Consider the following 57,671-nt stretch of genomic DNA (forward strand, 5'->3'; position numbering starts at 1 on the left):
GGTCGGGGTGACCTCGGCGCCCCAGCGGTCGGTGCCCGGGGCCAGCTCGCGCATCGGCGTCCACGGCCCCGGCCGGCCCGCCGGATCGCACAGCACCACGTTCGCCGCCACCGCGTCGTGCCCCTCACCGAACACGGTGGCGGTCACCTGGAAGGACTCCCCGGTCACCGCCTTGGCGGGCCTGCGGCCGTGCTGGACGACCGGCCGCACGTCGAGGACGGGGATCCGTCCGACGGCGGTGGGCGCGACGTCCGGTGCGGCCTTCGGTGTGGCCTTCGGTGTGGCCTTCGGGGCGGCCGGTGGCGGGGGCGCGGCCTCCTCCGGGACGGCCGCGACGGCCGGATCCTCCGGGGCCGCCTGAGCCGACTGGGCCGACTGGGCCGACTGTTCCGCGGGGGCGGGCGGGCTCGCCGCGCGGGGGCGCCGGGTGCCTTTCCTGCCGCCTGCCGGGGATGGTGCCGGGTGCTGCTGCCTGCTGGGCATGACCGCTCCTGTCCGCATCAACGAGGGTGTGGGCGGATGTGCGTGGGGGAGGTGGGTCCTGCGGGGTCCGTCTTCCGGGTGTACCGGAAGAGTGTCGGTGTACCGCAGGAGCCTTCCCACCCCCTTCGGGTGAGCAATCCGGGACTTTGTTAACTACCCGCGCGTATGTCCACACACAAAGTTGGCCTTGTCTTGAGCCACCCGGCGGCGTCGAGCGCGGCGGCATCCGTACGGTCACCGGTACGGTGCTGTGTGACGGGGCGCACAGTGCCGTGCGTCCTGGCGGCGAAGCGCACCGTGCCGTGCGTCCATCAGCGAACGCGCCGAGGTGGAATGTGAAGGCGATCCGTCGGTTCACCGTCCGTCCCGTTCTCCCCGAACCCCTACGACCGCTCAGCGAGCTGGCCCGCAATCTGCGCTGGTCATGGCATGCGGAGACGCGCGACCTCTTCCAGTCCGCCGACCCGGAGCACTGGGCCTCCTGCGGCGGCGACCCGGTCCGCCTGCTGGGCTGTGTGCCCCCGGCCCGGCTGGCGGAGCTGGCCGTCGACCGGCGCTTCCTGCGCCGCCTGACCGCCGCCGCCGACGACCTGCGCGACTACCTGACCGGCGAGCGCTGGTACCAGGCGCAGCCCGCGGGACTGCCCGCCGGCATCGCCTACTTCTCCCCCGAGTTCGGCATCACCGCGGCCCTGCCGCAGTACTCCGGCGGCCTCGGCATCCTCGCGGGCGACCACCTCAAGGCCGCCAGTGACCTGGGCGTACCCCTGATCGGGGTCGGGCTGCTGTACCGGCACGGCTACTTCCGGCAGTCCCTGTCCCGGGACGGCTGGCAGCAGGAGCACTACCCGGTCCTCGACCCCAACGAGCTGCCCGTCACCCAGCTCCGCGAGGCCGACGGCAGCCCCGCCAGGGTCTCGCTCGCCCTGCCCCGCGGCAAGGCCCTGCACGCCCGGATCTGGCTGGCCCAGGTTGGCCGGATCCCGCTGCTCCTGCTCGACTCCGACGTCGAGGAGAACGACCTCGGCGAGCGCCAGGTGACCGACCGGCTGTACGGAGGGGGCAGCGAGCACCGTCTGCTCCAGGAGATGCTGCTGGGTATAGGAGGGGTGCGTGCGGTGCGGACGTACTGCCGCCTCACCGGGCATCCCGGGCCGGAGGTGTTCCACACCAACGAGGGGCACGCGGGCTTCCTCGGTCTGGAGCGGATCGCGGAGCTGGACGACCAGGGCCTAGACTTCGACGCGGCCCTGGAGGCGGTGCGCGCGGGCACGGTCTTCACCACCCACACGCCTGTCCCGGCCGGCATCGACCGCTTCGACCGGGAGCTGGTCGCCCGGCACTTCGGGCCCGACGCCGAACTGCCCCGCATCGACGTCGAACGCGTCCTCGGGCTGGGCATGGAGACCTACCCGGGCGGCGAGCCCAACCTGTTCAACATGGCGGTGATGGGGCTCAGGCTCGCCCAGCGCGCCAACGGGGTGTCCCTGCTGCACGGGCAGGTCAGCCGGGAGATGTTCGCCGGTCTCTGGCCGGGCTTCGGGCCCGAGGAGGTGCCGATCACCTCGGTCACCAACGGGGTGCACGCCCCGACCTGGGTGGCGCCCGAGGTGTTCCGGCTCGGCGCCCGGCAGATCGGTGCCCAGCGGGCCGAGGACGCGCTGTCCGTGGGCGGCTCCGACCGCTGGGACTCGGTGGCCGACATCCCCGACGAGGACATCTGGGAGCTGCGCCGCGAGCTGCGCGAGCAACTGGTGGGCGAGGTGCGCCACCGGGTGGCGGCGGCCTGGCGGCAGCGCGGCGCGGGCCCGGCCGAGCTGGGCTGGGTCGACGGCGTACTGGATCCCGAGGTGCTGACCATCGGCTTCGCGCGCCGGGTCCCCTCGTACAAGCGGCTCACGCTGATGCTGCGTGACCGGGACCGGCTGATGGATCTGCTGCTGCATCCCGAGCGGCCGGTGCAGATCGTGGTCGCGGGCAAGGCGCACCCGGCGGACGACGGCGGCAAGCGGCTCATCCAGGAGCTGGTGCGCTTCGCCGACGACCCGCGGGTGCGGCACCGGATCGTGTTCCTGCCGGACTACGGCATGGCGATGGCGCAGAAGCTGTACCACGGCTGCGACGTCTGGCTGAACAATCCGCTGCGCCCGCTGGAGGCGTGCGGCACCTCCGGGATGAAGGCCGCGCTCAACGGCTGCCTCAACCTGTCGGTGCTGGACGGCTGGTGGGACGAGTGGTACCAGAGCGACTTCGGCTGGGCCATCCCCACCGCGGACGGCGGGGCGCCGCTGCCCGCGACGGTGGGGGAGGAGGCCGACCACCGCGACGAGGTCGAGGCCGCCGCGCTGTACGAGCTGCTGGAGCGGCGCATCGCGCCCCGCTTCTACGAGCGCGGCCGGGCCGGGCTGCCCGACCGCTGGATCGAGATGGTCCGCCGGACGCTGACCCTGCTGGGGCCGAAGGTGCTGGCCGGACGCATGGTCCGGGAGTACGTCGAGCGGCTGTACACCCCGGCCGCGCACGCGCACCGCGCCCTGGACGCTTCGGCGGCGCGCGAGCTGGCGGCCTGGAAGGCGCGGGTGCGGGCGGGCTGGCACGAGGTGAGCGTCGACCATGTGGAGACGTCCTGCCCGCCGGCCGAGCGCACCGGGCGGTCCGCGTCCACGGCCACCGCGGAGCTGGGCGCGACCCTGGGGCTGCGGGTGCGGGTCGGCCTCGGGTCCCTCGGTCCCGAGGACGTGCAGGTGCAGGCGGTGTCCGGGCGGGTCGACGAGGAGGACCGCATCACGGACCCGTCCGTGGCCGCGCTGAAACCGGCGGGCGCCCCCGACGCGGACGGCCGCTGGGTCTACGAGGGCCCGCTCTCGCTCGACCGCACCGGCCCCTACGGCTACACCGTCCGGATCCTCCCGGACCACCGCCTGCTCGCCTCGCCCGCCGAACTCGGCCTGGTCACGGTGCCCCCGCAGGACGCGGGCGGCGACGGGGCGGGGGTGCTGCTGCGCTGACGGCGCGGGCGGAACGGGCCGGCCGGCGCGGGCCGGTGGTCAGACGGTCAGGCGGTCAGGCGGTCAGGTGCCGTCCTCCAGGCCGGCGCACAGGCGGCGCAGCACGGTGCCGCAGCGGCGGGCGTAGGCGTGCTGGAAGCCGCGGGTGGCCGGGCCGCCCGCGCGGGCGTACCACCTGGCGGGGCGGCTGAAGGCGGTCACGGTCAGCCAGACCGTGCCGTCGCCGGTGCGGTCGACGACGAAGGACTCCTCGCCGCTCTCGGGGTGGCCGGGCAGGGTGCCGTACGCCCATCCGGCCCGGCGCGGTTCCTCGGTGGTCCAGACCACCCGGCAGGGGGCCTTGATCAGCCCGGCGAGGGTGACGGTGACCTCGGCGCCGGGGGCGGCGCGTTCGGCGGTGCTGTCGATGCCCACTCCGGCGGCGCGGTGCAGCTCCCAGGTGAGCACGGCCTCGGCGGCCCGCCGGAACACCTCCTCGCCCTCGCCGATGCGGGTGCGCACGTGCAGCGGGCGGAAGCCGGGCGGGCAGTGGCCCTGTTCGCGGGTCGCACCGACCTCCTCGTAGGTGAAGTCCTGGGGAGCCATGGGATCCAAGGGTAGGGCGGCACCCGGGAGACGCGAGTCCCGGGTGCCGCCCGTGGTGTCGTGGGGCCGGTGGGTCAGTTGACGTTGACCCCGGACCAGGCCGCCCCGACCGCCGCGTACTCGGCGCTGGAGGCGCCGTACAGGGCCGACGCCGCGTTCAGCGTCGCCGTGCGGGCGGCCTTGTAGTTGGTGGTCGACGTCATGTACGTGGTGAGCGCCTTGTACCAGATCTGGAGGGCCTTGTCCCGGCCGATGCCGGTGACCTTGGCGCCGTTGGACGTCGGCGAGTTGTAGCTGACGCCGTTGATCGTCTTGGCGCCGCTGCCCTCGCTCAGCAGGTAGAAGAAGTGGTTGGCGACGCCGGAGGAGTAGTGCACGTCCTTGTTGCCGACGGTGGAGGACCAGTAGTCCGCCGAGGCGCCGTCCTTGCTGGGCTTGTCCATGTAGCGCAGCGGGGATCCGTCCCCGTTGATGTCGATCTTCTCGCCGATCAGGTAGTCGCCCTTGTCGGCGGCGTTGTTGGCGAACCACTCGACGCCGGTGCCGAAGATGTCGGAGGTCGCCTCGTTCAGACCGCCCGACTCGCCGCTGTAGTTGAGCCCGGCGGTGTTGGAGGTGACGCCGTGGCTCATCTCGTGTCCGGCGACGTCCAGCGCGGTCAGCGGGTGGGTGTTGCCCGAGCCGTCGCCGTACGTCATGCAGAAGCAGCTGTCGTCCCAGAAGGCGTTGACGTAGTTGCTGCCGTAGTGGACGCGGGAGTAGGCGCCCTGGCCGTTGTTCTTGATGCCGTTGCGGCCGAAGGTGCTCTTGTAGAAGTCCCAGGTCTCCTGCGCGCCGTAGGCGGCGTCGGCCGCGGCCGTCTGGTCGGAGGAGGAGCTGGAGGCGGTGCCGGTGCCCCACACGTCGTCGGCGTCGGTGAAGAGCGTGCCGGTGCCGGACGTCTTGCGGGCCAGGTTGTACGTCTTGTGACCGCCGCGCGAGCCGTCGGTCAGCTGGTACGTGGAGCCGGACTTGGTGGTGGTCAGGGTCACCTGGCCCGAGTACAGCGTCTTGCCGGTGCCGGTCTCGATGCCCTGGTACTCGTAGAGCTTCTTGCCGGTGGCGGCGTCGGTGATGACGTGCAGCTGGTTCGGGGTGCCGTCGTCCTGGAGGCCGCCGACGACCGTCTCGTAGGCGAGGACGGGCGTGCCGTTGCCCGCCCAGATCACCTTGCGCGGGGCCTGGTCGGCGGTGGTCTGCGCCGAACCGGCCTCCTTGGCGAGGCCCACGGCCTGCTGCTCGGCCTTGGCCGCGGCGACCTTCGGTGTGAGCGAGGCGACCTTGAGGGCCGCGTTGTTGGCCTTGGTGACGCCTTCGGTGGCACCGGACTTCGCGGTGTGCACGATCAGGTCGCCGCCGAGGACCGGCAGGCCCGCGTAGGTGCGCTCGTAGCGGGTGTGGACCGTGCCGTCGGCGTCCTTGACGACGTCCTTGACGACCAGCTTCTCCTGGGCGCCGAGACCTATCTGCCGGGCGGTGCCGGACGCGTCGGCCTGCGCCTGCTGGAGCAGGGCGGTGCGGGCGGAGGCGGTGAGCGCGGTGGGGGCCGCGGCCGGGGTGACCGGGGACTGCGCCGAGGCGCTGGTGGTCACGGCGGTGCTGAGCAGGGCTCCGGCGGCGACGGCGGTGGCGACGGCCAGCGTGGTGCGCTTGTGACGCATGAGGCGGGGGGTCACGCGAGCTCCTTATGTGGGGGAGCCCGGCCGGCGTGGGGGTGCCGGCCGGACGGAAGGTCGGTTGCTGTGCTCGTGCGGCGGGTGCAGAGAGAGTGACATCAAGGGCGCGTACATGTCAGGACCCCGAGGTGATGTTGGCCGAAAAATGACTGTCCGATTCGTGTTTCGACCATGTGAACGGACGCCGCCCCGGGTGCTTCGTCTCCGGAACGGCGCCCTGCCCTCGGGGAGTCCGGGCCCGGTGGGGGACCGCAGTGCCCCACCGGGTGGCGCCTCGCCCGGCTCTACGGGAAGGTCAGCTTCCAGCCGTCGATGTACCCGGTGTCGCCGGGACCCTTGTCCTGGACGCGCAGCTTCCAGGTGCCGTTGGCCGCCACCGAGGACGCGTTGACCGTGTAGGTCTGGTGCACGTCCGGGGTCGAGTCGTAGCCGCTGTTCTTCAGCCGGGCCGTCGCGCCGTTCGGGGCGACCAGGTCGATCTGGAGGTCACCGCTCCAGGAGTGCACGATGTCCACCGAGACCTGGAGGTTGGACGGCGCGTTGCCGGTCCGCCCGGAGACCGTGATGGACGAGGTGACCGCCGCACCGTAGTCCGGGATGTTCACGTCCGCGGTGTTCTCGAACGAGGAGCCGCCTCCGGGCGGGTCGCCGCCGCCGGGGCGCGAACCGACCGCGACGCCCGCCCAGGCGTCCTGCACGGCCTTGTACTCGGTGCTGGAGGCGCCGTACAGCTCACCGGCCGCCGCGAGCGTCCCGGTGCGGGCCGAGGCGTAGTTGGTGGTCGAGGTGAACTTGGTGGTCAGCGCCCGGTACCAGATCTGGAGGGCCTTGTCCCGGCCGATGCCGGTGACCGGCAGCCCGTCCGCGGTGGGCGAGTCGTAGTTGACGCCGTTGATCGTCTTGGCGCCGCTGCCCTCGCTCAGCAGGTAGAAGAAGTGATTGGCGATGCCGGACGAGTAGTGCACGTCCTTGTTGCCCACGCCCGAGTACCAGGAGTCGGCGGAGGCGCCGTCCTTGCTGGGCTTGTCCATGTAGCGCAGCGGGGTGCCGTCGCCGTTGATGTCGATCTTCTCGCCGAGGAGGTAGTCGCCCTTGTCGGTGGCGTTGTTGGCGTACCACTCGACGCCGGTGCCGAAGATGTCGGAGGTCGCCTCGTTCAGACCGCCCGACTCACCGCTGTAGTTGAGGCCGGCCGTGTTGGAGGTGACGCCGTGGCTCATCTCGTGCCCGGCGACGTCCAGTTCGGTCAGCGGGTCGTTGTTGCCCGCGCCGTCGCCGTACGTCATGCAGAAGCAGCTGTCGTCCCAGAACGCGTTCACGTACGCGTTGCCGTAGTGGACGCGGGAGTACGCGGCCTGGCCGTTGTTCTTGATGCCGTTGCGGCCGAAGGTGTCCTTGTAGAAGTCCCACGTCATGGCGGCGCCGTAGTGGGCGTCGGCGGCGGCGGTGGCCGCGTTCGACGTCGTGCCGTTGCCCCAGGTGTCGTTGGACTGGGAGAACAGCGTGCCGGTGCCGGACGAACCGTGGTTCAGGTTGTACGTCTTGTGGCCGCCGCGCGCCCCGTCGGTCAGCGTGTACGTCGAGCCCGACTGGGTCGTCGTCAGCGAGACCTGGCCGCTGTACTGGGTGTTGCCGACACCGGTCTCGACGCCCTGGTACCGGAACAGCTCCTTGCCCGTGCTCGCGTCGGTGATGACGTGCAGCTGGTTCGGGGTCCCGTCGTCCTGGAAGCCGCCGATCACCGTCTCGTAGGCCAGCACCGGCTTGCCGGTGGCCGCCCAGATCACCTTGCGGGAGGACTGGTCCACCGACGCCTTGCTGCTGCCCAGCGCCTTGGCCCGCTGCACCGCGTGCTGCTCGACGGCCGCCTTCGCCACCTTCGGGGTGAGGCTCGCGACCTTCACCGCCGCGTTCGTCGCCTTGAGCACCCGCTCGGTCTTCCCCGAGGCCGCGCTGTCGACGATCAGGTCGCCGCCGAGGACCGGCAGGCCCGCGTAGGTGCGCTCGTAGCGGGTGTGGACCGTGCCGTCGGCGTCCTTGACGACGTCCTTGACGGCCAGCTTCTCCTGGGCGCCCAGGCCCAGGTCCTTGGCGGTGCGGGCCTTGGCGCCGTCCGCGTCCCGGATCAGCTCGGCGCGCTGCGAGGCGGTGAGCTGCACGGCGACGTGCGCCGGGGAGAGCTTGACCGCGTGCGGCGTCGGCGCGGCGCTCGCGGCGCCGGACTGGACGGCGGTGGCGACGAGCGCGGCGACACCGGCCAGGGCGATGCCCGCGGCCCGGCGGTGGGTGATGTGGGAGGTGCGTCTGCGAGAGCTGCTGCTACTCAACACTGACTCCTTCTGCGTGGCCACGGGTCGCGCGGCCAGGGGGGAGGTCCGGACACGCGGTGAGCCGTCCGGGCAGAACTGCGGAGAACGCGGAACCAGGTGCGACGTGCGAGGTGCGGGCCGCGCCACCGTCGTGAAGAAGTGGGGGGTGCTGTGGGGTGACGGTGAACGGCCGAGGGGAAGATTGGCAGGAGTGGCCGTGGCTTGTCAGGAGCGCGTCATTAAGTTGGCTGGAAAACGTTCGTTGTCCGGAAGTTCATGTTCGGTATACGGACCGGACGCCGGACGGACGGCACGGCGGGAGCAGGCCGGGCCCGGACGGGGCCGACCTGGGCCGATCAGTGCCTCAGGAGGCAGGGGCGGTGTCGGCCGGGCCGCTCGGGGCCGGTGCGTCCCCGGTCATACGGCGGGCCGCCACCGGAGTCATCCACAGCCGGACGGTCCGGTCACCGGCCCCGGTGGCGAGAAGGGTGCCGTCGGGGGAGAACGCGAGCGCGTAGACCGCGCCCTGATGCCCCGTGAGGGGCCGGCCCACGGACCGGCCGGTCGCCGGGTCCCACAGCCGTGCCGTGCCGTCGCGGCCGCCGGTGGCCAGCAGGGTGCCGTCCGGGGAGAACGCCACCGCGAAGACCGCGCCCGGGTGGTGCAGCGGCTCACCGGCCGGCTCGTGGGTGACCGGGTCCCACAGCCGGACCGTGGTGTCCCGGCCGCCGGTGGCGAGAAGGGCGCCGTCCGGGGAGAACGCGACCGTGACGACGGCCCCCTGATGGCGCAGCGGCTCTCCCTCCGGGGCGCCGGTGGCGGGGTCCCACAGCCGGACCGTGGTGTCGCGGGAGACGGTCGCCAGCAGGGTGCCGTCGGGCGAGAACGCCAGCGCGTGCACAGCGTCCCGGTGTCCGGTCAGGGGCTCGCCCACCGGCTCGTGGGTGACCGGGTCCCACAGCCGGACCGCGCCGTCCTCGCAGGCCACGGCCAGCAGGGCGCCGTCCGGTGAGAAGGCCACCGCGCGCACCGTCCCGTGGCGCCCGGTGAGCGGCGGTCCGGTCACCGCGTGCGTGGCCGGGTCCCACAACCGGACCAGCGTGCCGGGGCCCCCGGCGGCCAGGAGGCGGCCGTCGGGCGAGAACGCCAGCGCGGTCGTGGCGTCCTGACGGCCGGTCGGCAGCCTGGCCAGCGACACGTGGGTGACCGGATCCCACAGGTTCACCCAGCCGTCCCGGCTGCTGGTGGCCAGCAGGGCTTCGCCGGGGGAGAACGCCACCGCGACGACCAGATCGCTCGCCTCCAGCGGGGGCAGTCCCATGAGGTGGCCCCGCCCGATGGTGTGCGCGACGGCCCGCAGGGCGAGGCATCCGCCGCCCGGGGCGGGAGAGCGGCCGGTCTCCGGGGCGGGATGGCCGGAGGGGGGCGCGGTCCCGGCGGGGGTGGCCGTGGGCAGCGGTTCGTGGTTGCCCCGGGGCTGGGCGCCGGTGGGCGGCCGGGTCGAGGTGGGAGGCCCGGGGGCGTCGGGTGGCCCGGGGTCGGCGGGGTGCGTGCGGGGCGGCGGCGGGTCCGCGGGGCCCGCGGGGTCCGTGGGGTCTGCGGGGTATGCGGGGGCCATGGGGTCCGCGGGGTCCGCGGTGGCGGCCGTACGGGCGCTCGCGGCGCGGTGGCTCCTGCGGGCCGCCCGCGCCTGGGTGAGGGCCACCCACCGCTCGTGCCACGGATCCAGTTCGGCCGCCCCGTAGGCCGGCGGCGCGCACTCCTTGCCGTACCGGTCCCAGGACATCAGCGCCCGGACGAGCCAGACCAGCTTGTTCAGCCCGGTGTAGCCGCCGTTGAACAGGGTGCTCTGCGTGGCGGGCGGCAGGGAGGCGCGCTCGTCGGCGAAGAGCTGCGCGGCCCGCCTCTCGATGGTCCGCAGGGACGGGTCGCCCGCCCGCACCTTCAGCTCCCGCAGCAGCCGGGACTGCTCGCGCAGCAGCTCCTCGACGGTCTCCGTGCCCGGGTCCGCGCGGGTGCCCGCGTCCCCGGCCGGGTGCGGCTCGTGACGCCCGGCCGCATGCGGCTCGTGGCCCCTGTCCGCGTGCGCCTCATGTGTGTGTTCCATGACCGCCGTCCCCCCGGCATCGCGTCGTGACGAGCCAGGTTAGAGGAGCCGGGCCGTACGGCACCGAATCCGGCGGAACATTTCCGAACGGCGCGGGACGGTGGTACGCGTACGCCGTGCGCCGCCGCCGTACGGCGGTGCGGGCCCGTCGGCCGGGCTTCTCCGGACTTGTTCGGTCCGCCGCCCCGACGGCCTGGTGGGCGGCACAGTCGGACCATGACCACGACTCGGACACCCCAGCCCGCCGGTTCCTCCCCGGAGCAGCCCCCGGCCCCGCCGTTCCTCTCCCTGCACACCACCGTCGTCCTGCTCGCGGCGGTCGTCATCGGACTCGTCATGGGCTTCCTCACCGCCCGCACCGGCGCCCCGGTGGCCGCCGCGGTCCTCGCCGGACTGACCAGTTCCGGCGCGAGCGTGCCCGTGCTGCGCGGCCTCATCCGGTGACAGGGCGGGCTCTGCCCCTCCCGCACGCGCGAGCGCCCGCCGGTTTTGCCGGCGGGCGCTCGCACGGGGTGCTCCGGGCGCGGTCAGTCGTCGGCGCCGGTGTACAGGACCGCGAACAGCCCCTGGACGCGGGTGCCGTCCGGCTGCTGCCAGGGGCCCCCGGCATGGCCGACGGCGGTCGGCGGGCGGAGTGGAGCGCCGTCCGGGGCCGGGCTCAGCGCGCGGACCAGCCGGAGCACCGTGCCCCCGGGCGCGGTCAGTTCGGTGGCCTCCGGGGTGTCGGTGACCGCCGGGAAGACGGCGGCGGCCGGGGCCGGGCCCGTGTACGAGCGGACGATCTCGTGGTCCGGGGTGTCGCTGACACGCTGCGCCTGCGCCGGGGCCGTGCCCTCGATCAGCGCGGCCAGCCGGGCGGCCAGCACCGGGTCGTGGCAGCCGTCGTAGGCCCAGCGCCTGCCCAGCACCCCGTGCTCCATGGTGCCGACCAGCGCGTGCCCGGCGCCGTCGAGCGGGGCGCCGCGGTAGGTGAGGGGCACCAGATAGGAGGCCGGGCGCGGGCCGGAGGTGTCGTTGACGACGAGGAACTCGATGCCGACCTCGCCGCTCGGGTCGTCCAGGCGGAAACCGCCCGCGTTGCTCAGCTCCGGCCGCGGGGCGCCGCCGTACCACGGGCGCGAGGGCAGCCAGGCGGTGAGCAGTTCGAGCTTGGTGGGCTCAAGGGTGGTGCGGTGGATGACGGCCATGCCGGGGATTCTCCTGCGTCGGGGTCGAGGGACGGGCCCTGGGTGCGCGATCTTCCCCAGCCTCGCATCAACGGCCCGCGCCGTCCGCAGTTTCCGTCCGCAGCGCACCGGCCACCAGGCCCCGCAGCTCCGCGGGCGACACCTGCCCGCCGTGCACCAGCCGGTCGAAGACCAGGCCGTCCACACAGGTCAGCAGGGTGACCGTACGGGCATCCGCGGCCGTCCCCGGGACGCCGTGCGCGGTCAGGACGGCGCGTACGGCCTCCCGTGCCGTGTTCTCGCGCGGGGTGAGGATCTCGCGCAGCTCGGGGTGGTGCACGCTCTCGATCGCGCACGCGTAGCGGGCCAGCGAGCGCTGCCGCCCCTCGCCCGTCAGGCGCTGCGCGGTGAGCGCGGCGAGGCCCGCCACCAGGTCCTCCGCGTCGCGCGGCACCGGCGCCCGCCGCGCCGCCTCCTCCAGCTCCGCCTGGTCGAGGGCGACCAGGCGCCGGACCAGGGCGGTGAGCAGGGCGCGGCGCGTGCGGTAGTAGGCGGAGGTGGTGCCGGACGGCAGTCCGGCCGCGCGGTCGACGGCGCGGTGGGTGAGGCCGCGCATGCCGTGGGCGGCCAGCACGCCGACGGCCGCGTCGGCGAGGGCGGTGCGCCGGTCGGTACGTGGGAGGGGGCGGCCGGTGGGGTGGGCCGCGGGGTGGTCGGCTGGCTGGTCGGTGGGCTCGGGCACCCCCTCTTTCTACACCTGTAGAGGGCGGGAGTACGCTTCTTCTACAGATGTAGAAGCCCGGCGACGGGCGTGCGCCACGGGAGAACACGGGAGAAGGGGACCGGCATGGGCGGCAGCGCGGTGGTGGTGGGCGGGGGCATCGGCGGACTGGCCGCGGCGATCGGCCTGCGCGCGGTCGGCTGGGAGGTGGTGGTCGCCGAACGCGCCCCGGTCCTCGCCGACGTGGGCGCGGGCATCTCCCTGCACGCCAACGGCATGCGTGCCCTGGACGCCCTCGGCGCGGGCGAGGCCGTACGCGCCGCCGCCCGGCCCCAGTACACCGGCGGCACCCGCGCTCCCGGCGGCCGCTGGCTGGCCCGGATGGACGGCACCGTCCTCGAACGCGAGCTGGGCACGCCCCTCGTCGGCATCCCGCGCGCCGACCTGCACCGCGCCCTGCGCGCCGCGCTGCCCGAGGGGTGCCTGCGCACCGGCGCCGAGGTGCGGTCCGTCGACGACAGCGACGGCGGGCGGGTGCGGGTGCTCCTGGCCGGGGACGGCGGCGAAAGCGCCACCGCCACCGCCAGCAGCACTGTCACCGGCACGGAAGACGTGCTCGACGCCGATCTGGTCGTCGCCGCAGACGGCGTGGGCAGCCGGCTGCGCCACCGCCTCTTCCCGGACCACCCCGGCCCCGCCTACAGCGGCTCGACCGTGCTGCGCGCCGTCACCGCACACCCGGTGGAGCTGCGCACCGACTTCGCGCTCACCTGGGGCCGGGGAGCCGAGTTCGGGCACATCGCCTTCCGTGACGGGCGCGCGGAATGGCACGCGGTGCTCAACGCGCCGCCCGGTGTGCGCCCCGCCGACCCGCTCGCCGCGCTGCGCCACCGCTTCGCCGACTGGCACGAGCCCGTCCCGGCGCTGCTGGCCGCCACCCGGCCCGAGGCCGTACTGCACCACGACATCCACGAACTCACGGTCCCGCTGCCCGCCTTCACCGCGGGCCGCGTCGCCCTGCTCGGCGACGCCGCCCACGCCATGACCCCGCACCTGGGCCAGGGCGCCTGCCAGGCCCTGGAGGACGCGGTCACCCTCGCCGCCGCGCTCGCCGCGGAGCCGTCCACCGCCCAGGCGCTGGCCCGCTACGACGCCGAGCGCCGCCCGCGCAGCCAGGCCGTGGCCCTCGCCGCCCGCCGGGCCGGCCGGATGGGGCAGCGGCTGGCCCACCCGGCGGCCGTCGCCCTGCGCAACGCCGCCCTCCGGCTGGCCCCCGACACCGTCACGATGCGGGCCGTCCTCCGGCACGCCGACTGGACCCCGCCCGAGCTGCCCTGACCGGGGCCCGGCACCCTCAGGAACCCGGGCCCGCCTCCGCCTGTGCCTCCGCCCGCGGCTCCGCGTCCCCGTGCCACGTGTGCCACAGGGCCGCGTACGCGCCGTCCGACGCCACCAGCTCGTCATGGGTGCCCAGTTCGGTCAGCAGGCCGTCCTCCAGCACGGCCACCCGGTCGGCGTCATGGGCGGTGTGCAGCCGGTGCGCGACGGCGATGACCGTACGGCCGCGCAGCACGGCGGCCAGCGCGCGCTCGGTGTGGCGGGCCGTGGCCGGGTCGAGCAGCGCGGTGGCCTCGTCCAGGATCAGGGTGTGCGGATCGGCCAGCACGACCCGGGCCAGGGCGAGTTGCTGGGCCCGGGAACCGTCGACGGGCCGCGCGCCCGCGCCCAGCTCGGTGTCCAGGCCGTCCGGCAGCTCCCGCACCCAGGCGTCGGCGCCCACCGCGGCCAGCGCCGCCCACAACCGCTCGTCCGCCGCCTCCGGTTCGGCGATCCGCAGATTGTCCCGGACGCTGCCCAGGAACACATGGTGCTCCTGGGTGACCAGGACGACCTGGCGGCGCAGTGTCTCCGGTTCCAGCGCGGCGACCGGCACCCCGCCCACCGTCACCGTGCCCGCGGTCGGCGCGTCCACGCCCGCCAGCAGCCTGGCCAGCGTCGTCTTGCCCGCCCCGGACGGCCCCACCAGGGCCAGCCGCTCCCCGGGCCGCACCGACAGGTCGACGCCGCGCAGCACCTCGCCGCCGCGCTCGTACGCGTACCGGGCCCCGGCCACGTCGATACGGTCGTCCGCCGGTGCGTCGGCGGTCGCCGGGACCGGGCGCGGGGCCTCCGCCAGGCCCTCCACCCGGGCGAAGGAGGCGCCGCTGCTCTGGAGCAGCTCGACATGCATCAGGATCTGGTCCAGCGGCTCCGTGAACTGCCGCAGATACAGGGCGGCGGCCACCACCGCGCCCACCGTCACCGCGCCGTGCGCGTGCAGCGCCCCACCGGCCAGCAGCACCCCGGCCACGGGCAGCACGTAGGACACCTCGACGGCCGGGAAGAACACGCTGCGCAGGAACAGCGTGTGGAACCGGGCGCGCCGGGACTCCTCCAGCGCGTCGCGGCTCGCCGCGATCCGCCGCCCGGCCAGCCCGAACGCCTCGACGGTACGGGCCCCCCGGGCCGTCTCCGTCAGCGCCTCGGCGACCTCGGAGCCCGCCGCGCCCTCGCGCAGATAGCCGTCCCTGGCCCGGCGCAGGTACCAGCGCAGCGCGCACCCGACCGGCGCCAGCGCCAGCAGACCGATCGCCCCGAGCAGCGGGTTCAGCAGGAACACGGCGGCCAGCACGAACACCGCCTGCACGGTGCTGACCAGCAGCTCGGGGCCCACGGTGCGCAAGGTGGTGCCCACCGCGGCCACGTCCGCGGTGCCGCGGGTGGTCAGATCGCCGGTGCCGGCCCGCTCGACCACCGCGGCGGGCAGGGCCAGCGCCCGGTCCACGAACTCCTCGCGCACCCGCGCCAGGGTGCGTTCGCCGAAGCGATGGCCCGCGTACCGGGCCCAGCGCGCCAGCAGCAGCTGCGTGAGCGCGGCCGCCAGGAGCCCCGCGGCCAGCAGGTCCACGCCGTGCACCCCGCCGCCGGAGCGCACCTGGTCGATGATCCGGCCGAGCAGCCACGGACCGGCGAGCCCCGCCGCCGCTGCCAGCACGTTCAGGACGAGGACGCCCGTGAACGCCCGCCCGTCCGCCGCGACCAGACGCAGCGCGGCCCGGCGGACCCGCGCGCGCCCGGCGACCGGCAGCCGGCCCTGGACCTCGGTACCGTCCGCCGTCATCGCGCGGCCTCCTGTGCGGTGCCCGCGACAGGCGGATCCGCGTCCTGTCCCGTGTCCTGCTCCGCGTCCGGTTCCGTGTCACGTGCCACCAGCGCCCGGTAGCCCGGTTCGCGGGCGAGGAGCGCGCGGTGCGAGCCCGTCGCCGTGACCTTGCCCTCGACCAGGTGCAGCACGGTGTCCGCGTGGTCCAGGACCAGCGGGGAGGTGGTGGTGACGAGGGTCGTCCGCCCGGCGCGCGCCTCGCGCAGCCGGGCCGCCACCGCCGCCTCGGTGTGCGCGTCCAGCGCCGAGGTGGGTTCCACGGCGAGCAGCACCTCAGGAACGGCCAGCAGCGCCCGCGCCAGGCGTATCCGCTGCCGCTGGCCGCCGGACAGGCTGCGGCCCTGGGCGGCCACGGCCGCCTCCAGGCCGTCGTCGAGCCCCTGCACGATGTCCTCGGCGGCGGCCGCGTGCAGCGCCCACGCGATCTCCCGGGCACTGTGTTCCCGGGCGGCGCCGCACACCACCTCCCGCAGCGGACCCGCGAACAGGTCGGCCTCGTTGTCGGCGACCAGGACGCGCTCGCGCACCCCGGCGAGCACGTACGCGTCCAGAGGGGTCCCGTCCCAGGTCGCCGCCGACGGCGTGTAGCGGCCGAGCCGGTCCACGACGGCCGCCGCGTCGGCGGGGCTCGCGCAGACCAGCGCGGTCAGCCGGCCCGGCCGCACCCGGACGTCCGACTCCGGGTCGTACAGCTCCGCGGGCCGCGGCGGCGGGGGCAGGGTGCCCCTGTCCTCCTGCGGCTCCAGCCGCAGCAGCCGTACGACCCGGCGCGCGGCCACCACACCCCGGTTCAGCTGGTAGCCCGCCTCGACGAAGAACGACACCGGGGTCACCAGGACCGCCACATAGCCGTACACCGACACCAGTTCGCCCACGGTGATCTCGCCGCGGGCGGCCAGCCGGGCCGCCAGCCAGGTCACCACGGCCAGGAACAGCACCGGCAGCCCTGAACCGAGCGCCTGGAGCCAGCTCGTCACCGCGCCCACCCGGTAGCCCTGCTCGCGCAGCCGCCGCGAGTCGTGCCGGAAGGCGTCCGCGAACAGCCCCTTGCCGCCCAGGCCGCCCAGCACCCGCAGCCCGCCCGCGAGGTCGCCGATGCGCGCGGTCAGCACGCCCTGCCGCTCCCGGTACTCGCCCTCGGCACGTTGCAGCCGCCGGGTCAGCGGCCCCACCAGCAGCGCGGTCAGCGGCGCCCCCAGCAGCACCACGGCGGCCAGCGGCACGGACACCGACAGCAGCAGCCCCGCCACCGCCGCGTAGACGACGACCGCGCCGACCCCGGGACCGACCACGGTCAGGCTCTGGCTGATCGTCTGCACGTCGCCGACGCCGATGGTGACCACCTCCCCGGTGCCCGCCCGGTGCGGCAGCGCCGCGCCCAGCCGCACCACCTGGCCGACGACGACCTTGACGGTGCGGAAGTTGGCGTCCATGCGCACCCGGGTCATCGTGCGGTGCCGCAGGATGCTCAGCCAGGCGTTGACCGCCCCGACCGCGAACAGCGCGCCCGACCACAGGGCCAGCGCCCCCATGTCCCCGCGCTGGAGTCCGTCGTCGACCGCCCGGGACATCAGATACGGCGTCGCCGCCAGCAGCACCATCCACACGCTCGCCAGCAGCGCCCCGGCGAGCGACCGCCCCGGCTGCCGGGTCACCAGCCACCACAGGTACCACCAGCCGCCCCGGCTGTCGGGCGTGCCCGGGTCCGCGTAGGCGTCGATCACCGGCGCCCCCTCCCTGTCTCGCCTGTCTCGCCTGTCCTGCCCCGTCCTGCCTGTCCTGCCCGTCCCGGCTGTCTCGCCCGTCTCGCCTGTCTCCTGCTGTGTCCGGCGCGCGTCGCCCGGTCAGGCCGCGTCAGCCGGTGAAGCCGGGCACCACCAGACCGGACTCGTAGGCGATCACCACCGCGTGGGTGCGGTTCTGCGCGCCGAGTTTGGTCAGTACGTTGCCCACGTGGGTCTTCGCCGTCTCCTGGCTCACCGTCAGCGCCCGCGCGATCTCCGGGTTGGACAGCCCGGTGGCCATCAGCCGCAGCACTTCCTCCTCCCGCCCGGTCAGGGCGGCCCGCGGCAGCGCCTCGGCGGAGCCCAGCGGACGGGCCGCGACCATCCGGCGCAGCGCGGCCGGGAAGAGGATCGCCTCGCCCGCCGCCACCACCCGCACCGCCTCCGCGATCCGCCCGACCGGATACCGCTTGAGGACGAACCCGGCGGCCCCCGCGCCCAGCGCGGCGGTGACATGGCCGTCGTTCTCGAAGGTGGTGATCACCACGACCTTCGGCGGATCGGGCTCCGCCAGCAGCCGCCGGGTGGCCTCGATGCCGTCGAGGCGCGGCATCCGCACATCCATCAGCACCACGTCCGGCCGCAGCAGCCGCGCCCGCTCGACCGCCTCGGCACCGTCGGCCGCCTCCCCGGTCACGGCGAGACCCGGCTGCGCCGCGAGCAGCGTGCGCAGCCCGCTGCGGGTCACCTCGTCGTCGTCCGCGATCAGCAGGGTGACGGGCGCGGCGGCGGATCCGGCGCCGGGGCCGGTCGGGGCGTGCGCGTCCGCGCCGGAACCGGTCATGCCGGCCACCGTACCGGCAGCCGGACCGCCAGCCGCCAGTGGTCCGGCCCCTCCGGACCGGCCCGCAGCTCGCCGTGCAGCAGCCGTACGCGCTCGGCCAGCCCGGACAGGCCGCGCCCGGACGGCGGGAAGGCACCCGCACCCGGTCCGGTGCCCGCCCCGGTGCGGTTGACCACGTCGAGTTCCAGCACATCGGGTCCGGCCGCCACCCGGACCGCGACCGGACCGCCCGCCCCGTGCCGCAGCGCGTTCGTCAGCCCCTCCTGGACGATGCGGTACGCCGCCCGGGAGAGCGTCCCGCGCACCTGCGCGAGGGCGCCCGACAGCTCCGGTTCCACCACCGCCCCCGCGTGCCGCAGCCGGTCCAGCAGCTCGGGCAGGTCGGCCAGGGTGCGCACCGGCGCCGTGCCCGCCTCCTGCTCGCGCAGCACGCCCAGGACGTAGTCCAGGTCCTCCAGCGCGGCGCGGGCCGACTCCTCGATGCTGCGCAGCGCGGCCCGCGCCGCCGCCGGGTCGGCGCCGAGCATCTCGCCCGCCACCGCTGCCTGGATCGTCGTCGCCGTCAGGGTGTGCCCGATGGAGTCGTGCAGCTCCTGGGCCAGCCGGTTGCGTTCGGCCAGCCGCAGTTCCCGCTCGGCGGCCAGTGCGAGCCGCTCGGCCGCCGAGGGGCCCAGCAGCCTGGGCGCCGCCCGGCGCAGGGTGCCGGTCACCACCGCGCACACCGTCGCCGCCAGCAGCAGGCAGCCGAGCGCCGCCGGCCAGCTGCCCCAGCCGCCCGTCACCCGCACCGACCGGCCGAACAGGACGAGACCGCCCTCGGCGCCCAGCCAGTTGCCCGGCAGGATCAGCCCGGCGACGATCAGCCCGCCGCCCACCAGCGCGCCCGCCCAGCCCAGCGCCACGTGCAGCAGCAGCCACAGCGGGGTCCGCCAGCGGTCGGCACCGGACGGCCCGGCCGGGGGCGCGGAAGCGGACCCGCCGTCATGGGCGCCCGCCGGACGGCGCACGGCCGCCGGGTCGGGCAGCGGCACCCGCAGCACCCGGCGGGCGCAGGCGATGAGCACCCGCCGGGTGGTGCGGGCCAGCCCGGCCGCGCCGATGAGCACCGCCCAGACCAGCAGGTCCAGCGCGATCTGCGCGCCGTAGGGGGCGAAGCGCCAGAGGGGCGACAGCAGGGCGACGAACGGCAGCAGCGCGATGCTCGCCAGCGCGCCGCAGCACGCGAACAGCGCGCCCGTGTACGTGGAGCCGCGCAGCAGCGGCCGGATTCCCCTGGTCATGGTGCGGCCAGTATGACTGCCCAGGTCACCGGCGTTCTCCCCCGATCGGGGGAGAACCGTTTCCCGCTTCCTCGCGATGTGCGGCCACGGCCTTGGAGGACAGGATCGTGTCCCGACCAGCCGACCGGAGGACGACCGATGGACACGTACGCGACGAGGACACCGCACCACCCCGCAGGCCCCGGGCCGGGCGCGCGGGCCGGGTCCGGCGGGAGGGGCGGCAACGGCCTGACCGTCACCGCCATGGTGCTGGGCGTCGCCGCGCTGACCACGTCGGTCGTCGTCATCGGCGGCCCGCTCGGGATCGTCGGACTGGTCCTGGGCGCCGTCGCGCTGCGGACGGCCGGACGGACCGGCACCGGCCGGGGCATGGCCGTCACCGGCCTGGTGACCTCGGCCGTCGCTGTCGTGGTGTCCGTCGTGGTCGCCGTCCTCGTGGTCTGGTACGCCGACCACACCCAGAAGTGCTACCGGCCCGACAGCTTCCACCAGTACACGCAGTGCGTCCGCGACCAGCTCGGCGGGCACTGACCGCAGCCCTGGTCCACCGGCCCCGCCCACGGACGGGGGACCACGGACGAGGGCACACAGACACACTGACGAGGGCGGACGAGCCGTACGGCCGTTCCCGCCCGGCAAGGACGAGCACGATGACCCACACCCGACGGCGGACGGCCGCCCTGCTGGCCGCCACCGCCGCGACGGCCCTCCTGGGCGCGCTGCCGCCCGTGACGGCCGCCGCCGCGCCCCGGGCGGCGACCGCGCCGCCGACGGCCGCGTCCCCGGACGCCCTGCGCCCCTTCACCGGGCAGCGGCCCCACTGGCGGCGCTGCGACGCCCACCGCCCGGCCGCCTTCCGGTGCGCGACCGTCAAGGTGCCCCTGGACTACGCCGATCCGGGCGGCCGGACGATCGACCTCGCGATATCCCGGCTGGCGGCGGGCGACCCGAAGCAGCGCCGCGGCGTCCTGCTGCTCAACCCCGGCGGCCCCGGCGGCTCGGGCCTGGACCTGCCGGTCGCCCCCGAGCTGGACCTGCCCCAGGACGTGCGGCAGCGCTACGATCTCATCGGGTTCGACCCGCGGGGCGTCGGGCGGAGCACACCCGTCGGCTGCGGTCTCACCGAGGACGAGCAGAACGACGAACGCCCCTACCGGGACGCGACGTTCGCGAAGGACGTGCGGTGGGCCCGTACGGTCGCCGACAAGTGCCGCTCGGCCGCGGGCGGCCTGCTGCCGCACCTCACCACCCGCAACGTCGCCCGCGACATGGACGTCGTCCGTGCCGTGCTCGGCGAGAAGAAGATCTCCTACCTCGGCTACTCCTACGGCACCTACCTCGGCGCCGTCTACACGCAGCTGTTCCCCCGGCGGGCCGACCGGTTCGTGCTGGACAGCGCGGCCGACCCCGCGCTGATCTGGCGGGGCACCTTCCAGGAGATGGCGAGGGGCGCCGAGGCCGCGTTCACCCGGTGGTGCGCGTGGACCGCCCGCCGGGACGCCACCTACCACCTGGGCGCCACCCCGGCCGCGGTCCGGCAGAGCTTCTGGGACCTGGTTCGCCGGGCCGACCGCGCCCCCGTCGACTCCGGCGGGCGGCTCCTGACCGGCGACGGCATCCGCTCGGAGCTGCGCCCCGCGTTCGTCCATGTCCGCGTCGCCGCCGAGAAGGTCGCCGAACTGACGAAGGCGGCCCGGGGCGAGGCGCCGCCCGCCCCCTCCGGCACGACCGCGCCCACCCCGGACCCGGCCCCCTCGGCGACCGCCGGGACCGTCCCCGCCGACAACGAGGCCGCGAGCGCCTGGGCCTTCATCTGCGCCGACACCCGCGCCTCGTGGCCGAGCGACCCCGAGCGCTATCGCCGCGACGCGGTCCGCGACAAGGCGCGGTACCCGCTCTACGGCGACATCGCCTCCACCATCAAGCCCTGCGCCTTCTGGGAGCGCGGCAGCGAGCCCGCCACGAGCGTGGACAACGGCGTCGCCGCGCTGATCCTCCAGAACGAGTGGGACTCCCAGACGCCGCTGCCCGGCGCCCGGAACATGCACCGGGTGCTGCGCGGCTCCCGCATGGTCACGGTCGCGGGCGGCGAGGGGCACGGCGTCTACGGACTCGACGGCTCCTGCGCCGACCGGACCGCCACGGCCTACCTGACCACCGGCAGGCTCCCGGCCGGTGACCTGACCTGCCGGACACCCGCCGGAAAGTAGCGGGGCCGCCGCCGGGAGAGGACGTACCGGGCCCGCCCGCTCAGGCCAGGCTGTCCCGCCAGGCCCGGTGCAGGCGGGCGAACCGGCCGGTGCCCGCGACGAGCGCGGACGGCGGGCCGTCCTCCACGATCCGGCCGTGCTCCATCACCAGGACCCGGTCGGCGATCTCCACCGTGGACAGCCGGTGCGCGATCACCACGGCGGTACGGCCGCGCAGGACCGTGGCCATCGCGCGCTGCACGGCCTGCTCGCCGGGCACGTCCAGCGAACTGGTCGCCTCGTCCAGGATCAGCACCGCCGGATCGGCCAGCAACGCCCGCGCGAAGGAGACCAGTTGGCGCTGCCCGGCGGAGATACGGCCACCGCGCTTGCGTACGTCGGTGTCGTAGCCGTCGGGCAGGGCGCTGATGAAGTCATGGGCGCCGATCGCCTTCGCGGCCCGCTCGATCTCCTCGCGGCTCGCCTCGGGGCGGCCGAGGGCGATGTTCTCGGCGACCGTCCCGGAGAACAGGAACGCCTCCTGCGTCACCATCACCACCCCGCGCCGCAGTTCGGGCACGGCCAGCTCGCGCAGGTCCGTCCCGTCCAGCAGCACCCGGCCCTCGCTCGGGTCGTAGAAGCGGGCCAGCAGCTTGGCCAGGGTCGACTTGCCCGCGCCGGTGGATCCGACCACGGCGACGGTCTGCCCGGCCGGGAGCGTCAGGTCGAAGCGGGGCAGCACCTCGCCGCCGGTGCGGTAGGCGAAGCGGACCCCGTCGAAGACCACCTCGCGGCCCGGCAGCGCCGACTTCAGGGGCGGCAGCTGCCGGGGCGCGGGCGGCTCCGGCACCGAGGGGGTCTGCGCGAGCAGGCCCGCGATCTTCTCCAGGGACGCCGCCGCCGACTGGTAGGAGTTGAGGAACATGCCCAGGCGGTCGATCGGGTCGTACAGCCGCCGCAGGTACAGCACGGCCGCCGCCAGCACCCCCAGCGCCAGCGAGCCGTCCGCCACCCGCCAGGCGCCCCACAGCACGATCAGCGCGACCGCCGTGTTCGCCACCAGGCGGGAGCCGACGACATAGCGGGCCATCTCCAGGAGGGCGTCGCCGTTGGCCCGTTCGTGGCGCCGGTTGAGACCGGCGAAAGCGGCGTCGTTGGCCGCCTCCCGGCGGAACGCCCGCACCGGCCGGATGCCGTTCATCGTCTCCACGAACTTCACGATGACCGCCGCGATCGCCGTGGACCGCTCCCGGTACACCCGGCCCGCGCGCCGCTGGTAGAGCCGCACCAGCAGGTACAGCGGCCCGAACGAGGCCACCGCGACCGCGCCGAGCCCGAGGTCCAGCCAGAGCAGCAGCGCCGCGATGGACACGAAGGACAGGACGACCGTGATCAGCTCCTGGAGGCCCTCGTCGAGCAGTTCGCGCAGCGACTCCACGTCCGTGGTGGACCGGGAGATGAGCCGCCCGGAGGTGTAGCGCTCGTGGAAGTCCACGCTGAGCGCCTGCGCGTGCCGGAAGATACGGCCGCGCAGGTCCAGCAGCACGTCCTGGTTGACCCGGGCGGCAGCCACGATGAACACCCACTGGAGGGCGCCCGAGGCGAGCGCGCACAGCAGATAGCCCGCGGCCACCGCCATGAGCGGCCCGTGGTCGTGGGCGCGGAACGCCGGTACGGCCGTGTCGATGGCGTACGCCACCAGCAGCGGGCCCGCCTGCACGGCCGCCTGCTGGAGCAGCAGCACCAGGGTGGTGACGGCCACCCGGGCCTTCATGGGCGCCAGCAGCGAGCGCAGCAGGGCGCCGGTGGCACCCGGGGGAGCGGGCAGTACGTCCTTGTCGAAGGAGTCGCCGGGGCCTGCGGTGCCGTCGGCCTGCGGCAGGTCCCCGGGGTCCCCGGTGGCCGGGACGGACGTCGTCGGGGCCGTCATCGCTCGTCGTCCTCCTGGTCCGTGTGCTGGTCCGTGTGCTGATCCGTTTGCCGGACCGTGTGCTGCTCCGCGGTGTCGTGTCCGCTCGGTTCGCCGGGGGAGCCGGGGGGCCGTTCGCCCGCCATCAGATGCGCGTACTCGGCGTCGGTGCGCAGTAGTTCCTGATGGGTGCCCACGGCCTTGATCCGGCCGCCGGACAGCAGGGCGACACGGTCGGCCAGCAGCACCGTGGAGGGGCGGTGCGCCACGATCAGGGCGGTGGTGCCGGTGAGCACCTGGCGCAGCGCCGCCTCCACGGCGGCCTCGGTGTGCACGTCGAGCGCGGACAGCGGGTCGTCCAGGATCAGGAAGCGCGGCCTGCCCACGACCGCCCGTGCCAGCGCGAGGCGCTGGCGCTGGCCGCCGGACAGGCTCAGGCCCTGCTCGCCGACCTGGGTGGCGGTGCCCTGCGGGAGCGCGTGCACGAACTCCGCCTGCGCCACGGCCAGGGCGCGGTCCAGCTCGTCGCCGCCCGGCGCGTCCGTACCGTCCTCGGTGCCCATGAGGACGTTCTCCGCGACGCTCGCGGAGAAGAGCGTGGGTTCCTCGAAGGCGACGGAGACGAGGGCGCGCAGCGTCTCCCGGTCCAGCGCGCGGATGTCCGTGCCGTCCAGGGTGATCCGGCCGGAGGTCAGCTCGTGCAGCCGGGGGACGAGCGCGGTCAGCGTGGTCTTGCCGCTTCCGGTCGCTCCGACCAGGGCCATCGACTCACCGGGGCGGATGTGCAGGTCGACGCGGTCCAGCAGCGGCGGGGAGCCGGGCGGCGCGTCCGGGTAGCGGAAGCGGACGTCCTCGAAGCGCAGGCCGCCCGCGCGCGTGCCGCCGTCGTCGGCGGTGCCGGCCGCGGTGCCGTCCGCGGTGTCCTCCGCGGGCGGCAGGGCGGGCCCGGCGGACTCCGGCCGCTCGTCCAGCACCTCGAAGTAGCGTTCCGTGGCGGTCGCCGCCTCCTGGCTCATCGCGAGCAGGAAGCCGATCGACTCCACCGGCCAGCGCAGCGCGAGGGCCGTGGACAGGAAGGCGACCAGGGTGCCCGCCGACAGCGAGCCGTCCGAGACCTGCACGGCGCCCACCACCAGCGTGGCGCCGATGGCCACCTCGGGCAGGGCCATGATGACCGCCCAGATCGTCGCCAGCAGCCGCGCCTTGCTCAGCTCGGTGCCGCGCAGGGTGGCCGACAGCTCGCGGAACGCGCGCGCCTGGCTGCGGTGCCGGCCGAACCCCTTGATGACGCGGATGCCGAGCACGCTCTCCTCGACCACCGTCGTCAGGTCCCCGACCTGGTCCTGCGCGCGCCGCGCCACGCGCGCGTACCGCCTCTCGAAGAGCGCGCTCAGCACGACCAGCGGCACGGCCGGGGCCAGCATCACCAGGCCCAGCGACCACTCCTGGAGCAGCATGATGATCACGCCCACCAGGATCGTCACGCCGTTGACGAGCAGGAACGTCAGGGGGAAGGCGAGGAACTGGCGCAGCAGCATCAGGTCGGTGGTGCCCCGGGAGAGCAACTGGCCCGACGCCCACCGGTCGTGGAAGGCGATCGGCAGCCGCTGGAGCCGCTCGTAGAGAGCGGCCCGCATCCGGGCCTCGACCCGCGACAGCGGGCGCGCCACCAGCCACCGCCGCAGCCCGAACAGCAGCGCCTCGGCCACGCCGAGCAGCAGCAGGTACAGCGCCCCGAGCCACACCCCGCCCCGGTCCCCGTCGGCGACCGGCCCGTCCACCAGCCACTTCAGGACGAGCGGGATCACCAGCCCCACACAGGAGGCGACGATCGCGACGCCCGCGGCGACGGACAGCCGGGCGCGCACCGGGCGCACGAACGGCCACAGCCGCAGCAGCGCACGGACGGCGGACCGCTCCCCGGTCCCCGGGGGCCCGGAAGGACCAGCGGGTCCGGTGGGTCCGGCGGGACCGGAGAGACGGGAGGGATCGGACGGATCGGCGGGACGGTCGGAGCTGACCTCTGCGGGGGCGGGTGTCGTGGTCATCACTTCGGAGACTACGGACCACCACTGACAACGCCCACCGAGTTTTGGCCGAGCCGCACTCCGCCGCCGGTCCTACGACCTGCGCACGCCCCCCCGGGCCCGCCCGCCCGAATCCGCCCCCGATCCCACCGAATTCCCCCCACCCGGACCCGCCCCCTCCGGCGCCGCCTGCCGGGTCCCGCCCCTTCCGGGTCCGCCCGCCCGGATCCGGCCCCTGGGGCCACCGCTCCTGCCGTCCGGCTCCGGCCCTCGGCCCAGCGAGTCCGCGTCCGCCCGTCCGGGTCGGACCGGTCCCGGTCCCGGTCCCGGGGCCGGGTGGTCGTAGCGCCGCATCAACCCATCGCGGCGCCCCGTCAACCGATCGGCTGATGCCGCTTCGAGCGCGTCGGGCGATGTGCGCGGGCCCCGTCCGCCGCGACGCTGGTGCCATGTCCATCATCGAAGTCAGCGAACTGCGCAAGTCCTACGGCGGCCGGGCCGTCGTCGACGGCGTCTCCTTCGCCGTCGAGGAGGGTGAGATCTTCGGCGTCCTCGGCCCCAACGGCGCCGGAAAGACCACCACCGTCGAGTGCGTCGAGGGGCTGCGTGTCCCCGACTCCGGCCGGGTCCGGGTCACCGGACTCGACCCGGTGGCCGAACGCGAGCAGGTCGCCCGGGTGTTGGGCGCCCAGCTCCAGCAGAGCGAGCTCCAGGCCAAGCTGACCGTCCGTGAGGCGCTGGAGCTGTACGCCTCCTTCTATCCGCACCCCGCCGACTGGCGCCCGCTCGCCGAGCGGCTGGGGCTCGCCCCGAAGCTCACCACCCGCTTCGCCAAGCTGTCCGGCGGCCAGAAGCAGCGGCTGTTCATCGCGCTGGCCCTCATCGGCAACCCCCGGGTCGTCGTCCTGGACGAGCTGACCACCGGGCTCGACCCGCGCGCCCGGCGCGACACCTGGCAGCTCATCGAGGACGTCCGGGCGAGCGGCGTCACCGTGCTGCTCGTCACGCACTTCATGGAGGAGGCGCAGCGGCTGTGCGACCGGATCGCCGTGATCGACCAGGGCCGGGTCGCCGCCCTGGACACCCCGCAGGGGCTGATCCGGCGCTCGGCGGGCGCCACCGTCATCAGCTTCACCCCGTCCGCGCCCGTGGACGAGGGTGACCTGAACGCGCTGCCCGAACTGGCCTCGGTGGCGTTCAAGGACGGCAGGATCACGCTGTCCGGCACCGACGCCACCGTCAACGCCGTCATCACGCTGCTCGCCCGCCACCACATCACCGCCCACCAGCTCCGCGTCAGCGACGCCACGCTCGACGACGCGTTCCTCGACCTGACGGAGGCCGCCGCATGAGTTCCGCCGCTTTCGACCCCGCCGTACTGCGCACCGAGGCCCGGCTGTTCCGCCGGGAACCCGGCGCGATCTTCTGGATCCTGCTGTTCCCCACCCTGCTGCTGGGCATCCTCGGCTCCATCCCGTCCTTCCGGGAGCACGACGACTCGCTCGGCGGGCTGCGCCTCGTCGACACCTACGTACCGGTCGCGGTGCTGCTCGGGCTGATCCTCGGCGGGCTCCAGGCCATGCCGCAGGTCCTCACCGGCTACCGCGAGCGCGGCATCCTGCGCCGGATGTCGGCCACCCCGGTCCGGCCCGTGGTGCTGCTCACCGCGCACATGGTGGTCTTCGCGGGCGCGGCCCTGTGCTCGGCGGTGCTCGCCCTGCTCGTGGGCCGGATCGCCTTCGGCGTCCGCCTGCCCGAGCAGCCCTTCGGCTACGCGCTCGCCCTGCTGCTGGCCGTCGCGGTCGCCCTCGCGCTCGGCTCGGTGATCTCCGCGCTGTCGCGCACCACGAAGATCGCCGGTGCGGTGGGCAGCGCGGTGCTCTTCCCCATGATGTTCTGCGCGGGACTGTGGGTGCCGGTGCGGGCCATGCCCCACGTGCTCGCCCGCTCCGTCGGCTACACCCCCTTCGGCGCGGCGGCCCAGGCCCTGGACCAGGCCGCCGCCGGACACTGGCCGGGCTGGACGCACCTGGCCGTGCTCGCCGCCTGGACGGTGCTGCTCACCGCCGGTGCCGCCCGCTGGTTCCGCTGGGAATGACCGGCGGCCCCGCCCCGTCCGGCGCCGTACCGGACACTGGGCGCATGACGAGTGCCGAGTGGAAGCAGCCGCGCGCGACCTTCGACGGATGGGGGCCGTACGCGCTGCTCGGCGTGGCCGTGCTGACCTCGGCGGGCGCGGCGGCCGGGATCGGCATGAGCCGGACGGAGATCTGGCTGGCCCTGGTTCTGACCGGTGTCGCGCTGGCCCTCCAGGTGGGCTGGCGGCGCTGGTCGCGGACCCGGCCGGAGCCGGGGCGGGTCAGCGCCTGCCTGTACTTCGTGCGCTGGGCGCTCGGCTTCGTCCTGACCTGGCTCAACCCGTTCTTCGCGTTCTACGCCGTGGCCGGCTACTACACCGCCGCCCGGCAACTGCCGCCCAGGCTCGTGCTGCCCGGCCTGTGCCTGACCGCCGTCACCATGGCCGGCAGCGAGATCGGGGGCATGCCGCCGCACGGCACGATCCTGTGGCTGGGCTTCCTCGTCGTGCTCGGCGCGAACATCGCCCTGGTCGCGGTCTTCACCCGGTTCGCCGAGCAGGAGGAGGCCCGGGGCCGTGCCCAGGCGTCCACCATCGCCGAGCTGGAACGCACCAACACCGCCCTCCAGCAGGCCCTCGACGAGAACGCCGCGCTGCACGCCCAGCTCCTCGTGCAGGCCCGCGAGGCGGGCGTCGCCGACGAGCGCCGCCGGCTGGCCGCCGAGATCCACGACACCCTCGCCCAGGGCCTGACCGGCATCATCGCCCAGCTGCGGGTGGTGACGAACACCACCGACCGGGCCGCCGCCCGCGCGCACGTGGAGCGCGCCATGGAGCTGGCCCGGCACAGCCTGGGCGAGGCCCGCCGCTCGGTGCACAACCTCGCCCCGGTCGCCCTCGCCGACGCCGGGCTGCCCGAGGCGCTGCGCGACACCGTCGCCGAGTGGGGCGAACGCACCGGCTGCCGGGCCGACTTCACCCTGACCGGCACCAGCGAGCAGGTGCACGACGAGGTCTCGGCGACGCTGCTGCGCATCGCCCAGGAGTCCCTGTCCAACGCGGCCCGGCACGCCCGCGCCACCCGGGTCGGCGTCACCCTGTCCTACATGGGCGACGAGATCTCCCTCGACGTACGCGACGACGGCCGCGGCTTCGACCCGCTCGCCGTGCCCGCCCGCACCCGGGCCGGGGGGTTCGGCCTGGACGGCATGCGGGCCCGCGCCGAACGCATCGCGGGTTCCCTCACCATCGAGTCGGAGCCGGGCCACGGCACGGCCGTCTCGGCTCGCGTACCGTTGGTGGGCGATGACCGATGACACCCCCATCTCGCTGCTGATCGTCGACGACCACCCGGTCGTACGGGACGGTCTGCGCGGCATGTTCGAGGCCGCCCCCGGATTCACCGTGCTCGGCGAGGCGACGGGCGGTGTGGAGGCGGTGGCGAAGGCCGCCGCGCTCGACCCGGACGTCGTCCTCATGGACCTGCGGATGCCGGGCGGGCCCGGCGTCGACGCCATCCGGGAGCTGACCCGCCGCGGCGCCCGCGCCAAGGTGCTCGTGCTGACGACGTACGACACCGACTCCGACACCCTGCCCGCGATCGAGGCGGGTGCCACGGGCTATCTGCTCAAGGACGCCCCGCGCGACGACCTGCTCGCCGCCGTCCGGGCCGCCGCCGAGGGCCGTTCGGTGCTCTCCCCGGCCGTCGCCTCCCGGCTGGTCTCCGCGGTCCGCGCCCCCGCCGCGGGCAGCGAACCGCTGTCGGCGCGCGAGCGCGAGGTGCTGGTGCTGGTCGCCCGGGGCACCTCCAACCGGGAGATCGCCCGCGAGCTGTTCATCAGCGAGGCCACCGTCAAGACCCACCTCACCCACCTGTACGCCAAGCTCGGCGTCAAGGACCGGGCGGCGGCCGTCGCGGTCGCCTACGACCGGGGGATCCTGGGCTGACCCGCCCCGGCAACCCCGGCCGCCGCGGCCTTCTCAGGCGGCGACCCGGAGCAGCAGCACCGTGCGCCCCGCCACGGTGACCGGCGCCCCCGCCCGCAGGACCCGGCCGGGAGCCTCGGCCTGCTCCTCGCCGCCGGTGTCCACGACCACCTCGTAGCGCTCGGCCCACGGCGGCCCCGGCGGTGTGAACTCCACCGGGCCCGGACCGGCGTGCAGGACGACGAGGAAGCTGTCGTCGCGCACCGGCTCGCCCCGCTCGTCGCCGCCCGGGATGTCCCGGCCGGACAGATACATGCCCAGCGTGGCGGCGGGCGCGTACCAGTCGCCCTCCGTCATCTCGGTGCCGCCCGCGGTGAACCAGGCCACGTCCCGCAGCCCGTCCGGCGCCTGCGCGCGCCCGGAGAAGAACGTCCGGCGGCGCAGCACCGGGTGCGCGCGGCGCAGCGCGATCAGCCGGGTGGTCAGCTCGGACAGCGCCCGCCAGCCCGGGTCGTCCAGGAGCGTCCAGTCCAGCCAGCCGGTCTCGTTGTCCTGGCAGTACGCGTTGTTGTTGCCGCGCTGGGTGCGGCCCAGCTCGTCGCCCGCCACCAGCATCGGCACGCCCGTGGACAGCAGCAGCGTGGCCAGCAGGTTGCGCAGCTGTCTGCGGCGCAGCGCCCGGATCCGCTCGTCGTCGCTCTCGCCCTCCGCCCCGCAGTTCCAGGAGCGGTTGTCGTCGGTGCCGTCCCGGTTGCCCTCGCCGTTGGCCTCGTTGTGCTTGCGGTCGTAGGAGACCAGGTCGCGCAGGGTGAAACCGTCGTGCGCGGTGACGAAGTTGACCGAGGCGCAGGGGCCGCGCCCGCCCCAGGCGTACAGGTCGCTGGAGCCGGACAGCCGGTAGCCCATCTCCCGTACGTCCGGCAGGGCGTGGCGCCAGAAGTCCCGTACGGCGTCGCGGTAGCGGTCGTTCCACTCCGCCCACGGCGGCGGGAACGCCCCCACCTGGTAGCCGCCGGAGCCGATGTCCCACGGCTCGGCGATCAGCTTGACCTCGCGCAGCACCGGGTCCTGGGCGAGGGCGGCGAGGAAGGGGGAGCGCATGTCGACGCCGTGCGCGGAGCGGGCCAGCGCGGCGGCCAGGTCGAAGCGGAAGCCGTCCACGCCCATCTCGGTCACCCAGTGCCGCAGCGAGTCGGTGATCAGGCGCAGCACCTGCGGCTGCGTGGTGTCCAGGGTGTTGCCGCAGCCGGTGAAGTCGGCGTACCGGCGCGCGTCCGGGGCGAGGCGGTAGGAGCGCTGGTTGTCGACGCCCTTCAGGGACAGCGTCGGACCGTACTGGCCGGACTCGGCGGTGTGGTTGTAGACCACGTCGAGGATCACCTCGATACCGGCCGCGTGCAGGGCGCGCACCATCCGCTTGAACTCGCCGACCTGCTGGCCCGCGGTGCCCGAGGCGGAGTAGCCGCCGTGCGGGGCGAAGTAGCCGATCGAGTTGTAGCCCCAGTGGTTGCGCAGGCCCCTTGCGAGCAGATGGTCCTCGTGGGCGAACTGGTGCACCGGCAGCAGCTCCACCGCCGTCACGCCCAGTTTCACCAGGTGCGCGATCGCCGCCGGGTGGGCGAGACCGGCGTAGGTGCCGCGCAGTTCCGGCGGGATGTCCGGGTGCAGCCGGGTGAAGCCGCGCACATGCAGCTCGTAGACGACCGTGTCCGCCCACGGTGTGCCGGGGCGGTGGTCGCCCGGCCGGTCGCCGTCGTCCGCGACCACCACGCCCTTGGGGACGAAGGGCGCCGAGTCGCGGTCGTCGCGCACGGTGTCGGCGACCTGCTGGTCCGGCCAGTCCCGGACGTGCCCGTAGACCTCCGGCGGCAGCCGGAACTCGCCGTCCACCGCGCGCGCGTACGGGTCGAGCAGCAGCTTCGCCGGGTTCCAGCGGGCGCCGGTCCACGGGTCCCAGCGGCCGTGCACCCGGAAGCCGTAGCGGCGGCCGGGCCGCACACCGGGGACGAAGCCGTGCCAGATCTCGTGCGTCAGCTCGGGCAGGCGGGCGCGGGTCTCCCGGCCGTCCTCGTCGAAGAGGCAGACGTCCACGGCCTCGGCGCCGCCCGCCCACAGCGCGAAGTTGGTCCCGGCCACGCCGTCCGGGCCGATCCGGAAGCGGGCGCCCAGCGGGGCCGGTGCGCCCGGCCACACGGGTCCGGCGGGCGGCGGGCCGACCCGCCGCCCGCCGCTCACGGCGACGGCCGGACCCGCCCCTTCACCGGCCCGTCCGCCGCCACCGCGCACCTCGGCACCGCGCACCTCGGCACCGCGCACGTCGGCACCGCGCCCGTCGCGGTCGGCGGGTGCGCTCCCGGCGGTGTGCCCGTTCCCGGTGGCGTGCCCGTCCGCCACCGCCTCCTGCCCGGCTGCGCTGGACACCAGGTCGGCCCCTCGTTCTCGGCTGATGCGGCTCGTGCGGTTTCTACGGCGTCTACGGCTCGTGCGGCCCGTGCGCCTCGTGCGGCTCCGTTCCTTCCGTGGCTCCGTCCGGCGCGGCTGCCGGACGGCGGCACTCTCCCCACTGTTCTGCCCAGCGCGCGGCTCGCACTCACGTTTCCCCGGAGCGGGCCGGTCGTTGGGCAGCGTGTGAGGCACGTACAAGGGCGCGCACGGCGCGCGGGGGCCGCGCTGGCCGCCGTACTGACATGGGCGGCACTGCTCGCGGCCGGGGCCGCCGGGTGCACCTCGGATGCTCCCCGGGGCGTCCCGGGCCGGCCCCCCGAGCGCACGGACACGGTCCGCGTCTCGCCGGACGACGGCACCCGGGGCGTCCGGCCCGGCACCCGGCTGCGGGTGCGGGCCGCCGGGGGGCGCCTGGAGTCCGTCCGGGTCGTGCGGTCCCGGGACGGGCAGGACACCCCGGTGTCCGGACACCTCTCCGGCGACCGCCGGACCTGGCGGCCCGACGACGACACGCTCGCCCTCGCCGCCGGGTACACGGTCGACGCGGTGGCCGTCGACGGCGACGGCCGCCGCTCCGCCCGGCACACCGCCTTCACCACCTACGTCCCCGAGGAACGCCTCCTCGCCCACGTCACCCCCGAGAACCGCGCCGTCGTCGGCACCGGCATGATCGTCTCGCTGGCCTTCAGCCGGGAGATCACCGACCGGGCCGCCGTCCAGCGCGCCGTACGGGTCACCGTGCGGCCGCCCGTGGAGATCCGCCCGCACTGGTTCGGCGGCAGCCGCCTGGACTTCCGCCCCGAGCACTACTGGAAGCCCGGCACCCGGGTGACCGTCGCCCTGCGGCTGCGCGACGTCCGGGCGGCCCACGGGGTCTACGGGATCCAGCACAAGTCCTTCTCCTTCACGGTCGGCCGCAGCCAGAGCTCCCTGGTCGACGCGGCGGCGCACACCATGCAGGTGCGCCGCGACGGTGCCCTGCTGGCCACCGTGCCCGTCACCGCCGGGGCGCCGGACCATCCCACCTACAACGGCAGGATGGTGGTGATGGAGATGCTGGACGTCACCCGGATGAACGGCCGGACGGTGGGCTTCGGCGGCGAGTACGACATCGCCGACGTCCCGCACGCCATGCGGCTCACCGACTCCGGTACGTTCCTGCACGGCAACTACTGGTCGGTTCCGGACCCGTTCGGCCGCGCGAACGTCTCCCACGGCTGCGTGGGCCTGAAGGACGTCAGGGGCGGCGCCTCCGACACCCCGGCGGGCTGGTTCTTCGACCGCAGCCTCGTCGGGGACGTGGTGGAGGTCGTCCACAGCGACGACAAGACGGTCGCCGCGAGCAACGGCCTGGGCGGCTGGAACATGGACTGGGCGCACTGGACGGCGGGCAGCGCGGTCAAGTGACCCGCGGGCGGCGCCGGTTGACGACCGGTCGGCGGCACGCGCGGCACACCGCACCGGGTCCGGCGGACCCCTTCCCCACCGCCGTGTCCGGAGGCTGTTGAACCTGGAACGGAACGGTGACATTCGGCTGACGATCTGCTCATGACCTTGTGGTTACTATGCGCCGATGTGCGCGGTAGGCGCTGGGGCTCGGGCCTGACCGGCCCGGGGGAGGAGACGAAGGTGAACGTGCGGCCTATTACGGGGGCGTCGGCGGGGACGGGCCGGCGACCGGGCCGAGGGGGACGACGGGGGAGCACGGGGGCGCTGGCGCTGGTCTCCGGCGCGCTGCTCCTCGCGGTCACGGCCTGCGGCGGCGGCGACTCCGACGTGGACGGCCAGGGCACGGGCAAGGACGCCGGTGCCGCCGCCGAGAGCAAGCAGTCGCAGGCGGTCCTCAGCGTCGCGCCCAAGGACGGTTCGACGTCCGTCGACACCAGCGGCGCGCTGAAGGTCGGCGTGAGCAAGGGGACGCTCACCCAGGTCGTCGTCAAGGACGCCAAGGGCACCGAGATAGCCGGGAAGATATCCGGCGGCACCTGGACGCCGTCGACCCATCTGGCCGCCTCGACCAAGTACACGGTCCACGCCGTCGCCAAGGACGCCGAGGGCCGGCAGGCGGCCCAGGACAGCAGCTTCACCACCCTGACGCCGAAGAACACCTTCATCGGCAACTTCACCCCCGAGGACGGCTCCACCGTCGGGGTCGGGATGCCGTTCTCCGTCAACTTCACCCGGGGCATCACGCACCCGGAGGCCGTCGAGAAGGCCATCGAGGTCAAGACCGAGCCGGCCGTCGACGTCGAGGGCCACTGGTTCGGCAACGACCGGCTCGACTTCCGCCCCGAGCAGTACTGGAAGTCCGGCACCAAGGTCACCGTCAAGCTCAGCCTGGACGGCGTGGAGGGCCGCCCCGGCGTCTACGGCAAGCAGTCCAAGACCATCTCCTTCACCATCGGCCGCAACCAGGTCTCCGTCGTGGACGCCAAGAAGCACACGATGAAGGTCACCCAGGACGGCAGGACCGTGAAGACCCTCCCGGTCACCACCGGCAAGCCCGGCTACGACACCTGGAACGGCCGGATGGTCATCAGCGAGAAGCTCTCGGTGACCCGGATGAACGGCGAGACCGTCGGCTACGGCGGCGAGTACGACATCAAGGACGTCCCGCACGCCATCCGCCTGACCACCTCCGGCACCTTCGCGCACGGCAACTACTGGGGCGGCGACGCCTTCGGCAACTACAACGCCAGCCACGGCTGCATCGGCCTGCGCGACGTGCGCGGCGGCGGGGACAGCTCCACGCCCGCCGCCTGGTTCTTCAACCACTCGATGATCGGCGACGTGGTCGAGGTCAAGAACGCCCACGAGAAGACCGTCGCCCCGGACAACGGCTTCAACGGCTGGAACATGTCGTGGGAGAAGTGGAAGTCGTAGCGGACCGCCGCCCGCGCCCCTGACGGGGAGCGCGGACCCGTCCCCCGGCCCCGGTGTGCCGCCGCGCACACCGGGGCTGACCCGTGCGTGAACGACCGCTAACCTGCGGGGCATGACCGTAACTCTGGAAGTCGCCGAGGGCGTCGGCACGCTGCGCCTGGCCCGCCCGCCCATGAACGCGCTCGACGTCGCCACGCAGGACCGGCTGAAGGAACTCGCCGAGGAGGCCACCGGCCGCCCGGACGTCCGCGCGGTGGTGATCTACGGCGGCGAGAAGGTGTTCGCGGCCGGCGCGGACATCAAGGAGATGCAGGTGATGGACCACGCGGCGATGGTGTCGCGGGCCCGTGCCCTCCAGGACTCCTTCACCGCCGTGGCCCGCATCCCCAAGCCGGTGGTCGCCGCGGTCGCCGGCTACGCGCTGGGCGGCGGCTGCGAACTGGCGCTGTGCGCCGACTACCGCATCGCCGCCGACAACGCCAAGCTCGGCCAGCCGGAGATCCTGCTCGGACTGATCCCGGGCGCGGGCGGCACCCAGCGGCTGGCCCGGCTGATCGGGCCCTCCCGGGCCAAGGACCTCATCTTCACCGGCCGCCAGGTCAGGGCCGACGAGGCCCTCGCGCTCGGTCTGGTGGACCGGGTGGTCCCGGCCGCCGAGGTCTACGAGGCGGCGCACGCCTGGGCGGCGCGGCTCGCCCAGGGCCCGGCGATCGCGCTGCGCGCCGCCAAGGAGGCCGTCGACACCGGCCTGGAGACCGACCTGGACACCGGCCTCGCCGTCGAACGCACCTGGTTCGCGGGCCTCTTCGCCACGGAGGACCGCGAGCGCGGCATGCGCAGCTTCGTGGCGGAGGGGCCGGGGAAGGCGAAGTTCCTCTGACCTGGGGAGCCTGGGCCTGACGTCCGCTCGCGGATCGCTCGAAGGGGCGTCCAGGTCCGCACCGCGACGGTTCCGGGTGCGTGGCGCCGCCGCCCCCGCACCGGGGCCGCCGCCCGGAGCGTCCCCGCAGGCCGGCAGGCAGGCAGGTCCGCCCCGGCCCCGGAGCGCCTGGCATATGCCGCGCGAAGGCGGACCGGCGGGGGCGTGCGAGGGGCGCATTCCCGGGGAACGGCCACGGTGGGCGCCGGGGGCGGCCATGATGGGGGCATGGCGGGGCTGGAGGGCATCGAACAGCCGCGGGGACCGGAACACACGGCGGCCGTGGCGCGCTGGTCTCCCGCGGTGGCGGACGAACGCGCCCTGGCCGCACTGGAGTTGTACGGCGACCCGAGCGAGGAGGACGTCCGGCTGCCGTCCCGCCCCGAGTCGGCGGCCGTCGCCCGCCGGCTCGTCCAGATCGTCGTCCTGCGCTGGGGCATGTCCCCGAGGCTGGCCGAGGACGCGGTGCTGCTCGTCTCCGAACTCGTGGGCAACGCCGTACGGCACACCGGGGCCCGCGTGTTCGGCCTGCGGGTCCGCCGCCGCACCGGCAGGATCCGCGTCGAGGTGCGCGACCCCTCCCGCGGCCTGCCCTGCCTCATGCCCGTCCAGGACCTCGACGTCAGCGGCCGCGGCCTGACCCTGGTCGACAAACTGTCCGACCGCTGGGGCGTCGACCTGCTGCCCCGCGGCAAGACCACCTGGTTCGAGATACGCGCCGCGGACCGCTGACCGCCGCACACCACCCACCGACCGGGCGCGACGCGCCACCTCTCCGACCGGGCACGCCCGGCACTCGCCCCTCGAATCCGTCCGACGCGCATCCGCCGGTCGCGACAGATGCGCGCCCGGTGGGGTGGGTTTCGGCGTCGGGCCGCAGGTCGGCTGCTGTCGGTCGCCGGGGGGCACGACCCACGACCCACCCGCAGGGCTCGTCCGGTCCGTTCCTGCCGGGCTCGCCCCGCACGTACCCGCCGGGCTCGCCCCGACCGGCCTGACGTCCGTTCACCACCCCCGCGCCCGCCGGGCATCCGTGTGAATCGCCCGTTTTCTTACTTTGCGCCCCTTAAATGGTGCGGGTGACCACCACCGACCGTCGTGGCGTGCTGCGGGCCGGTGCCGGGCTTGTCGCCGGGGGCGCGTTCGCCGCCGGATGCGCGCCCGGTACCGCCCCGCACCCCGCCGCGTCCGCCGCCCCGCGCCACGCGTCCGGCCCCGCCGAGCGCGGCGCGACGCACCCCGCCGCGTCACCCGCGCCCGCCCCCGCCCCGCGCGCCTTCCCCGGGCAGCCCGCGCAGATCGGCCACGGACCGCGCGACCGGCCCCGGGTGGCCCTCACCTTCCACGGCCAGGGCGACCCGGCCCTCGCCCGCACGCTGCTCACCACCGCCGAACGGCACGGCGCCCGGGTGACCGTGCTCGCCGTCGGCACCTGGCTGGACGCGCACCCGGAGATGGCCCGCCGGATCCTCGACGGCGGCCACGACCTCGGCAACCACACCCAGCGCCACCTGTCCGTCAACGACATGCCCGAGGCCGAGGCGCGCGCCGAGATCACCGGCTGCGCCGACCGCCTCAAGCGGCTCACCGGCTCGATCGGCACCTGGTTCCGGCCCTCACGCGCCGTCACCGCCTCCCCGCTGGTGGCCCGGCTGGCACGCGCCGTCGGCTACCCGCACGTGCTCTCCTACGACGTCGACTCGCTCGACTACACCTCGCCCGGCGCCGCAGCCGTCACCCGCACCGTGCTGGCGGACGTCCGCCCCGGGTCCGTGGTGAGCCTGCACTTCGGATACCCCGGCACGGCCACCGCCCTGCCCGCCCTCCTCGACGAACTCGACCGCCGCGGCCTCCACGCGGTCACCACCACGGAGCTGCTGAGCTGATGCCCCCTCGCCCCGCCCCTTCCCTCCACGGCCCCGCCCGTTCCCCCCGGGCCTCCCGCCTCCCGCGCGCCGCCCGGCTGCTCGCCGCCGGGGCGTCCTGCGCGGCCCTCGCGGCGCTGGCCGCCTGCGGCAGCGGCGGCTCGGACCACCGCACCGACGAGGCCCTGGCCAGCCGGGCGCCCGCCCAGCGGCCCGAACAGGTGGCTGCCGACGCCCTGCCCGGCATGCCGCCGGTCCTCGACCCCGAGGACGTCTACGCCGCCGACCGCGCGAACCGGCTCTCCCCGGCCGTCGCGGGCTTCCCCTCGCGCGTCTACGTGCCCAACACCAACTCGAACACGGTCACCGTCATCGACCCGAAGACGTACAAGGTCATCGAGACCATCCCGGTCGGCCGCCAGCCGCAGCACGTCGTGCCGTCCTGGGACCTGAAGACGCTGTGGGTCAACAACGACCTCGGCAACTCCCTGACCCCCATCGACCCCCGCACGGGCAAGGCGGGCAAGCCGGTCGACGTGCACGACCCGTACAACCTGTACTTCACCCCGGACGGCAAGTACGCCGTGGTGATGGCCTCCAAGGACCGCCGGCTCGTCTTCCGCGACGCGCACACCATGAAGGTGGTGAAGTCCGTCCCGGTGGCCTGCGGCGGCGTCAACCACGCCGACTTCTCCCCGAACGGCCGCTACTTCATCGTCTCCTGCGAGTTCAGCGGCGAACTCCTCAAGGTCGACACCGCGGCCATGAAGGTCGTCGCCCACCAGAAGCTGGACCACCACGGCGCCATGCCGCAGGACGTGAAGATCTCGCCCGACGGCAGGAAGTTCTACGTCGCCGACATGGTCGCCGACGGACTGTGGATCCTGGACGGCGACACCTTCGCCAAACCCGCGTTCCTGCACACCGGCAAGGGCGCCCACGGCCTCTACGTCAGCCGCGACTCCCGGGTGATGTACATCTCCAACCGCGGCGAGGGCACCGTCTCCGTCTTCGACTTCGCCAAGGACAGGCTCACCGCCAAGTGGCGCCTGCCGCACGGCGGCAGCCCCGACATGGGCGGCGTCTCCGCCGACGGCAATGTGCTCTGGCTGTCGGGCCGCTACAACTCCGAGGTGTACGCCATCGACACCCGCACCGGCAGGCAGCTCGCCCGCATCAAGGTCGGCAGCGGCCCGCACGGCCTCGCCGTCTATCCGCAGCCCGGCCGCTACTCGCTCGGCCACACGGGCGTCTTCCGCTGACCCCGCCCCGGTGTCCCCCGCGGGTGGCCGCGGCGTCCCGGGTCCGGCCGGACCGTTAATCTGACCTGCGTCAGTACGGCAGCGGCCGGTACGGCATTCGGCCGTATCCGGCCGTACAGCAGACGCGAAGCGACACAGAGGGGCGGATCGGTGGCGGACATCGACGAGGCACGCGAGCAGTTCAACCGTTTGGACGCGGACGGCGACGGGTTCGTCACCGCCGCCGAGTTCAAGACCGCCCTCGCGCAGGGAGGCGACTGGAACGTCACCGAGTCGGTGGCGGAGGCGATCATCAAGACGCGGGACCTCGACGGCGACAAGGTCCTGTCCTTCGACGAGTTCTGGGCCTTCCTGAACAAGTGACCCGTACGGAAGGGGCGCCCGGCGGACCACCGCCGGGCGCCCCTTCCGTGTCACCTCACCCCGCGCCGGTCACCGCGCGGCCCGGTTCACGGCGGCCAGCACCGCGTGCACGGCGGCCGTCAGCGACGAGGCGTCCCGCCCGGCGCCCCACGCCGTCGCACCGTTCACCCGGCACTCGGCGTACGCGGTCGTCACCTCGGCGCCGCCCTCCTCGCCGGGCGCCGCCGACCGGTGCTCGGCGAAGTCGAGCACGGCCACGGCGAGTCCGGCCCCGGCGAGCGCGTCCACGAAGGCGCTCACCGGCCCGTCCCCGGTGCCCTCGTGGTCGCCGGTGCGGTCGCCGTACGCCAGCGAGCACACGAAGCGGTGCGCACCGGACGGCTCCCGGTGCACCGACCAGGCGTCCAGCCGCACCGGCCCGTCCACCGCCAGATACGCCGTGCGGAACAGCTCGTACAGCTCCTTCGGCGTCGCCTCGCGCCCGCTGCCGTCCGTGGCCTCCTGGACCGTCCGCGACACTTCCGGCCGCATCCGCCGCGGCAGGTCCAGACCCGCGTGCGCGCGCAGCAGATACGCCACCCCGCCCTTGCCCGACTGGGAGTTGACCCGGATCACCGCCTCGTAGGACCGGCCCACGTCGGCCGGGTCGATCGGCAGGTATGGCACCGACCACGGCGCCAGCTCCGGCGCGGTGCCCGTCTCGGCGGCGCGCCGGGCGTGCGCGTCCAGGCCCTTGCTGATCGCGTCCTGGTGGGTGCCGGAGAACGCGGTGTGGACGAGGTCGCCCGCGTAGGGGTGGCGCGGATGCACCGGCAGCCGGTTGCAGTGCTCCACCGTCGCCCGCACCGCGTCGATGTCGCTGAAGTCGACCATCGGGTCGACGCCCTGCGCGTACAGATTGAGCGCCAGGGTCACCAGGTCCACGTTCCCGGTGCGCTCGCCGTTGCCGAACAGACAGCCCTCGACCCGCTGCGCGCCCGCCAGCACGGCGAGTTCGGCGCAGGCGACGCCGGTGCCGCGGTCGTTGTGCGGGTGCACCGAGAGGATCACCGCGTCCCGGCGGGACAGATTGCGGTGCACGTACTCGATCTGGTCCGCGTAGACGTTCGGGGTGGCGATCTCCACCGTGGCGGGGAGGTTGTGCGTGACCGGCCGGTCCGGGCTCGCGTCCCACAGCTCGGTGAGCCCGTCGCACAGTTCCAGGACGTAGTCCGGCTCGGTGAGGTTGAAGGTCTCCGGGGAGAACTGGAAGCGGAGGTGCGCGCCGCCGCCGGGCAGGGCGTCCGCGCGCCGCGCCATGTGCGCCGCCGCCTCCCGTACGCTCGCGCGCACCCCGTCCCGGTCCCGCCCGAGCACCACCTCGCGCCAGACGGGCGAGGTCGCCATGTACAGGTGGACGACGGCCCGCGGCAGCCCCGCCACCGCCTCGAAGGTGCGGTCGATCAGGTCCCGGCGGGCCGGGGTGAAGACGACGGGTGTGACGTCGTCGGGCACGGCGCCGCTGGTCACCAGGTGCCGGACGAAGTCGAAGTCGGTGCGGCTCGCCGACGGGTAGCCGACCTCGATCTCCTTGAACCCCAGCCGCACCAGCAGATCGAAGAAGCGGCGCTTGCGCGGGGTGTCCATCGGCTCGGCCAGCGCCTGGTTGCCGTCGCGCAGGTCGACCGGGACCCACAGCGGCGCGCGCTCGATCCGGGCGGACGGCCAGGTGCGGCCCCCGGCCGGGACGGGCACGCGCACCCGCTCCTGGAAGGGGCGGTAGCGGTGGTACGGCATGGGCCCGGGACGCTGCGGGTTCCACAGCGGTCTCTCGTACGGGGCGGTGGGATGCGCGGTGGTGGTGCTCGGGATGGTGGTCATCGTCTGCTGGTGCCCTTCGGCGGGTCGGACGGTGACCGGCGGCACGGCGCCCCGCGGCGGGGCGCCGGTCGCGTCAGACCCCGCCGCGGCAGCCGAGAAGAACGAGAAGAACGAGAAAAAGCGGAGCGCGGAACGTCATGGCGGTACGCTAGCGACTCCTCAGCTCCTCAGACAAGTGATAATGCGCCGGAGCCCCCGGACCGGCGCACCCCGGCGCCGGCCCCTCACCCCCTCACCCGTGGGAGAACCCGATGGTCCCAGGCGCCCTCCGCCCCAGCCCGCTGGTCGAGCAGGCCGCGGAGCGGCTGCGTGCGCAGATCGCCGCCGGACAGTGGCCCGTCGGCACCAAGCTGCCCGGTGAGACCACCCTCGCCAGGGACCTGGGCGTCGGCCGCTCCACCGTCCGCGAGGCGCTGCGCGCGCTGGCCGGTGCCGGACTGGTGCGGCCCCGGCACGGCGCGGGCGTCTTCGTGATCGCGACCGAACCCGCCGAGGACTGGCCGGCCCGGCTGCGCCGCTCCGCGGTCACCGATGTCTACGAGGTCCGCATGGGCGTCGAGGTGCAGGCGGCCCGCCTGGCGGCCCGGCGCCGCACGTCCGAGGACCTGGCCGTGCTGGAAGCCGCCCTGGCGGGCCGGCGCACGGCGGCGGCGAAGGGCGACGCGGCCTTCGTGGACGCCGACATCGCGCTGCACCGCGGGGTGGTCGCCGCCGCCCACAACCCGGTCCTGACCGCGCTGTTCGAGGAGTTCGTCCCCGTACTGCGCTCCGGCCTCGTCACCCTGCTGGAACTGACCGGGCTGCGCGTGCACGACCCCAACACCGGCGCCGACACCCACCACGACCTCGTCGTCGCCGTCGCGGCGGGCGACGCGGACACGGCGGCGGCCGTGCTCCGCGCCGACCTGGAGGCCACCCTCGGCCTGCTGCGCGAGCGGACCGGCGGCGCAGGGGCGGCCGGGGGAGCAGGGACAGCCGGGGAGACGGAGCCGACCCCGGAGGCATGAGCCCGCACGGCCCGCCGTCCCCGGAATAGTCCGCGCCGTCCCTCGGTTGGAGACCGCTTGCACGGCACCGACATCCACACCGGCCTCCGGGGTCTCCCCGGAAGAGCGAGGCGAACTGAGATGAAGATCGGCATCATCGGAGCGGGCAACATCGGCGGCAACCTCACCCGGCGGCTCACCGCCCTCGGACACGACGTCGCCGTGGCGAACTCGCGTGGCCCGCAGACCCTCACCGCGCTGGCCGAGGAGACCGGCGCCCGGCCCGTGCGGGCCGAGGAGGCGGCGCGCGGCGCCGAGGTCGTCGTGGTCACCGTCCCGCTGAAGGCGGTCCCGGACCTGCCGGCCGGACTCCTGAAGGAGGCGGCGGACGGCGCGGTCGTGATCGACACCAACAACTACTACCCCCAGCGCGACGGCCGGATCGCCGCGATCGAGGACGAGGGGCTGACCGAGAGCCGCTGGACCGAGCGCCACCTCGGCCACCCCGTGGTGAAGGCGTTCAACGGCACCTACGCCCAGGACCTGCTGGACCGGCACCGCCCGGCCGGAGACCCCGGCCGGCTCGCGCTGCCGGTGGCCGGCGACGACCCGGCGGCCAAGGCGAAGGTACGGGCGCTGATCGGGGAACTGGGCTTCGACACGGTCGACTCCGGCACCCTCGACGACTCCTGGCGCCAGCAGCCCGGCACCCCGGTCTACGGCCTGCGCGAGGGCGTCGACGCCGTCACCGAGGCGCTGGCCGCGGCCTCGCCCGAGCGCCCGGCGGACTTCCGCGCCTGACATCCGGCCGCACGGACCGGGCTCCCGGTCTCATGCCTTGGCCCACTCCCGCAGCGCCGACGCACTGGAGAAGTTCGCCACGTTCTTGTCGTGGGGATCGTCCGTGTACTGGTGGAAGCGCCACTTGGCCTTGATGCGGGGGTGGCCGGCGGAGACGTAGTCGGCGACCCACAGCCCGTCCCCCGCGTAGGAGGTGGTGTCGACGCTCAGCCAGAAGTGGCGGTTGGTGTAGAGCAGCACCCGGTTGTGCGGGCGCAGTTGCTTCACCTTGCGGATGAAGGAGTCCTTCTCCGCGTTGGAGGCGTGGGTGCCCTCACCGGTGGTCTCCCAGTCGACGGCCAGGATGTCGCCCCGCTGCTCCGGGGCGTGCGAGACGAAGTACTCGGCCTGGGCCGCGATGTTGCCGGGCCACAGGAAGTGGTAGAAGCCGACGACCAGATGGGCGTCGCGCCCGTGCTTGGTCTGGGCGGTGAGCCTGGAATTGACGTACGTACGGCCCTCCGTCGCCTTGATGAAGACGAAGGAGAGGCCGTCCGTGCCGTAGGTGGAGGACTGGTACGCGCTCACGTCGATGCCTTGCAGCATGCGGAACTCCCTGAACGAACCGTGGGGGGAGGGGCCGTCGGTTGAGTTCTGCCCCACTTCGGTACGGTCGATCCCTCCAGGCCGTTCGAACATCAGCCCAAACCAGAGCACACGGCGCACACACCCCCGAACACGGCGCACGCGCCGCCCCGGCTATCCGAGGCTCGCGCCGTCCCGACAAGGTGGGTACGGAATAGGAATCGGGTGCCAGTGCCGCAATCGTGCGCGTAGGGTGAATTTTCATGGATCTCGTGGCACGCGTGCGTCGGGCGCTGATCGACCAAGCCATCCATCCGACGGAGTTTGAGCGCTGTGCTTGTGCGCTCCTACAGTCTCAGTACCCGGGTCTCTCCGCAGTCGAGGGCGGCCATGACTTTGGCCGCGACGCCGACATCTACTTTCCTTGGGGCCCTAAGGATGTGGATGCGCGTGGGCGTCTGCTTGTCACCACGGGTGATCCTGTGGCGAATCTGCGGAGAGGTCTTCGCCGAATGCGCGAAGAGGGAGTGCGGGCAGATCTTGTGGTGGTGGCCTGCTCACGGCCGCTTGACGCAACCAAACGCGAGTCCTTGGACCGGTTGTGCACTGATCGCGGCCTCCTGGAACCGCACATCTATGCCCTTGACTGGTTCACTGAACGCCTTGTCAGGGAGCCGTTGTGGCGATTCAGACTCCTTGGCATCAGAGGAGAGCTGGGCACTCTGCGCGACCGCCCACTGGATTTTACGGAAGCCCCCGGTGATCGAGGTGGTCTACTGGGACGTGAGTGCGATCTCGCCACCCTGAACGAGGCTGTGGCCGACGGTCGGGACATCGTGGTGGTGGGCGTGCCCGGTGTAGGGAAGACCCGGCTCACCACCGAGCTGAACGGCAAGGTCGTCTACCTGGAACAGGCACAGGCAGACCGGCTTGTGGACGAGCTCTTGCTGGCCGGCCCCGCTGCCGTCGTCGTCGACGACGCCCATACCCGCGACGATGAGATGCGCATGCTGCGACGAGCGCGACATGGGGTGGATCAGGCTTTTGCCGTCATCGCGACGACCTGGCCCGACAGGGCGGACGACGTGATGAGCGCTCTGCCGGGCGCCGTCCGGCTTGACCTCGATCTGTTGGAGCGTTCCGACATGAACACGCTGGTCACTTCCCTGGGCGTCACCGGACACCGGGCCCGGTCAATTGTCCTTGATCAGGCCGCTGGACGCCCAGGCTGGGCCGTCACTCTGTGCCAGATGTTCTCGCAGGGCGAGCGACGCCAGGTGGTCAACGGCACAGCGCATCTGGGGTACGTAGAACGACACCTCCGCCGCATCACGGAGTCCGAGACGGCTGTCGACACGCTGGCCTGCGTGGCGGCACTGGGAGGTGCTTCGACCGAGACGCTGTACCTGCTTGCGCCGCTCGTCGGCGAACCGCCGGCCAAGATGTCCCGCCTGATGGAGCGTCTCGCACGCAATGGCCTCGTCGAGACGGTCCATGCCGTCTGGCAACTACAGCCATCGCTGCGTGCGCCGCTGATCGCCCGGTGGTTCTTCACGAGTCCGGCGAACCGGCCATGGGCCACTCTCTGGCGCGCCTTTCCGGAGCGGATCCCCGACCTCGTCTCGGCTGCATTGTCCGCTGCTCGGGTCTCGGCCTCACCAGAGGCTCGAACGGTTGCGGACAACTGGGTCCGAACACTGCCTGCGCCGACCGAGTGGAGCCTCGACACTTTCGCGCTGGTATCCGAATACGCTCGCCTGGGCCGGGAGGCTGCGCAGTTCGCGGTCGCTCAGGCTCGCACCGTCCTTGCCGAACCGCGCGAAACGGAGACCGTGCATGGCATCACCGTCGACCCCCGGGGTGACGCGGCCGCCCGTCAACTCGCCCAGTCAGCGACTCAGTACCTGTTGCCCGAAGCGGTGACTGGTCTGCTCGACCTTGCTGTGGGTGACGACCGCCCGCGACATTCGAATCCGCAGCACCCACTGCGCGTGCTCAACGACCTGGCCAACATCGTCGACCCGGACTTCGGCACCTTGTTCGAAATCCGGAGACTACTGCTGCAGTCCGTCTTGGGCTGGCTGCGGGTTCACCGCGCTCCAGCTGACTGGGCTGTAACCACCGAGGTGCTGAAAGGCATCTTCGCCATTGAGATGTCGGGGAGCTGGTCTGACCCAGGTGATCCGAAGACAGTTACCGTCGCACGAGGCGTTGAGAGCGCCGAAAACCTGATCCGGCTCATCTCCCTGTGGGATCAAGTCGTTCCCGTAGTGGGGGAGGCAGGGGGGCCGGACGGCCTGAGGAGTGCCCCCGCCGCGGTTGTTCCACTGCTCGACTTGGCTGCTTCATGGGTGCGGCTCGGTGAAGGATTCGCGCCGCACAACGGCGAACCCGACGAGCAGCAGCAGAAACAGGGCGCGAAAGGCGGCATCCTGATCCTGGCTACGCTGCACCACTTGCTCAGGAAATTTCCTGGCCTTGCTCTCCGTGCCCGACGCATACTCAACGCCGCATACCGTCGCGCCGGGGGTGAAGAACGTGATCTTCTGCCGCTGGATGTCGACCCGGATCTGGACGCCTTCACCAGTTCGATGTGGGGAGGCGAAGCATGTAATCGGGAGGAATACGCGCGGCGCAAGGCACTTGCAGTGGAATCCCTTGCTCAGAAGATCGCAGCCCTCGGACCGCTTGGCGGGGTCGCGAGATTCGACGTGCTGGCTGAGCAATGTGAGCTAGCCGGTGATCACGGAGGCGGCATCTGGCTTGCCGATCGAATGGTGCCTCATCTGACTGATCCCGCTGCCTGGCACGCAGCCGCGGTGGCGGCCGGAAGCCCGGTCGTCCACCGGGCTGCATTGGTTGGATGGCTCACTGCCTCACCTGGCACGTTGTCCACCAAGGTTCTCGCTTCCGTGCTGGACGACCCTCGTTTCAGGATCGGTGCCATCACGGCTGCCATCGGTCGGGCTGAGGACGACGAGGCCACTGCGTTCGTGGTCGCGGCGATGCGTGCGGAGGACGCCTGGCTGCTCGGTTCCATCTTCTTCCACGACGAGCCGAACGAAGTTCTGTACCGCCTTCTGCTCCATCCGGACCCCGTCGTCGCCGGTAGCGCGGCAGTGACCTTCGCGGTCGGACAACCTCACGGCCCCGCGCTACCGGAATCCTGGCGAATCACCTGGCGCGACGTCGTACAACGTCTCCGCCCTGCCCGCCTGCCCGAGCGTGACCAGTGGAGTGCGGGTCAACTCCTCGGTCATCTCGCCGAATCCGATCCCGACTTGCTGGAAGCGTGGTACGTCGGCTGCCTTGACGACATAGCCGACCGCGGCTATTTCACCGCGCCTGAGCCCGATGACTGCGACCTCCATCTGGACCGGCTTCCCCGGCCTCACCGCTACCGGCTTGCCCTGCGCTGTGCCGGCCTAACGTGTATCGGCCACAGTCCGCTTGTCCAACTCGTGGGCGCGGACCGCGATCTGGCGGAGCGGCTGATCGGGGATGGCGCCGTCACTGTCGACAATCTGCTCGAAGCGCTCGTGGGACAGCGCAACGAGACACTTGAACGCCTTGGCCCGCTTCTTCTTGATCTTGGTGTACCCGCCCCTCGTATCGCTGCTGAGGTCGCGTGGGCCGACTCGTGGTGGGGCGAGGACTCTGCCAGGCATCAGCACCTCATCGACTACTTCACCGACCTTTCGAACCGCGTTCCGGCGCTGGCCGCCGTCGCGGAAGCTGGCCTTGCCCAGCAGACGAAGCAATTGCGGAGGGCGGAGTTCAAAGAACACGCTGCCAGGGTGCGAGGACATTGAAGGACGGCCTTTGGCCGGATGCAGCACCGTGGCCCCATAAGGCCGGCCCGGTCACCGATCAGCGCTGCCGGGCGGGACGACCCATTCGGTGGGCTGGCCCGTGAGGGCGGCGATCATGTCGAAGTCGCCGTCGTAGTGGAGGACGGTCCGGCGGTTTGTCTCAGCCGTGGCGGCGATCAGCAGGTCCGGGAGCGACAGCGCCCGGTGGAAGCCCGCGTTGAGGGCGTGGCGCTGGATCTCCAGGGCGCGGCCGAAGGCGTCGTCGCCGGTGGGCAGGTAGTCGAAGGCATGGAGCCACGTGCTGATGCGCGTTGCCTCCGAGCTGTTCCGTGCCGAGTGGATCATCTCGTACTCGGTCGGACGGCACACGGCGAGCAAGTAGCGCTCATGCAGTGGCCTGAGGACTTCCTTGACGTCCGGCTTGGTCCAGCGGGCCAGCGCGGACTTGTCGATCAGGTAGCGGTCCTGCATCAGGCGGCCCGGCCTCCGTCACGACCGTTGCCGCCCTTGAGGGAACCGTCGGCGTTGCGTGGACCGGTCGACTCGACGATCTCGCTGAAGTCCAGCTCTCCGGCGTCCATGGCGTCGAAGAACTCCTGCCGCAGGTGCCGCTTCACCGCGTCCTCCATGGCGAGACGAACGGCCTTGGCCTTGGTCTTGGTGCCGAAGATCCGCATGGCCTCGACGACCATGTCCTCATCGAGGTCGATGACGGTTCTGGCCATGGTTGTCCCTTCCGGAGAGGCCTAGGACTAAAAATGATACCGCTACTTCGTGTTGCTCGATATCGTTTCTCTTTGAGGGGAGGTGAGGGGTCAGCACTCGATGATGTTCACCGCCAGCCCGCCCCGCGCCGTCTCCTTGTACTTCACCGACATGTCCGCGCCGGTGTCCTTCATGGTCTTGATGACCTTGTCGAGGGAGACCTTGTGGGAGCCGTCGCCGCGCAGGGCCATGCGGGCGGCGGTGACGGCCTTGACGGCGGCCATGCCGTTGCGTTCGATGCACGGGATCTGGACCAGGCCGCCGACCGGGTCGCAGGTGAGGCCGAGGTTGTGCTCCATGCCGATCTCGGCGGCGTTCTCCACCTGCTCGGGCGTGCCGCCCATCACCTCGGCGAGCGCGCCCGCCGCCATCGAGCAGGCCGAGCCGACCTCGCCCTGGCAGCCGACCTCGGCGCCGGAGATGGAGGCGTTCTCCTTGAAGAGCATGCCGATCGCCCCGGCGGCCAGCAGGAAGCGGACCACGCCCTCCTCGTCGGCGCCCGGGATGAAGTTCAGGTAGTAGTGCAGGACGGCCGGGATGATGCCGGCCGCGCCGTTGGTGGGGGCGGTGACCACCCGGCCGCCGGCCGCGTTCTCCTCGTTCACCGCCATCGCGTACAGGGTGATCCACTCCATGGCGCGGGCGGCCGGGTCGCCCTCGGCGCGGAGCTGGCGGGCGGTGACGGCCGCGCGGCGGCGCACCTTCAGGCCGCCGGGCAGGATGCCCTCGCGGCTCATGCCGCGCGTCACGCACGCCTGCATCACCCGCCATATCTCCAGCAGGCCGGTGCGGATCTCGTCCTCGGTGCGCCAGGCCCGCTCGTTCTCCAGCATCAGCGCGGAGATCGACAGACCGGTCTCGCGGGTCAGGCGCAGCAGCTCGTCGCCCGTGCGGAAGGGGTACTTCAGGACCGTGTCGTCCAGCTTGATGCGGTCGGCGCCCACCGCGTCCTCGTCCACGACGAAGCCGCCGCCCACCGAGTAGTACGTCTTGGTGAGCAGCTCGGCGCCCGAGGCGTCGTACGCCCACAGGGTCATGCCGTTGGCGTGGTAGGGGAGGGCCTTGCGGCGGTGCAGGACCATGTCGTCGTCGAAGGAGAACGCGATCTCGTGCTCGCCGAGCACGTTCAGCCGGCCGGACTCCTTGATCCGCGCGACCCGGTCGTCGGCGCTCTCCACGTCCACCGTGCGCGGCGAGTCGCCCTCCAGGCCGAGCAGCACCGCCTTGGGGGTGCCGTGGCCGTGGCCGGTGGCGCCGAGGGAGCCGTACAGTTCCGCGCGCAGCGAGGCGACCGGCTCCAGGACCCCCTCGCTCCGCAGCCGGCGGGCGAACATGCGGGCCGCGCGCATGGGGCCGACCGTGTGGGAGCTGGACGGGCCGATGCCGATCGAGAACAGGTCGAAGACCGAGATGGCCACGGGGGGACTCCTCAATGCGGGGGGTGGTGCGAGGGGCGGGGCACCGCGCGGTGCCGGGGTCGCCGGCCGGTGCGCGGTGCCCCTCGGGGTGTCTTACTTGTCCAGACCCGGGTACAGCGGGTGCTTGTCGGCCAGGGCCTTCACCCGGGCCTTGAGCGCCTCGGCGTCGTAGGACGGCTTCAGCGCCTCGGCGATCACGTCCGCGACCTCGGTGAAGTCCTCGGCCGTGAAGCCGCGGGTCGCCAGGGCCGGGGTGCCGATCCGGAGGCCGGAGGTGACCATCGGCGGCCGCGGGTCGTTCGGGACCGCGTTGCGGTTGACGGTGATCCCGACCTCGTGGAGGCGGTCCTCGGCCTGCTGGCCGTCCAGCTCCGAGTGGCGCAGGTCCACCAGGACCAGGTGCACGTCGGTGCCGCCGGACAGCACGTCCACGCCCACCGCCCTGGCGTCCTCCTGGACCAGGCGCTCGGCCAGGATCCGGGCGCCCTCCAGGGTACGCCGCTGGCGCTCCTTGAAGTCCTCGCCCGCGGCGACCTTGAAGGCCACGGCCTTCGCGGCGATCACATGCTCCAGCGGGCCACCCTGCTGACCGGGGAAGACCGCGGAGTTGATCTTCTTGGCGAGTTCGGCCGTGGAGAGGATCACACCGCCGCGCGGGCCGCCCAGCGTCTTGTGGGTGGTGGTGGTCACCACATGGGCGTGCGGCACCGGGTTGGGGTGCAGGCCCGCCGCGACCAGACCGGCGAAGTGCGCCATGTCGACCATCAGGTACGCGCCGACCTCGTCCGCGATCCGGCGGAACGCGGCGAAGTCAAGCTGCCGCGGGTACGCCGACCAGCCGGCCACGATCAGCTTCGGCCTGGACTCCTTGGCCAGCTTCTCCACCTCGGCCATGTCGACCTGGCCGTCCTCGCCCACGTGGTAGGCGACGACGTCGTAGAGCTTGCCGGAGAAGTTGATCTTCATGCCGTGGGTCAGGTGCCCGCCGTGCGCGAGGTTCAGACCCATGATCGTGTCGCCCGGCTTGAGCAGCGCGAACATCGCCGCCGCGTTGGCCTGGGCGCCCGAGTGCGGCTGCACGTTGGCGTGCTCGGCGCCGAACAGCGCCTTGACCCGGTCGATCGCGATCTGCTCGACCACGTCGACGTGCTCGCAGCCGCCGTAGTAGCGGCGGCCCGGGTAGCCCTCGGCGTACTTGTTGGTGAGGACCGAGCCCTGCGCCTCCATGACCGCGACCGGAGCGAAGTTCTCCGAGGCGATCATCTCCAGCGTGGACTGCTGGCGGCGCAGCTCCGCGTCGACCGCGGCGGCCACGTCCGGGTCCAGCTCGTGCAGGGGGGTGTCGAGAACGCTCATCGGTGTCCCTCCGCCCCTCAGCCGGCGTTCTGCGCGGTGTACTCGTCGGCGGAGAGCAGGTCGGCCGGCTCCTCCGAGAGGCGGACCTTGAACAGCCAGCCGCCCTCGAAGGGGGCGGAGTTCACCAGCGACGGGTCGTCCACCACGTCCTGGTTGGCCTCGGTGATCTCACCGCTGACCGGGGAGTACAGGTCGGAGACCGACTTGGTCGACTCCAGTTCGCCGCAGGTCTCGCCCGCGGTCACGGTGGTGCCCACCGCCGGGAGGTCGGCGTAGACGACATCGCCGAGCGCGTTGGCCGCGAACTCCGTGATGCCGACCGTCGCGACGCCGTCCTCGGCGGGCGACAGCCACTCGTGCTCCTTGCTGTAGCGCAGCTGCTGGGGGTTGTTCATGCCTGAATTCTCCTGTACGCGGGTCAGTGGTGGTGAATGAGGGAGTGCGCGGGCATGCGTGAGGCGGGTCGGGTGACCCGGATCACCGTCGGCCGTGGCTCGACGGTGTCACTTCTGCCGCTTGTAGAAGGGCAGCGCCACGACCTCGAACGGCTCGTGGCTGCCCCGGATGTCCACGCCGGTCCCGGCCGTGCCCGGCGCGGCGTGCGCGGCGTCGACGTAGGCCATGGCGATCGGCTTGCCCAGGGTGGGGGAGGGGGCGCCGGAGGTGACCTCGCCGATCACCTCGCCGCCGGACACCACGGAGTACCCGGCGCGCGGCACCCGGCGGCCCTCGGCGACCAGCCCGACCAGGACGCGCGGCGGGGCCTGCTCGGCGCGCCCGGCGGCGGCCAGCAGCGCCTCGCGGCCGACGAAGTCGCCCTCCTTCTCGAACTTCACCACCCGGCCCAGACCCGCGTCGAACGGGGTCAGGCCGGTGGTCAGCTCGTGCCCGTACAGCGGCATGCCCGCCTCCAGGCGCAGCGTGTCGCGGCAGGACAGACCGCAGGCCACCAGGCCCGCGCCCGCGCCGGCCTTGGTCAGCGCCTGCCACAGCTCCACGGCGTGCTCCGGCTTCACGAACAGCTCGAAGCCGTCCTCGCCGGTGTAGCCGGTGCGCGCGATCAGCGCGGGCACCCCGGCGACCGTGCCGGGCAGACCCGCGTAGTACTTCAGGCCGTCCAGGTCGGCGTCGGTGAGGGACGTCAGGATGCCGGAGGACTCCGGGCCCTGGATCGCGAGCAGCGCGTAGGCGTCCCGGTCGTCGCGGACCTCGGCGTCGAAGCCCGCCGCCCGCTCGGTGAGCGCGTCCAGCACCACCTGGGCGTTGGAGGCGTTGGCCACCACCATGTACTCGGTGTCGGCGAGCCGGTAGACGATCAGGTCGTCCAGGATGCCGCCGTCCGCGCGGCAGATCATGGTGTAGCGGGCGCGGCCGACGCCGACCGAGGCGATGTTGCCGACCAGCGCGAAGTTCAGCAGGGCGGCGGCCTGGGGGCCGGTCACGGTGATCTCGCCCATGTGGGACAGGTCGAACAGACCGGCCCGGGTGCGCACGGCGACATGCTCGTCGCGCTCGGAGCCGTAGCGCAGCGGCATGTCCCAGCCGGCGAAGTCGGTCATCGTGGCACCGAGCGAGCGGTGCACCGCGTCGAGGGCGGTGTGACGGAGCGGACGGGACACGGAACTGCTCATCGGTCGGTCTCCCAGGCATGGCGGGCGAGGACGGGGCGTGTCCTCCCCATCTGTCATCGGAACCTGAGAGGTTCGCCATGACCGACCGACCGAGGACGGACGGACACGGCTTGCACCTTGGGTGGGACCGCCGCGGCAGGGCGGGCGGCCCGCTTTTCAGATGTGCCTCGCCCGCGCGGTAACGGTGCCTGAGAGATTCAAGGGAGGGACTTGCTCCTTCGGCGCCCCGGGCAGACACGCTGCCGGGGACTCTCCCGCGCGGATTCAAACGGCCGGTATGCAGTTGGCGCGCACATCATTGCATGCCCGGACACTTCACGGCAGGCCGGATCTGTAACCGTGCTGTGGCAGAACGCGCACGGAAACGGCAGACACCGTCCATTACCTTCTCTTTACACTCAAGGGGAAGGTGAACCGTCACCGCCCCGGGGAGGACGATGACGGTGAACAGGACCGCGCCGGCGTACGTGATCACCCGGGCGCCCGCCCTGCCGGGACAGCCGGGGGCCCCGGCCCGCGAGCGGTGCGACGGGCCCTTGGCCCCCGTCGTCCGCGACCTGCGCGAGCGCGCAGGGCGCGCCCCGCACGCCCTGCTCTTCGGACCGGGCGACGTGGTCGTGGTCACCGGACTGCCCGGCGGCGGCAAGTCCACGCTGATGCGCCGCGCCGCGCCCGGCCCCCGCATCGACTCGCAGGACACCCGCGACCGCTGGGACGCCCGCCTGGCGCACCGCCTGCCCTACGCGCTCTACCGCCCCCTGGTCCGCCTCGCCCACTACGCCGCGCTGCGCCGCGCCCTGCGCGGCGGCGAGGGCGTCGTGGTCCACGACTGCGGCACCCAGCGCTGGGTGCGCGGCTGGCTGGCCCGCGCCGCCCGCCGCCGCGGCGGCGCCCTCCACCTGGTCCTGCTGGACGTCGCCCCCGAGGCGGCGCTCACCGGCCAGCGCGAGCGCGGCCGCCGGGTCTCGCGCTACGCCTTCGGCCGCCACCGCAGGTCCGTCGCCCGGCTGCTGGCCGCGGTGGAGCGCGGCGAGCTGCCCGGGGGCTGCGCCTCGGCGGTGCTGCTGGACCGCGCGGCGGCGGCCGGGCTGCGCCGGATCGCCTTCACCGGCCGGTCCGGCCCCGGCACCCGATAACCTTCCGGTCACACCAGTGGTTTCCGGCAGGCGGTAGGCAGATGGACTTCCCGGCGGACTTCTCCGCGGACATTCCGGGGGACTTCCCGGCACAGGCGCACCCCCACCCGCACGGCGGGTGGCCCGGCAACGAGCTGGAGGAGGTGCTCTCCGCGGCCCTCGGCATCCCCACGGCCGGCGGCCGCGTCATCGAGGTGCTCGGCCGCAGCTTCCTGTGGGTGCCGCTGCCGAACGGCGGCGGCCCGGACAGCGGCCCGCTCGACCTGCCCACGCTGGAGATCGACGGCCAGGCGTACGTACCGGTCTTCAGCTCCGAGGAGCAGTTCCGCCAGGTCGTCGGCGCGCACATGGCGTACACCGTCGCGCCCGCCGTGGAGTTCGCCCGCGGGCTGCCCGCCCAGGTCGGCATCGCGCTCAACCCGGACGGCGTGGCCGGAATGCCGCTGCCGCCGCCCGCCGTGGCCGCACTGTGCCGGGCCGGCCGCACCGCGCTGGACGGCCCCGCCGCCGGCGGCCGGGTCCGGCTCTACGAACCCGACTGGCAGGACGACCCGGTGGACTTCCTGTCCGCCGCCTCCGCCGCGTTCGACGCCGCCGGCGTGGTGCGCACCGCCCGCCGCTGCCTGGCCGCCGTCGAGACCGCCGACCCGGTCCTGTTCGTCGGCGTCGAGCTGACCTCGGCGGACGACGAGGCGCGCGCCCGCCCGCTCGACGCCCTGGGCCGCGCCCTGGCGGCCGCGCCCCCGGCCTGGCCGGTCAACCTGGTCCTCCTGGACATCACGGACGACCCGGTGGCCGTCTGGCTGCGGGAGAAGGTCAGGCCCTTCTACGGGCACGGGCACGGACACGGACACTGAGACGGCGGGGGGCGCGCGGACGCCGGCGGCACGGACCGGCGCCGCCCGCGCGCGCGACCGCGGCACGGACCGGGCCGCCGGACGGCTTTAAGCTGGACGCACAGCCCGGTCGAGGGCAACACGGAGGGGCGGTAAATGGTGAGCGCCAGCGACACCGCGGCCGGGCATGTCGAGCAGATGCTCCGCCAGGTGACACCCGGGCGGTACGACGCCTACGAAGCGCTGCTGCGCACCCTCGCGACCCCGTCCACCGGCCAGGTCTGGATGCTGCTCTGGCACGGCCAGGCCGGTGCCCCCGACGCCCAGTACGGCCACATGGAGGTCGGCGGCCACGGCTACGCGCCCTGCGTCACCTCCGCCCAGGAGCTGTCGGCCAGCGGCTGGATGCGCTCCTACGAGGTGGTGGACGGGCTGGACGTCGCCCGCACCCTCTACCCCGACCACTTCGGCCTCTGGCTCAATCCGCACGCCCCGGGCGGCGGCGTCGGCATCCCCTGGCTGGATCTGCGCCGGATCGCCTCCGGCCTGGACCGCCAGCCCGCCGGACCGCTCAGACTGTCCGAACCGGCCCTGGAGATCCCGCAGTTCTACGCGCTGCTCACCCAGACCGCCCACCACACGCCCGCGCTGCGCTCGCTGCGCCGCACCTGGGTGCAGCCCGCCGTCGGGTCCCCTTATCTGGCCATCGGCCTGGACGTCTACGACACCTCGCCGGCCGCCGTCGACTCGGTGCGCTCGATGATGCAGCAGTCCATGGCGGCCGTCCCGGACGGGCTGCCGGTCTCGACCGTGGTGATGTCCGACGAGTACGACCCGGTGGTGATGTGGCTGCGCGCGAACGCGCGGCCCTTCTACGACCGCGAGGCGCACGGCGGCGCCGGGCAGGCCGCCGCGGGCGGCTACGGCTACCCGCCGGCCGGCGGACACTGATCCGGAACGGCGGCCGGAACCGCGGCCGGGGCCCTGGCCGGGACCGCCACCGGCGGCCCGCCGGGCCCGGCAGCGGTGACCGGAACCGGAACCGGACACCACAACCGGAACCACGCGTACCGCCTCGACCGGCCGACACGCCCTGTGATCCTCTTCGCGCGTAGATGAGGTCGGAAGGTCCGGTTCTGCGGAGAAAAACGCCAACTGGCCCGCGTCCGCCCCCCGTTACCCAGCGTCCGGATAACGGAACCCCCCTACCCGCATCACGTTTGCGCATCCTTTCACCGTCAAGTCTGGCAACAGATCGCCCGCCCGTTGAAGACTCCCGCAACAAGGGGCGTTCGCCTCTGTGTACGACGGACTGACGATGCCGCCACAGCGGCAAGTGCGGGCCGGCTACCGCCGGTTGAGAGGGGTCCCTGCCTAATGACGGCACCATTGCACGAGCCGACCGCCGAAGCGGCCCCGAGCGCGGCCGACGAGGCGGCGGTGGCCGCCCCGGGCGCCAAGGCCGTCCAGGGCCGGTCCCTGGGGCGGATCGCCTGGGAGCGCCTGAAGCGGGACAAGCTCGCCCTGACGGGCGGCGTCGTCGTGCTCCTGCTCATCGTGGTCGCGGTGCTCGCACCCGCGCTCGCCAAGCTGATCGGACAGGACCCGGATCTCTACCACGAGAACCTGATCGACCCGCTGTTCGGCACGCCCACGGGCTCCCTCGGCGGCATCAGCGGCGACCATCTGCTGGGTGTCGAGCCGGTCAACGGCCGCGACATCTTCGCCCGCATCCTCTACGGCGCGCAGATCTCGCTCCTGGTCGGCTTCCTGTCCGCGCTGGTCGCCGTCGTGCTCGGCACGGTCCTCGGCATCCTGGCCGGCTTCTTCGGCGGCTGGGTGGACGCCGTCGTCAGCCGGGTCATGGACGGCCTGCTGGCCTTCCCGCAGCTGCTCTTCATCATCGCGCTGGTCTCGGTCATGCCGAACGACATGCTGGGACTGACCGGGTCGAGTGTGCGCGTGTTCGTGATGGTGCTGGTCATCGGCTTCTTCGGCTGGCCCTACATCGGCCGGGTGGTGCGCGGCCAGACGCTCTCGCTCCGGGAGCGCGAGTACGTCGAGGCGGCGCGCTCGCTGGGCGCCGGGCGGTTCTACATCCTGTTCAAGGAGCTGCTGCCCAACCTCGTCGCCCCCATCATCGTGTACACGACGATGATGATCCCGACGAACATCCTCACCGAGGCGGCCCTCAGCTTCCTGGGCGTGGGCGTCAAGCCTCCGACGGCCTCCTGGGGACAGATGCTGTCGAGCGCGATCGACTACTACGACTCGGACCCCATGTACATGGTGATCCCCGGCGTGGCGATCTTCATCACCGTCCTCGCCTTCAATCTCTTCGGCGACGGCGTGCGGGACGCGCTGGATCCCAAGGGCTCCCGCTGAACCGCCGTATCCAAGCGACCCGTGGCGCATGCACGGGGTCTCTCATCAATTCCGGAGGAACCGAGATCGTGACTACCCAACGCACCTCAGGGCGGCGCAAGAAGGCACTGGCCGCTGCGGCCGTGGTCGCAGGACTGCTGACCACGGCGGCGTGCGGCGGCGGCGACGACGGCGGCTCGAAGAGCGGCGCCGCCGGCTTTGACGCGGCGAACAACAAGGTCGTCAACGCGTCGAAGGTCAAGAAGGGCGGCGAGCTGAAGTTCGCCGGCACCCAGGACGCCGACTCGTGGGACACCACACGCGGTTACTACGGCTTCATGTGGGACTTCTCGCGCTACTACAGCCGCCAGCTGCTGACCTACTCGACCGCCCCGGGCGCCGACGGCGCCAAGCTCACCCCGGACCTGGCCACGGACACCGGCAAGGTCACCGACGGCGGCAAGACCTACACGTTCACGCTGCGCGACGGGTCCACGTGGGAGGACGGCAAGCCGATCACCTCCAAGGACATCAAGTACGGCATCGAGCGCGTCTGGGCCCAGGACGTCCTGTCCGGCGGTCCGATCTACCTCCAGCAGGCGCTGGACCCGAAGAAGACCTACCCGGGCCCGTACAAGGACAAGGCCGCCGACCACCTGGGCCTGAAGGCGATCGACACGCCGGACGACAAGACGATCGTCTTCCACCTGCCCACGGCGAACTCCGACTTCATCCAGATGCTGGCGCTGACCTCGGCCTCCCCGGTCCGCCAGGACAAGGACACCAAGTCGAAGTACGGCCTGCACCCGTTCTCCTCCGGCCCGTACAAGTTCGAGTCCTACGACCCGGGCAAGAGCCTCGTGCTGGTGCGCAACACCAACTGGAAGGCGTCCTCGGACCCGGTCCGCAAGGCGTACCCGGACAAGGTGTCGATCAAGCTCTTCACCAACGCCAACGACCTGGACCAGCGCCTGATCAACGGCGACTACGACCTGGACCTGAGCCAGACCGGTCTGTCGCCGCAGGGCCGCCAGATCGCCCTGAAGCAGCACAAGGGCAACCTGGACAACCCGGTCTCCGGCTTCATCCGCTACGCGGTCTTCCCGCAGAGCGTCAAGCCGTTCGACAACGAG

The 57,671-nt window shown here is 73.3% G+C and carries 46 protein-coding genes and 1 riboswitch (1 of these 47 running past the window's edge); of the genes, 24 read left to right on the forward strand and 22 right to left on the reverse strand.

What is annotated here, in order from left to right; all coding sequences use genetic code 11:
• Positions 1-483 (reverse strand): maltotransferase domain-containing protein (locus B086_RS45565; RefSeq protein ID WP_037873794.1); only part of this gene is annotated, 483 nt, incomplete at its 3' end.
• 335 nt (positions 484-818) lie between these two features.
• On the opposite strand from B086_RS45565, the gene B086_RS0121860 reads away from it, so the two are divergent.
• Complete coding sequence (locus B086_RS0121860) at positions 819-3,491, forward strand: glycosyltransferase family 1 protein (protein ID WP_018568561.1); 2,673 nt, start codon at positions 819-821, stop codon at positions 3,489-3,491.
• Between the two features lie 63 nt (positions 3,492-3,554).
• On the opposite strand, the gene B086_RS0121865 is transcribed toward B086_RS0121860, so the two are convergent.
• The 4 genes from B086_RS0121865 to B086_RS45950 form a co-directional block, all read right to left on the reverse strand.
• Positions 3,555-4,076, reverse strand: coding sequence for a DUF1990 family protein (locus B086_RS0121865; RefSeq protein WP_018568562.1), 522 nt, complete (start codon positions 4,074-4,076; stop codon positions 3,555-3,557).
• A 74-nt stretch (positions 4,077-4,150) separates the two neighbouring features.
• The gene (locus B086_RS0121870) at positions 4,151-5,791 is read right to left on the reverse strand and encodes a M4 family metallopeptidase (RefSeq protein WP_018568563.1); all 1,641 of its coding nucleotides are present in this window, start codon (positions 5,789-5,791) and stop codon (positions 4,151-4,153) included.
• 284 nt (positions 5,792-6,075) lie between these two features.
• Complete coding sequence (locus B086_RS0121875; RefSeq protein WP_018568564.1) at positions 6,076-8,118, reverse strand: M4 family metallopeptidase; 2,043 nt, start codon at positions 8,116-8,118, stop codon at positions 6,076-6,078.
• A 346-nt stretch (positions 8,119-8,464) separates the two neighbouring features.
• Positions 8,465-10,207 (reverse strand): WD40 repeat domain-containing protein, encoded by a 1,743-nt coding sequence (locus tag B086_RS45950; protein WP_018568565.1) that lies wholly within the window; start codon positions 10,205-10,207, stop codon positions 8,465-8,467.
• A gap of 216 nt (positions 10,208-10,423) precedes the next feature.
• On the opposite strand from B086_RS45950, the gene B086_RS0121885 reads away from it, so the two are divergent.
• The gene (locus B086_RS0121885; protein ID WP_018568566.1) at positions 10,424-10,651 is read left to right on the forward strand and encodes a hypothetical protein; all 228 of its coding nucleotides are present in this window, start codon (positions 10,424-10,426) and stop codon (positions 10,649-10,651) included.
• An 83-nt stretch (positions 10,652-10,734) separates the two neighbouring features.
• On the opposite strand, the gene B086_RS0121890 is transcribed toward B086_RS0121885, so the two are convergent.
• Both B086_RS0121890 and B086_RS0121895 read right to left on the reverse strand, forming a co-directional pair.
• Entirely contained in the window at positions 10,735-11,394 is a 660-nt protein-coding gene (locus B086_RS0121890; RefSeq protein WP_018568567.1) for a maltokinase N-terminal cap-like domain-containing protein, read from the reverse strand.
• Between the two features lie 67 nt (positions 11,395-11,461).
• The gene (locus tag B086_RS0121895) at positions 11,462-12,007 is read right to left on the reverse strand and encodes a TetR/AcrR family transcriptional regulator (RefSeq protein WP_051115894.1); all 546 of its coding nucleotides are present in this window, start codon (positions 12,005-12,007) and stop codon (positions 11,462-11,464) included.
• Between the two features lie 213 nt (positions 12,008-12,220).
• Between B086_RS0121895 and B086_RS0121900 the strand changes: the two genes are divergently transcribed.
• Positions 12,221-13,432 carry an FAD-dependent monooxygenase gene (locus tag B086_RS0121900; protein ID WP_018568569.1) on the forward strand — a complete coding sequence of 404 codons (1,212 nt, stop codon included), beginning with the start codon at positions 12,221-12,223 and terminating at the stop codon, positions 13,430-13,432.
• A 16-nt stretch (positions 13,433-13,448) separates the two neighbouring features.
• Here the strand turns inward: B086_RS0121900 and B086_RS0121905 are convergent, their stop codons facing one another.
• The 4 genes from B086_RS0121905 to B086_RS0121920 all read right to left on the reverse strand — a co-directional run bounded on the left by B086_RS0121905 (position 13,449) and on the right by B086_RS0121920 (position 19,144).
• Positions 13,449-15,254 (reverse strand): ABC transporter ATP-binding protein, encoded by a 1,806-nt coding sequence (locus B086_RS0121905; RefSeq protein WP_018568570.1) that lies wholly within the window; start codon positions 15,252-15,254, stop codon positions 13,449-13,451.
• Positions 15,251-17,020 (reverse strand): ABC transporter transmembrane domain-containing protein, encoded by a 1,770-nt coding sequence (locus B086_RS0121910; RefSeq protein WP_018568571.1) that lies wholly within the window; start codon positions 17,018-17,020, stop codon positions 15,251-15,253. The genes B086_RS0121905 and B086_RS0121910 overlap by 4 nt, the downstream gene beginning before the upstream one ends.
• A gap of 130 nt (positions 17,021-17,150) precedes the next feature.
• The gene (locus B086_RS0121915) at positions 17,151-17,864 is read right to left on the reverse strand and encodes a response regulator transcription factor (protein WP_037873805.1); all 714 of its coding nucleotides are present in this window, start codon (positions 17,862-17,864) and stop codon (positions 17,151-17,153) included.
• Positions 17,861-19,144 (reverse strand): sensor histidine kinase, encoded by a 1,284-nt coding sequence (locus B086_RS0121920; protein ID WP_018568573.1) that lies wholly within the window; start codon positions 19,142-19,144, stop codon positions 17,861-17,863. Before B086_RS0121920 ends, B086_RS0121915 begins: the two co-directional genes overlap by 4 nt.
• A gap of 138 nt (positions 19,145-19,282) precedes the next feature.
• Between B086_RS0121920 and B086_RS0121925 the strand changes: the two genes are divergently transcribed.
• Both B086_RS0121925 and B086_RS0121930 read left to right on the forward strand, forming a co-directional pair.
• A complete protein-coding gene (locus B086_RS0121925) occupies positions 19,283-19,675 on the forward strand; it encodes a DUF4190 domain-containing protein (RefSeq protein WP_018568574.1) in 393 nt (130 codons plus the stop codon).
• Positions 19,676-19,794: 119 nt separating this feature from the next.
• Positions 19,795-21,354, forward strand: coding sequence for an alpha/beta hydrolase (locus B086_RS0121930; RefSeq protein WP_018568575.1), 1,560 nt, complete (start codon positions 19,795-19,797; stop codon positions 21,352-21,354).
• A gap of 40 nt (positions 21,355-21,394) precedes the next feature.
• Here the strand turns inward: B086_RS0121930 and B086_RS0121935 are convergent, their stop codons facing one another.
• Together B086_RS0121935 and B086_RS0121940 are read right to left on the reverse strand one after the other, a co-directional pair.
• A complete protein-coding gene (locus B086_RS0121935; protein WP_018568576.1) occupies positions 21,395-23,263 on the reverse strand; it encodes an ABC transporter ATP-binding protein in 1,869 nt (622 codons plus the stop codon).
• On the reverse strand, positions 23,260-25,290 hold the full coding sequence (locus tag B086_RS0121940; protein ID WP_018568577.1) for an ABC transporter ATP-binding protein: 2,031 nt from the start codon (positions 25,288-25,290) through the stop codon (positions 23,260-23,262). The genes B086_RS0121935 and B086_RS0121940 overlap by 4 nt, the downstream gene beginning before the upstream one ends.
• Before the next feature lie 428 nt (positions 25,291-25,718).
• On the opposite strand from B086_RS0121940, the gene B086_RS0121945 reads away from it, so the two are divergent.
• From B086_RS0121945 to B086_RS0121960, 4 genes are read left to right on the forward strand one after another with little or no spacing between them, the layout of a single operon-like run.
• On the forward strand, positions 25,719-26,621 hold the full coding sequence (locus B086_RS0121945; RefSeq protein ID WP_018568578.1) for an ABC transporter ATP-binding protein: 903 nt from the start codon (positions 25,719-25,721) through the stop codon (positions 26,619-26,621).
• Positions 26,618-27,367 (forward strand): ABC transporter permease, encoded by a 750-nt coding sequence (locus B086_RS0121950; protein WP_018568579.1) that lies wholly within the window; start codon positions 26,618-26,620, stop codon positions 27,365-27,367. Before B086_RS0121945 ends, B086_RS0121950 begins: the two co-directional genes overlap by 4 nt.
• Positions 27,368-27,411: 44 nt before the next feature.
• Positions 27,412-28,662, forward strand: a complete 1,251-nt coding sequence (locus B086_RS0121955; protein ID WP_018568580.1) for a sensor histidine kinase — start codon at positions 27,412-27,414, stop codon at positions 28,660-28,662.
• On the forward strand, positions 28,652-29,293 hold the full coding sequence (locus B086_RS0121960; RefSeq protein WP_018568581.1) for a response regulator: 642 nt from the start codon (positions 28,652-28,654) through the stop codon (positions 29,291-29,293). Before B086_RS0121955 ends, B086_RS0121960 begins: the two co-directional genes overlap by 11 nt.
• A gap of 33 nt (positions 29,294-29,326) precedes the next feature.
• Here the strand turns inward: B086_RS0121960 and glgX are convergent, their stop codons facing one another.
• Entirely contained in the window at positions 29,327-31,693 is a 2,367-nt protein-coding gene (glgX, locus tag B086_RS0121965) for a glycogen debranching protein GlgX (protein ID WP_026252648.1), read from the reverse strand.
• A gap of 207 nt (positions 31,694-31,900) precedes the next feature.
• Here glgX and B086_RS0121970 point away from each other — a divergent pair, with 207 nt between their 5' ends.
• The 7 genes from B086_RS0121970 to B086_RS0122000 all read left to right on the forward strand — a co-directional run bounded on the left by B086_RS0121970 (position 31,901) and on the right by B086_RS0122000 (position 39,009).
• A complete protein-coding gene (locus B086_RS0121970; protein ID WP_018568583.1) occupies positions 31,901-33,124 on the forward strand; it encodes a L,D-transpeptidase in 1,224 nt (407 codons plus the stop codon).
• A gap of 222 nt (positions 33,125-33,346) precedes the next feature.
• Positions 33,347-34,600 (forward strand): L,D-transpeptidase, encoded by a 1,254-nt coding sequence (locus B086_RS0121975; RefSeq protein ID WP_420712560.1) that lies wholly within the window; start codon positions 33,347-33,349, stop codon positions 34,598-34,600.
• Between the two features lie 112 nt (positions 34,601-34,712).
• Positions 34,713-35,480, forward strand: a complete 768-nt coding sequence (locus tag B086_RS0121980) for an enoyl-CoA hydratase/isomerase family protein (protein ID WP_018568585.1) — start codon at positions 34,713-34,715, stop codon at positions 35,478-35,480.
• 267 nt (positions 35,481-35,747) lie between these two features.
• Positions 35,748-36,251 carry an ATP-binding protein gene (locus tag B086_RS0121985; RefSeq protein WP_018568586.1) on the forward strand — a complete coding sequence of 168 codons (504 nt, stop codon included), beginning with the start codon at positions 35,748-35,750 and terminating at the stop codon, positions 36,249-36,251.
• A 338-nt stretch (positions 36,252-36,589) separates the two neighbouring features.
• A complete protein-coding gene (locus tag B086_RS0121990) occupies positions 36,590-37,405 on the forward strand; it encodes a polysaccharide deacetylase family protein (protein ID WP_037873796.1) in 816 nt (271 codons plus the stop codon).
• Positions 37,405-38,646: a YncE family protein gene (locus tag B086_RS0121995; RefSeq protein ID WP_018568588.1), complete on the forward strand. Its 1,242-nt coding sequence runs from the start codon at positions 37,405-37,407 to the stop codon at positions 38,644-38,646. Before B086_RS0121990 ends, B086_RS0121995 begins: the two co-directional genes overlap by 1 nt.
• A 150-nt stretch (positions 38,647-38,796) precedes the next feature.
• Positions 38,797-39,009, forward strand: coding sequence for an EF-hand domain-containing protein (locus B086_RS0122000; RefSeq protein ID WP_018568589.1), 213 nt, complete (start codon positions 38,797-38,799; stop codon positions 39,007-39,009).
• Between the two features lie 69 nt (positions 39,010-39,078).
• Here the strand turns inward: B086_RS0122000 and leuA are convergent, their stop codons facing one another.
• A complete protein-coding gene (gene leuA, locus B086_RS0122005; RefSeq protein ID WP_018568590.1) occupies positions 39,079-40,869 on the reverse strand; it encodes a 2-isopropylmalate synthase in 1,791 nt (596 codons plus the stop codon).
• A 251-nt stretch (positions 40,870-41,120) separates the two neighbouring features.
• Between leuA and B086_RS0122010 the strand changes: the two genes are divergently transcribed.
• Positions 41,121-41,876 carry a FadR/GntR family transcriptional regulator gene (locus B086_RS0122010; protein ID WP_018568591.1) on the forward strand — a complete coding sequence of 252 codons (756 nt, stop codon included), beginning with the start codon at positions 41,121-41,123 and terminating at the stop codon, positions 41,874-41,876.
• Positions 41,877-41,996: 120 nt separating this feature from the next.
• Positions 41,997-42,656: an NADPH-dependent F420 reductase gene (locus B086_RS0122015; protein WP_018568592.1), complete on the forward strand. Its 660-nt coding sequence runs from the start codon at positions 41,997-41,999 to the stop codon at positions 42,654-42,656.
• 30 nt (positions 42,657-42,686) lie between these two features.
• Here the strand turns inward: B086_RS0122015 and B086_RS0122020 are convergent, their stop codons facing one another.
• A complete protein-coding gene (locus B086_RS0122020) occupies positions 42,687-43,241 on the reverse strand; it encodes a GH25 family lysozyme (RefSeq protein ID WP_018568593.1) in 555 nt (184 codons plus the stop codon).
• Between the two features lie 242 nt (positions 43,242-43,483).
• Between B086_RS0122020 and B086_RS0122025 the strand changes: the two genes are divergently transcribed.
• Positions 43,484-47,032 (forward strand): hypothetical protein, encoded by a 3,549-nt coding sequence (locus tag B086_RS0122025; RefSeq protein ID WP_158690409.1) that lies wholly within the window; start codon positions 43,484-43,486, stop codon positions 47,030-47,032.
• A 51-nt stretch (positions 47,033-47,083) separates the two neighbouring features.
• Here the strand turns inward: B086_RS0122025 and B086_RS0122030 are convergent, their stop codons facing one another.
• From B086_RS0122030 to gcvT, 6 genes are all read right to left on the reverse strand, one after another.
• Complete coding sequence (locus B086_RS0122030) at positions 47,084-47,503, reverse strand: PIN domain nuclease (protein WP_018568595.1); 420 nt, start codon at positions 47,501-47,503, stop codon at positions 47,084-47,086.
• Positions 47,503-47,757, reverse strand: a complete 255-nt coding sequence (locus tag B086_RS0122035) for a type II toxin-antitoxin system VapB family antitoxin (protein WP_018568596.1) — start codon at positions 47,755-47,757, stop codon at positions 47,503-47,505. The genes B086_RS0122030 and B086_RS0122035 overlap by 1 nt, the downstream gene beginning before the upstream one ends.
• Before the next feature lie 90 nt (positions 47,758-47,847).
• Positions 47,848-49,215, reverse strand: a complete 1,368-nt coding sequence (locus B086_RS0122040; protein WP_018568597.1) for an L-serine ammonia-lyase — start codon at positions 49,213-49,215, stop codon at positions 47,848-47,850.
• A gap of 93 nt (positions 49,216-49,308) precedes the next feature.
• Positions 49,309-50,571, reverse strand: a complete 1,263-nt coding sequence (gene glyA / locus B086_RS0122045; protein WP_018568598.1) for a serine hydroxymethyltransferase — start codon at positions 50,569-50,571, stop codon at positions 49,309-49,311.
• 17 nt (positions 50,572-50,588) lie between these two features.
• Entirely contained in the window at positions 50,589-50,966 is a 378-nt protein-coding gene (gcvH, locus tag B086_RS0122050; protein WP_018568599.1) for a glycine cleavage system protein GcvH, read from the reverse strand.
• A gap of 108 nt (positions 50,967-51,074) precedes the next feature.
• The gene (gene gcvT / locus B086_RS0122055; RefSeq protein WP_026252652.1) at positions 51,075-52,202 is read right to left on the reverse strand and encodes a glycine cleavage system aminomethyltransferase GcvT; all 1,128 of its coding nucleotides are present in this window, start codon (positions 52,200-52,202) and stop codon (positions 51,075-51,077) included.
• Positions 52,203-52,368: 166 nt separating this feature from the next.
• Positions 52,369-52,469, reverse strand: a riboswitch (glycine riboswitch).
• A 170-nt stretch (positions 52,470-52,639) separates the two neighbouring features.
• Here gcvT and B086_RS0122060 point away from each other — a divergent pair.
• The 5 genes from B086_RS0122060 to B086_RS0122080 form a co-directional block, all read left to right on the forward strand.
• Positions 52,640-53,338: an AAA family ATPase gene (locus B086_RS0122060; protein WP_018568601.1), complete on the forward strand. Its 699-nt coding sequence runs from the start codon at positions 52,640-52,642 to the stop codon at positions 53,336-53,338.
• 41 nt (positions 53,339-53,379) lie between these two features.
• The gene (locus tag B086_RS0122065; RefSeq protein WP_018568602.1) at positions 53,380-54,195 is read left to right on the forward strand and encodes an enhanced serine sensitivity protein SseB C-terminal domain-containing protein; all 816 of its coding nucleotides are present in this window, start codon (positions 53,380-53,382) and stop codon (positions 54,193-54,195) included.
• A 138-nt stretch (positions 54,196-54,333) separates the two neighbouring features.
• Complete coding sequence (locus tag B086_RS0122070; protein ID WP_026252654.1) at positions 54,334-55,125, forward strand: enhanced serine sensitivity protein SseB C-terminal domain-containing protein; 792 nt, start codon at positions 54,334-54,336, stop codon at positions 55,123-55,125.
• A gap of 426 nt (positions 55,126-55,551) precedes the next feature.
• Positions 55,552-56,559: an ABC transporter permease gene (locus tag B086_RS0122075; RefSeq protein ID WP_026252655.1), complete on the forward strand. Its 1,008-nt coding sequence runs from the start codon at positions 55,552-55,554 to the stop codon at positions 56,557-56,559.
• 68 nt (positions 56,560-56,627) lie between these two features.
• Positions 56,628-57,671: the 5' portion of an ABC transporter substrate-binding protein gene (locus B086_RS0122080; RefSeq protein WP_026252656.1), read on the forward strand. 744 nt of this gene lie beyond the right edge of the window; the window shows 1,044 of its 1,788 coding nt (coding positions 1-1,044); the start codon lies at positions 56,628-56,630; the stop codon falls past the right edge of the window.

The sequence above is a fragment of the Streptomyces sp. PsTaAH-124 genome (assembly GCF_000373685.1).
GTDB lineage: Bacteria > Actinomycetota > Actinomycetes > Streptomycetales > Streptomycetaceae > Streptomyces > Streptomyces andamanensis.

Excerpts from the sequence above, each read along its gene's own strand:
- B086_RS0122075 (WP_026252655.1), top strand. The coding sequence starts at position 55,552 with ATGACGGCACCATTGCACGAGCCGACCGCCGAAGCGGCCCCGAGCGCG.
- gcvT (WP_026252652.1), bottom strand. The coding sequence starts at position 52,202 with ATGAGCAGTTCCGTGTCCCGTCCGCTCCGTCACACCGCCCTCGACGCG.
- B086_RS0121950 (WP_018568579.1), top strand. The coding sequence starts at position 26,618 with ATGAGTTCCGCCGCTTTCGACCCCGCCGTACTGCGCACCGAGGCCCGG.
- glyA (WP_018568598.1), bottom strand. The coding sequence starts at position 50,571 with ATGAGCGTTCTCGACACCCCCCTGCACGAGCTGGACCCGGACGTGGCC.
- leuA (WP_018568590.1), bottom strand. The coding sequence starts at position 40,869 with ATGACCACCATCCCGAGCACCACCACCGCGCATCCCACCGCCCCGTAC.
- B086_RS0121885 (WP_018568566.1), top strand. The coding sequence starts at position 10,424 with ATGACCACGACTCGGACACCCCAGCCCGCCGGTTCCTCCCCGGAGCAG.
- B086_RS0122010 (WP_018568591.1), top strand. The coding sequence starts at position 41,121 with ATGGTCCCAGGCGCCCTCCGCCCCAGCCCGCTGGTCGAGCAGGCCGCG.
- B086_RS0121905 (WP_018568570.1), bottom strand. The coding sequence starts at position 15,254 with ATGACGGCGGACGGTACCGAGGTCCAGGGCCGGCTGCCGGTCGCCGGG.
- B086_RS0122025 (WP_158690409.1), top strand. The coding sequence starts at position 43,484 with ATGGATCTCGTGGCACGCGTGCGTCGGGCGCTGATCGACCAAGCCATC.
- B086_RS0121990 (WP_037873796.1), top strand. The coding sequence starts at position 36,590 with ATGGTGCGGGTGACCACCACCGACCGTCGTGGCGTGCTGCGGGCCGGT.
- B086_RS0121960 (WP_018568581.1), top strand. The coding sequence starts at position 28,652 with ATGACCGATGACACCCCCATCTCGCTGCTGATCGTCGACGACCACCCG.
- B086_RS0121935 (WP_018568576.1), bottom strand. The coding sequence starts at position 23,263 with ATGACGGCCCCGACGACGTCCGTCCCGGCCACCGGGGACCCCGGGGAC.
- B086_RS0121940 (WP_018568577.1), bottom strand. The coding sequence starts at position 25,290 with ATGACCACGACACCCGCCCCCGCAGAGGTCAGCTCCGACCGTCCCGCC.
- gcvH (WP_018568599.1), bottom strand. The coding sequence starts at position 50,966 with ATGAACAACCCCCAGCAGCTGCGCTACAGCAAGGAGCACGAGTGGCTG.
- B086_RS0122065 (WP_018568602.1), top strand. The coding sequence starts at position 53,380 with ATGGACTTCCCGGCGGACTTCTCCGCGGACATTCCGGGGGACTTCCCG.
- B086_RS0122020 (WP_018568593.1), bottom strand. The coding sequence starts at position 43,241 with ATGCTGCAAGGCATCGACGTGAGCGCGTACCAGTCCTCCACCTACGGC.
- B086_RS0121930 (WP_018568575.1), top strand. The coding sequence starts at position 19,795 with ATGACCCACACCCGACGGCGGACGGCCGCCCTGCTGGCCGCCACCGCC.
- B086_RS0121985 (WP_018568586.1), top strand. The coding sequence starts at position 35,748 with ATGGCGGGGCTGGAGGGCATCGAACAGCCGCGGGGACCGGAACACACG.
- B086_RS0121890 (WP_018568567.1), bottom strand. The coding sequence starts at position 11,394 with ATGGCCGTCATCCACCGCACCACCCTTGAGCCCACCAAGCTCGAACTG.
- B086_RS0121920 (WP_018568573.1), bottom strand. The coding sequence starts at position 19,144 with ATGACCAGGGGAATCCGGCCGCTGCTGCGCGGCTCCACGTACACGGGC.
- B086_RS0121945 (WP_018568578.1), top strand. The coding sequence starts at position 25,719 with ATGTCCATCATCGAAGTCAGCGAACTGCGCAAGTCCTACGGCGGCCGG.
- B086_RS0121980 (WP_018568585.1), top strand. The coding sequence starts at position 34,713 with ATGACCGTAACTCTGGAAGTCGCCGAGGGCGTCGGCACGCTGCGCCTG.
- B086_RS0122060 (WP_018568601.1), top strand. The coding sequence starts at position 52,640 with ATGACGGTGAACAGGACCGCGCCGGCGTACGTGATCACCCGGGCGCCC.
- B086_RS0122035 (WP_018568596.1), bottom strand. The coding sequence starts at position 47,757 with ATGGCCAGAACCGTCATCGACCTCGATGAGGACATGGTCGTCGAGGCC.
- B086_RS45950 (WP_018568565.1), bottom strand. The coding sequence starts at position 10,207 with ATGGAACACACACATGAGGCGCACGCGGACAGGGGCCACGAGCCGCAT.
- B086_RS0121865 (WP_018568562.1), bottom strand. The coding sequence starts at position 4,076 with ATGGCTCCCCAGGACTTCACCTACGAGGAGGTCGGTGCGACCCGCGAA.
- B086_RS0121900 (WP_018568569.1), top strand. The coding sequence starts at position 12,221 with ATGGGCGGCAGCGCGGTGGTGGTGGGCGGGGGCATCGGCGGACTGGCC.
- B086_RS0121955 (WP_018568580.1), top strand. The coding sequence starts at position 27,412 with ATGACGAGTGCCGAGTGGAAGCAGCCGCGCGCGACCTTCGACGGATGG.
- B086_RS0121995 (WP_018568588.1), top strand. The coding sequence starts at position 37,405 with ATGCCCCCTCGCCCCGCCCCTTCCCTCCACGGCCCCGCCCGTTCCCCC.
- B086_RS0122015 (WP_018568592.1), top strand. The coding sequence starts at position 41,997 with ATGAAGATCGGCATCATCGGAGCGGGCAACATCGGCGGCAACCTCACC.
- B086_RS0121925 (WP_018568574.1), top strand. The coding sequence starts at position 19,283 with ATGGACACGTACGCGACGAGGACACCGCACCACCCCGCAGGCCCCGGG.
- B086_RS0121915 (WP_037873805.1), bottom strand. The coding sequence starts at position 17,864 with ATGACCGGTTCCGGCGCGGACGCGCACGCCCCGACCGGCCCCGGCGCC.
- B086_RS0122030 (WP_018568595.1), bottom strand. The coding sequence starts at position 47,503 with ATGCAGGACCGCTACCTGATCGACAAGTCCGCGCTGGCCCGCTGGACC.